At 72.4% G+C, this 54,451-nt stretch carries 63 protein-coding genes; 7 read left to right on the top strand and 56 right to left on the bottom strand.

All coding sequences use genetic code 11. The annotated features are described in order from the left end of the window. The first annotated feature begins 258 nt into the window (after window positions 1-258). Window positions 259-1,707 (top strand): HNH endonuclease, encoded by a 1,449-nt coding sequence (locus tag ACZLMO_RS05425; RefSeq protein ID WP_463653088.1) that lies wholly within the window; start codon window positions 259-261, stop codon window positions 1,705-1,707. A gap of 150 nt (window positions 1,708-1,857) precedes the next feature. Here the strand turns inward: ACZLMO_RS05425 and guaB are convergent, their stop codons facing one another. Next, the gene (gene guaB / locus ACZLMO_RS05420; RefSeq protein WP_463653087.1) at window positions 1,858-3,369 is read right to left on the bottom strand and encodes an IMP dehydrogenase; all 1,512 of its coding nucleotides are present in this window, start codon (window positions 3,367-3,369) and stop codon (window positions 1,858-1,860) included. Window positions 3,370-3,373: 4 nt separating this feature from the next. After that, window positions 3,374-4,657, bottom strand: a complete 1,284-nt coding sequence (locus tag ACZLMO_RS05415) for a MerR family transcriptional regulator (RefSeq protein ID WP_463653086.1) — start codon at window positions 4,655-4,657, stop codon at window positions 3,374-3,376. Window positions 4,658-4,870: 213 nt separating this feature from the next. Here ACZLMO_RS05415 and ACZLMO_RS05410 point away from each other — a divergent pair, with 213 nt between their 5' ends. Next, window positions 4,871-5,173 (top strand): WhiB family transcriptional regulator, encoded by a 303-nt coding sequence (locus ACZLMO_RS05410; protein ID WP_425713531.1) that lies wholly within the window; start codon window positions 4,871-4,873, stop codon window positions 5,171-5,173. 132 nt (window positions 5,174-5,305) lie between these two features. Here ACZLMO_RS05410 and groES read toward each other — a convergent pair whose 3' ends face one another. Continuing rightward, window positions 5,306-5,602, bottom strand: a complete 297-nt coding sequence (gene groES, locus ACZLMO_RS05405; protein ID WP_425713532.1) for a co-chaperone GroES — start codon at window positions 5,600-5,602, stop codon at window positions 5,306-5,308. Between the two features lie 192 nt (window positions 5,603-5,794). Between groES and ACZLMO_RS05400 the strand changes: the two genes are divergently transcribed. Then, window positions 5,795-7,054 carry a class I SAM-dependent methyltransferase gene (locus tag ACZLMO_RS05400; protein ID WP_463653085.1) on the top strand — a complete coding sequence of 420 codons (1,260 nt, stop codon included), beginning with the start codon at window positions 5,795-5,797 and terminating at the stop codon, window positions 7,052-7,054. Between the two features lie 94 nt (window positions 7,055-7,148). Next, window positions 7,149-8,258 (top strand): glutamate--cysteine ligase 2, encoded by a 1,110-nt coding sequence (locus ACZLMO_RS05395; protein ID WP_425713534.1) that lies wholly within the window; start codon window positions 7,149-7,151, stop codon window positions 8,256-8,258. Window positions 8,259-8,318: 60 nt separating this feature from the next. Here the strand turns inward: ACZLMO_RS05395 and tsaD are convergent, their stop codons facing one another. Together tsaD and ilvD are read right to left on the bottom strand one after the other, a co-directional pair. Further along, the gene (gene tsaD, locus ACZLMO_RS05390; protein ID WP_425713535.1) at window positions 8,319-9,362 is read right to left on the bottom strand and encodes a tRNA (adenosine(37)-N6)-threonylcarbamoyltransferase complex transferase subunit TsaD; all 1,044 of its coding nucleotides are present in this window, start codon (window positions 9,360-9,362) and stop codon (window positions 8,319-8,321) included. A gap of 31 nt (window positions 9,363-9,393) precedes the next feature. After that, window positions 9,394-11,256: a dihydroxy-acid dehydratase gene (gene ilvD / locus ACZLMO_RS05385; RefSeq protein WP_425713536.1), complete on the bottom strand. Its 1,863-nt coding sequence runs from the start codon at window positions 11,254-11,256 to the stop codon at window positions 9,394-9,396. Between the two features lie 97 nt (window positions 11,257-11,353). Between ilvD and ACZLMO_RS05380 the strand changes: the two genes are divergently transcribed. Further along, window positions 11,354-12,142 carry a helix-turn-helix transcriptional regulator gene (locus tag ACZLMO_RS05380; protein WP_463653116.1) on the top strand — a complete coding sequence of 263 codons (789 nt, stop codon included), beginning with the start codon at window positions 11,354-11,356 and terminating at the stop codon, window positions 12,140-12,142. A gap of 43 nt (window positions 12,143-12,185) precedes the next feature. Here the strand turns inward: ACZLMO_RS05380 and ACZLMO_RS05375 are convergent, their stop codons facing one another. The 11 genes from ACZLMO_RS05375 to glmS all read right to left on the bottom strand — a co-directional run bounded on the left by ACZLMO_RS05375 (window position 12,186) and on the right by glmS (window position 23,617). Continuing rightward, entirely contained in the window at window positions 12,186-12,938 is a 753-nt protein-coding gene (locus tag ACZLMO_RS05375) for a succinate dehydrogenase/fumarate reductase iron-sulfur subunit (protein ID WP_425713538.1), read from the bottom strand. Beyond that, a complete protein-coding gene (locus ACZLMO_RS05370; RefSeq protein ID WP_425713539.1) occupies window positions 12,935-14,899 on the bottom strand; it encodes a fumarate reductase/succinate dehydrogenase flavoprotein subunit in 1,965 nt (654 codons plus the stop codon). The genes ACZLMO_RS05375 and ACZLMO_RS05370 overlap by 4 nt, the downstream gene beginning before the upstream one ends. A gap of 10 nt (window positions 14,900-14,909) precedes the next feature. Next, window positions 14,910-15,611, bottom strand: a complete 702-nt coding sequence (locus tag ACZLMO_RS05365; RefSeq protein ID WP_425713540.1) for a succinate dehydrogenase cytochrome b subunit — start codon at window positions 15,609-15,611, stop codon at window positions 14,910-14,912. A 140-nt stretch (window positions 15,612-15,751) separates the two neighbouring features. Further along, complete coding sequence (gene rimI / locus ACZLMO_RS05360) at window positions 15,752-16,231, bottom strand: ribosomal protein S18-alanine N-acetyltransferase (protein ID WP_425713541.1); 480 nt, start codon at window positions 16,229-16,231, stop codon at window positions 15,752-15,754. Continuing rightward, window positions 16,228-16,911, bottom strand: coding sequence for a tRNA (adenosine(37)-N6)-threonylcarbamoyltransferase complex dimerization subunit type 1 TsaB (tsaB, locus tag ACZLMO_RS05355; protein ID WP_425713542.1), 684 nt, complete (start codon window positions 16,909-16,911; stop codon window positions 16,228-16,230). Before tsaB ends, rimI begins: the two co-directional genes overlap by 4 nt. 20 nt (window positions 16,912-16,931) lie before the next feature. Continuing rightward, window positions 16,932-17,906, bottom strand: coding sequence for a hypothetical protein (locus ACZLMO_RS05350; protein ID WP_425713543.1), 975 nt, complete (start codon window positions 17,904-17,906; stop codon window positions 16,932-16,934). Then, window positions 17,903-18,553: a tRNA (adenosine(37)-N6)-threonylcarbamoyltransferase complex ATPase subunit type 1 TsaE gene (gene tsaE / locus ACZLMO_RS05345; RefSeq protein ID WP_425713544.1), complete on the bottom strand. Its 651-nt coding sequence runs from the start codon at window positions 18,551-18,553 to the stop codon at window positions 17,903-17,905. Before tsaE ends, ACZLMO_RS05350 begins: the two co-directional genes overlap by 4 nt. Continuing rightward, entirely contained in the window at window positions 18,550-19,746 is a 1,197-nt protein-coding gene (gene alr, locus ACZLMO_RS05340; protein WP_425713545.1) for an alanine racemase, read from the bottom strand. Before alr ends, tsaE begins: the two co-directional genes overlap by 4 nt. 23 nt (window positions 19,747-19,769) lie before the next feature. Continuing rightward, a complete protein-coding gene (locus tag ACZLMO_RS05335) occupies window positions 19,770-21,398 on the bottom strand; it encodes an NAD(P)H-hydrate epimerase (protein ID WP_425713546.1) in 1,629 nt (542 codons plus the stop codon). Beyond that, window positions 21,398-21,739 carry a holo-ACP synthase gene (locus tag ACZLMO_RS05330; protein WP_425713547.1) on the bottom strand — a complete coding sequence of 114 codons (342 nt, stop codon included), beginning with the start codon at window positions 21,737-21,739 and terminating at the stop codon, window positions 21,398-21,400. Before ACZLMO_RS05330 ends, ACZLMO_RS05335 begins: the two co-directional genes overlap by 1 nt. A gap of 24 nt (window positions 21,740-21,763) precedes the next feature. Further along, the gene (gene glmS / locus ACZLMO_RS05325) at window positions 21,764-23,617 is read right to left on the bottom strand and encodes a glutamine--fructose-6-phosphate transaminase (isomerizing) (RefSeq protein ID WP_425713548.1); all 1,854 of its coding nucleotides are present in this window, start codon (window positions 23,615-23,617) and stop codon (window positions 21,764-21,766) included. 41 nt (window positions 23,618-23,658) lie between these two features. Between glmS and coaA the strand changes: the two genes are divergently transcribed. Further along, the gene (coaA, locus tag ACZLMO_RS05320; protein ID WP_425713549.1) at window positions 23,659-24,651 is read left to right on the top strand and encodes a type I pantothenate kinase; all 993 of its coding nucleotides are present in this window, start codon (window positions 23,659-23,661) and stop codon (window positions 24,649-24,651) included. Window positions 24,652-24,665: 14 nt separating this feature from the next. Here the strand turns inward: coaA and ACZLMO_RS05315 are convergent, their stop codons facing one another. The 5 genes from ACZLMO_RS05315 to ACZLMO_RS05295 all read right to left on the bottom strand — a co-directional run bounded on the left by ACZLMO_RS05315 (window position 24,666) and on the right by ACZLMO_RS05295 (window position 29,086). Beyond that, a complete protein-coding gene (locus tag ACZLMO_RS05315) occupies window positions 24,666-25,442 on the bottom strand; it encodes a DedA family protein (protein ID WP_425713550.1) in 777 nt (258 codons plus the stop codon). Between the two features lie 5 nt (window positions 25,443-25,447). Next, complete coding sequence (glmM, locus tag ACZLMO_RS05310) at window positions 25,448-26,812, bottom strand: phosphoglucosamine mutase (RefSeq protein WP_425713551.1); 1,365 nt, start codon at window positions 26,810-26,812, stop codon at window positions 25,448-25,450. Window positions 26,813-26,943: 131 nt separating this feature from the next. Beyond that, the gene (gene rpsI, locus ACZLMO_RS05305; protein ID WP_425713552.1) at window positions 26,944-27,435 is read right to left on the bottom strand and encodes a 30S ribosomal protein S9; all 492 of its coding nucleotides are present in this window, start codon (window positions 27,433-27,435) and stop codon (window positions 26,944-26,946) included. Between the two features lie 29 nt (window positions 27,436-27,464). Continuing rightward, window positions 27,465-27,923 carry a 50S ribosomal protein L13 gene (rplM, locus tag ACZLMO_RS05300; protein ID WP_425713553.1) on the bottom strand — a complete coding sequence of 153 codons (459 nt, stop codon included), beginning with the start codon at window positions 27,921-27,923 and terminating at the stop codon, window positions 27,465-27,467. 230 nt (window positions 27,924-28,153) lie between these two features. Then, the gene (locus tag ACZLMO_RS05295) at window positions 28,154-29,086 is read right to left on the bottom strand and encodes a tRNA pseudouridine synthase A (protein WP_425713781.1); all 933 of its coding nucleotides are present in this window, start codon (window positions 29,084-29,086) and stop codon (window positions 28,154-28,156) included. A 165-nt stretch (window positions 29,087-29,251) separates the two neighbouring features. On the opposite strand from ACZLMO_RS05295, the gene ACZLMO_RS05290 reads away from it, so the two are divergent. After that, entirely contained in the window at window positions 29,252-29,833 is a 582-nt protein-coding gene (locus ACZLMO_RS05290; protein ID WP_425713554.1) for a hypothetical protein, read from the top strand. 243 nt (window positions 29,834-30,076) lie between these two features. Here the strand turns inward: ACZLMO_RS05290 and rplQ are convergent, their stop codons facing one another. The 35 genes from rplQ to rpsL form a co-directional block, all read right to left on the bottom strand. Further along, window positions 30,077-30,724, bottom strand: coding sequence for a 50S ribosomal protein L17 (rplQ, locus tag ACZLMO_RS05285; RefSeq protein ID WP_425713555.1), 648 nt, complete (start codon window positions 30,722-30,724; stop codon window positions 30,077-30,079). A gap of 42 nt (window positions 30,725-30,766) precedes the next feature. Next, the gene (locus ACZLMO_RS05280; RefSeq protein ID WP_425713556.1) at window positions 30,767-31,789 is read right to left on the bottom strand and encodes a DNA-directed RNA polymerase subunit alpha; all 1,023 of its coding nucleotides are present in this window, start codon (window positions 31,787-31,789) and stop codon (window positions 30,767-30,769) included. 179 nt (window positions 31,790-31,968) lie between these two features. Beyond that, window positions 31,969-32,376 carry a 30S ribosomal protein S11 gene (gene rpsK, locus ACZLMO_RS05275; RefSeq protein ID WP_425708312.1) on the bottom strand — a complete coding sequence of 136 codons (408 nt, stop codon included), beginning with the start codon at window positions 32,374-32,376 and terminating at the stop codon, window positions 31,969-31,971. A gap of 74 nt (window positions 32,377-32,450) precedes the next feature. Beyond that, the gene (gene rpsM / locus ACZLMO_RS05270; protein ID WP_425713557.1) at window positions 32,451-32,825 is read right to left on the bottom strand and encodes a 30S ribosomal protein S13; all 375 of its coding nucleotides are present in this window, start codon (window positions 32,823-32,825) and stop codon (window positions 32,451-32,453) included. A 141-nt stretch (window positions 32,826-32,966) separates the two neighbouring features. Further along, entirely contained in the window at window positions 32,967-33,080 is a 114-nt protein-coding gene (gene rpmJ / locus ACZLMO_RS05265) for a 50S ribosomal protein L36 (protein ID WP_100421663.1), read from the bottom strand. A gap of 76 nt (window positions 33,081-33,156) precedes the next feature. Further along, the gene (infA, locus tag ACZLMO_RS05260; RefSeq protein ID WP_043501486.1) at window positions 33,157-33,378 is read right to left on the bottom strand and encodes a translation initiation factor IF-1; all 222 of its coding nucleotides are present in this window, start codon (window positions 33,376-33,378) and stop codon (window positions 33,157-33,159) included. 614 nt (window positions 33,379-33,992) lie between these two features. Beyond that, window positions 33,993-36,458 (bottom strand): LuxR C-terminal-related transcriptional regulator, encoded by a 2,466-nt coding sequence (locus tag ACZLMO_RS05255; protein WP_425713558.1) that lies wholly within the window; start codon window positions 36,456-36,458, stop codon window positions 33,993-33,995. A 269-nt stretch (window positions 36,459-36,727) separates the two neighbouring features. Further along, on the bottom strand, window positions 36,728-37,558 hold the full coding sequence (map, locus tag ACZLMO_RS05250) for a type I methionyl aminopeptidase (RefSeq protein ID WP_425713559.1): 831 nt from the start codon (window positions 37,556-37,558) through the stop codon (window positions 36,728-36,730). A 10-nt stretch (window positions 37,559-37,568) separates the two neighbouring features. After that, entirely contained in the window at window positions 37,569-38,144 is a 576-nt protein-coding gene (locus ACZLMO_RS05245) for an adenylate kinase (RefSeq protein ID WP_425713560.1), read from the bottom strand. Continuing rightward, window positions 38,141-39,427: a preprotein translocase subunit SecY gene (secY, locus tag ACZLMO_RS05240; RefSeq protein ID WP_425713561.1), complete on the bottom strand. Its 1,287-nt coding sequence runs from the start codon at window positions 39,425-39,427 to the stop codon at window positions 38,141-38,143. Before secY ends, ACZLMO_RS05245 begins: the two co-directional genes overlap by 4 nt. 225 nt (window positions 39,428-39,652) lie before the next feature. Beyond that, entirely contained in the window at window positions 39,653-40,123 is a 471-nt protein-coding gene (gene rplO / locus ACZLMO_RS05235) for a 50S ribosomal protein L15 (protein ID WP_425713562.1), read from the bottom strand. A 2-nt stretch (window positions 40,124-40,125) separates the two neighbouring features. Then, a complete protein-coding gene (gene rpmD, locus ACZLMO_RS05230) occupies window positions 40,126-40,308 on the bottom strand; it encodes a 50S ribosomal protein L30 (protein ID WP_425713782.1) in 183 nt (60 codons plus the stop codon). After that, window positions 40,308-41,018 (bottom strand): 30S ribosomal protein S5, encoded by a 711-nt coding sequence (gene rpsE / locus ACZLMO_RS05225; RefSeq protein WP_425713563.1) that lies wholly within the window; start codon window positions 41,016-41,018, stop codon window positions 40,308-40,310. The genes rpmD and rpsE overlap by 1 nt, the downstream gene beginning before the upstream one ends. 29 nt (window positions 41,019-41,047) lie before the next feature. Continuing rightward, the gene (gene rplR, locus ACZLMO_RS05220; RefSeq protein ID WP_425713564.1) at window positions 41,048-41,419 is read right to left on the bottom strand and encodes a 50S ribosomal protein L18; all 372 of its coding nucleotides are present in this window, start codon (window positions 41,417-41,419) and stop codon (window positions 41,048-41,050) included. Between the two features lie 2 nt (window positions 41,420-41,421). Next, a complete protein-coding gene (gene rplF, locus ACZLMO_RS05215) occupies window positions 41,422-41,961 on the bottom strand; it encodes a 50S ribosomal protein L6 (protein WP_425713565.1) in 540 nt (179 codons plus the stop codon). 19 nt (window positions 41,962-41,980) lie between these two features. Beyond that, the gene (gene rpsH / locus ACZLMO_RS05210; protein ID WP_425713566.1) at window positions 41,981-42,379 is read right to left on the bottom strand and encodes a 30S ribosomal protein S8; all 399 of its coding nucleotides are present in this window, start codon (window positions 42,377-42,379) and stop codon (window positions 41,981-41,983) included. A gap of 58 nt (window positions 42,380-42,437) precedes the next feature. Beyond that, window positions 42,438-42,623 (bottom strand): type Z 30S ribosomal protein S14, encoded by a 186-nt coding sequence (locus ACZLMO_RS05205; RefSeq protein ID WP_425713567.1) that lies wholly within the window; start codon window positions 42,621-42,623, stop codon window positions 42,438-42,440. Window positions 42,624-42,626: 3 nt separating this feature from the next. Then, the gene (rplE, locus tag ACZLMO_RS05200) at window positions 42,627-43,193 is read right to left on the bottom strand and encodes a 50S ribosomal protein L5 (protein ID WP_425713568.1); all 567 of its coding nucleotides are present in this window, start codon (window positions 43,191-43,193) and stop codon (window positions 42,627-42,629) included. A gap of 1 nt (window position 43,194) precedes the next feature. Continuing rightward, the gene (gene rplX, locus ACZLMO_RS05195) at window positions 43,195-43,536 is read right to left on the bottom strand and encodes a 50S ribosomal protein L24 (RefSeq protein ID WP_425713569.1); all 342 of its coding nucleotides are present in this window, start codon (window positions 43,534-43,536) and stop codon (window positions 43,195-43,197) included. Then, window positions 43,536-43,904 (bottom strand): 50S ribosomal protein L14, encoded by a 369-nt coding sequence (gene rplN, locus ACZLMO_RS05190; RefSeq protein WP_425713570.1) that lies wholly within the window; start codon window positions 43,902-43,904, stop codon window positions 43,536-43,538. The genes rplX and rplN overlap by 1 nt, the downstream gene beginning before the upstream one ends. Window positions 43,905-43,983: 79 nt before the next feature. Beyond that, complete coding sequence (gene rpsQ, locus ACZLMO_RS05185) at window positions 43,984-44,280, bottom strand: 30S ribosomal protein S17 (protein WP_425713571.1); 297 nt, start codon at window positions 44,278-44,280, stop codon at window positions 43,984-43,986. 8 nt (window positions 44,281-44,288) lie between these two features. Then, a complete protein-coding gene (gene rpmC / locus ACZLMO_RS05180; protein WP_425713572.1) occupies window positions 44,289-44,543 on the bottom strand; it encodes a 50S ribosomal protein L29 in 255 nt (84 codons plus the stop codon). Next, window positions 44,543-44,962, bottom strand: a complete 420-nt coding sequence (gene rplP / locus ACZLMO_RS05175) for a 50S ribosomal protein L16 (protein WP_425713573.1) — start codon at window positions 44,960-44,962, stop codon at window positions 44,543-44,545. Before rplP ends, rpmC begins: the two co-directional genes overlap by 1 nt. A gap of 2 nt (window positions 44,963-44,964) precedes the next feature. Continuing rightward, entirely contained in the window at window positions 44,965-45,759 is a 795-nt protein-coding gene (gene rpsC / locus ACZLMO_RS05170; RefSeq protein ID WP_425713574.1) for a 30S ribosomal protein S3, read from the bottom strand. Beyond that, window positions 45,759-46,148: a 50S ribosomal protein L22 gene (gene rplV / locus ACZLMO_RS05165; protein WP_425713575.1), complete on the bottom strand. Its 390-nt coding sequence runs from the start codon at window positions 46,146-46,148 to the stop codon at window positions 45,759-45,761. Before rplV ends, rpsC begins: the two co-directional genes overlap by 1 nt. A 38-nt stretch (window positions 46,149-46,186) precedes the next feature. Next, window positions 46,187-46,468, bottom strand: a complete 282-nt coding sequence (rpsS, locus tag ACZLMO_RS05160; RefSeq protein WP_425713576.1) for a 30S ribosomal protein S19 — start codon at window positions 46,466-46,468, stop codon at window positions 46,187-46,189. A 19-nt stretch (window positions 46,469-46,487) separates the two neighbouring features. Beyond that, window positions 46,488-47,324 (bottom strand): 50S ribosomal protein L2, encoded by an 837-nt coding sequence (gene rplB, locus ACZLMO_RS05155; protein ID WP_425713577.1) that lies wholly within the window; start codon window positions 47,322-47,324, stop codon window positions 46,488-46,490. 34 nt (window positions 47,325-47,358) lie between these two features. After that, a complete protein-coding gene (rplW, locus tag ACZLMO_RS05150; protein WP_425713578.1) occupies window positions 47,359-47,664 on the bottom strand; it encodes a 50S ribosomal protein L23 in 306 nt (101 codons plus the stop codon). Beyond that, a complete protein-coding gene (gene rplD / locus ACZLMO_RS05145) occupies window positions 47,661-48,305 on the bottom strand; it encodes a 50S ribosomal protein L4 (RefSeq protein ID WP_425713579.1) in 645 nt (214 codons plus the stop codon). The genes rplW and rplD overlap by 4 nt, the downstream gene beginning before the upstream one ends. 2 nt (window positions 48,306-48,307) lie before the next feature. Beyond that, window positions 48,308-48,976 carry a 50S ribosomal protein L3 gene (rplC, locus tag ACZLMO_RS05140; protein WP_425713580.1) on the bottom strand — a complete coding sequence of 223 codons (669 nt, stop codon included), beginning with the start codon at window positions 48,974-48,976 and terminating at the stop codon, window positions 48,308-48,310. Between the two features lie 11 nt (window positions 48,977-48,987). Further along, window positions 48,988-49,296 (bottom strand): 30S ribosomal protein S10, encoded by a 309-nt coding sequence (gene rpsJ, locus ACZLMO_RS05135; RefSeq protein ID WP_019146773.1) that lies wholly within the window; start codon window positions 49,294-49,296, stop codon window positions 48,988-48,990. A gap of 448 nt (window positions 49,297-49,744) precedes the next feature. Beyond that, entirely contained in the window at window positions 49,745-50,938 is a 1,194-nt protein-coding gene (tuf, locus tag ACZLMO_RS05130) for an elongation factor Tu (protein WP_425713581.1), read from the bottom strand. Window positions 50,939-51,057: 119 nt separating this feature from the next. Beyond that, window positions 51,058-53,172 (bottom strand): elongation factor G, encoded by a 2,115-nt coding sequence (gene fusA / locus ACZLMO_RS05125; protein ID WP_463653084.1) that lies wholly within the window; start codon window positions 53,170-53,172, stop codon window positions 51,058-51,060. A 72-nt stretch (window positions 53,173-53,244) separates the two neighbouring features. Continuing rightward, on the bottom strand, window positions 53,245-53,715 hold the full coding sequence (rpsG, locus tag ACZLMO_RS05120; protein ID WP_425713583.1) for a 30S ribosomal protein S7: 471 nt from the start codon (window positions 53,713-53,715) through the stop codon (window positions 53,245-53,247). Next, window positions 53,715-54,089, bottom strand: coding sequence for a 30S ribosomal protein S12 (gene rpsL, locus ACZLMO_RS05115; RefSeq protein ID WP_425708342.1), 375 nt, complete (start codon window positions 54,087-54,089; stop codon window positions 53,715-53,717). The genes rpsG and rpsL overlap by 1 nt, the downstream gene beginning before the upstream one ends. Window positions 54,090-54,451: the final 362 nt, after the last annotated feature.

The following is a 54,451-nucleotide window of genomic DNA, read 5'->3' as shown; positions in this document are numbered from 1 at the left end:
CTCGCGGCGTCGCGCGCTGCGTCATCCCACGCTCCGCCGTCCGGCGCTGCGTCATCCCGCGCTCCACCCCGCGGTCTCCGCCACGCCGTCCCGCGCTCCCCCGCGCGGTTCTCGCCACGCCGTCACCACACATCCACCGGCGAAAGTCGCATCCACAGGCGCGGGATCGGCCGCTCTCGATGTCGGTCCCGGCAGGTAGCGTGGCAGTCATATCGAACACGCGTTCTATTCCGACGACGACGCGGAGGGGGGCTGGCGATGACGACGACGGAGCAGGACGAGCACGACGCCGCGCTCACCGCGACACCTCCGCCACCGCCGACCCTGGCCGACCTCCGTGTGCTGCGGGATGCGATCGGCAGGCTCGAACGCCACTCCGAGGCCGACGCGGTGGACCAGATCCGGTTCCTCGAGGAGCTCAAGGCGGCCGCGTCCGCCGGCCAGGCCGTGGCGTCGGCCGATCTCGCCGAGCGGCGCGAGGCGGACGAGGAGATGCGTGGCATTCCCGCGGACGAGCGGGGACGCGGCCTGAAGGCCGAGGTCGCACTGGCGCGCAACGACTCGCCCAGAAGGGGCGACCAGCACCTCGGGCTGGCACGCGCGCTGGTCCACGAGCTCCCCCGCACCCTCGACCTCATGTCCCAGGGGCTGGTCAGCGAGTGGCGTGCCACGATCCTCGCCCAGGAGACGGCCGGCCTCACTCCTGAGGACCGCCGAGAGGTCGACGCCGCTCTCGCTCCCGACCTGCCGGGCTGGGGCGACAAGCAGGTTCGGCGGCACGCCCGCAAGGCCGCGCAGGAGCGCGAGGAGGACGCCGCCGAGCTGCGCCGCCTGCGCGAGAAGCGCCAGCGCCACGTGAGCATCCGGCCGGCCACCGGATCGATGGCCCGCGTGACGGCCCTCCTGCCGATGACGGAGGCCGTCCGTGTCCACGCATCGCTGCTCAAGCAGGCCGCGAGCATCGTCACGGCCGGCGACGCCGACGGACGCACACCGGGCCAGATCGCCGCGGACCTGCTCGTCGAGCACGTGACCGGGACGCCGTCGAGCGCTCCACGAGACGTCGATCTCACGATCGTCATGACCGGCGAGACTCTCGCCGGCGGACGGGAGTCGGCCTGGCTGCCCGGCCAGGGGCCGCTGCCGGCACAAGCGGCGCGGGACCATGTGCGCGAGGCGGGTCGGGTCTGGTTCCGTCGTCTCTGGACCGATCCGGCCACGGGCGGCGTCGTGTCCCTGGAGTCCCAGGGTCGCACGTTCGAGGGCGGGCTCCGGCGCCTCATCCTCATGCGCGACGACCTGTGCACCGAACCCTTCTGCAATGCCCCCATCCAGCACGTCGACCACGTGATCGAGCACGCGAGGGGCGGGGCGACGAGCGCCGCCAACGGCACCGGGCTGTGCGCGGAGCACAACTACCTGAAGAACAGGCCCGGATGGCGCCACGAGGTCGACGAGGCGGGCGAGAGCGCCGAGATCCGCACGCCCACGGGGCACCGGTACCGGCGGTCGCGGTCACCGTTCCCCTACCGGCGGCCGGCCACGCCACCACCCGAGATGACCCGGGAGCGGTACGAGGCGCTCAGGCAGCGAGTGGCCGAGCGCGTCCGCCGGCCGGACGACCGACCCTCGCGGACCGACACGGGATCCTCGACAGGCGGGCCGTCGGGCGGCGACCCTCCGGATCCGGATCAGCCCGGTGACTGACCGAGCTCGTCATCCAGATCACCCGATGCCTGACCGACCTGGTCAGCGCGTGCCGGCCCGGTTGCGTTCCCGCCTGCCACACCGGCTATCTACCCGCGTGCCGGCCTACCTGCTCGCCGTTCGGCGGGACGACCGACCGGACAGCTCCGATCAGCGCGTCGAGTAGTTCGGCGCCTCGGCGATCATCCGCACGTCGTGCGGGTGCGACTCCTTGAGACCCGCCGGCGTGATGCGGATGAACTTGCCGCGCTCCTTGAGCTCCTCGGTCGTGCGCGCCCCGACGTAGAACATCGACTGGTGCAGCCCCCCGACGAGCTGGTGCGCGACGGCGGACAGCGGGCCCCGGTAGGGCACCTGCCCCTCGATGCCCTCGGGGACGATCTTGTCGTCCGTGCTGACGTCGGCCTGGAAGTACCGGTCCTTCGAGTAGGACACCCGACCGCGGGAGGCCATCGCACCGAGCGAGCCCATGCCGCGGTAGTGCTTGTACTGCTTGCCGTTGACGAACACGAGGTCGCCCGGGGACTCCTCGCAACCGGCGAGGAGCGAGCCGAGCATGACCGTGTCGGCCCCGGCGACGAGCGCCTTGGCGATGTCGCCGGAGTGCTGGAGCCCACCGTCGCCGATGACGGGGATGCCGGCCGGCCGGCAGGCCTGGACCGCCATGTGGATGGCCGTGACCTGCGGGACGCCGACTCCGGCGACCACGCGCGTCGTGCAGATCGACCCCGGCCCGACGCCGACCTTGACGGCGTCCACGCCGGCGTCGACGAGGGCCTGCGCGCCCTCACGGGTCGCCACGTTGCCGCCGATGATCTGGACGTGGGCGAAGGCCGGGTCCTTCTTCAGCTTCCGCACCATGTCGAGGAGCAGGCGGGCCTCGCCGTTCGCGGTGTCGGCCACGAGGACGTCGACACCCGCGTCCGCGAGCGCGGTCGCACGCTCCCACGCGTCGCCCCAGTAGCCGATCGCCGCGCCCACGCGCAGCCGCCCGTCGGCGTCCTTCGTCGCCTGCGGGTACTGCTCGGACTTGACGAAGTCCTTGACGGTGATGAGACCGCGGAGGTGGCCGCCGTCGTCGACGAGGGGGAGCTTCTCGATCTTGTTGTCGGCAAGGAGCTTGGCGGCGTCGTCGTTGCTGATCCCGACCGGGGCCGTCACGAGGGGCATCGGCGTCATCGCGGAGCGGACGGTGCGCGTCGCCATCTCGGCGCCGGGGACGAACCGCAGGTCGCGGTTCGTGATGATGCCGAGCAGCACGCCGTCGCCGTCGACCACGGGCAGCCCGGAGATCCGGTACTGGGCGCACAGCTCGTCGAGCTCCGCGAGCGTGGCGTCCGGGCCGATGGTCACGGGGTCCGTGATCATCCCCGACTCGGAGCGCTTGACGACCGTGACCTGCTGCGCCTGGTCCTCGATGGAGAGGTTGCGGTGGAGGATGCCCAGCCCGCCCTGTCGCGCCATCGCGATCGCCATGCGCGCCTCGGTCACCGTGTCCATCGCCGCGCTCACCAGCGGGATCCGCAGCTCGATCTCGCGCGTGAGTCGGGCGCCGGTCGTCACCTCGGAGGGAATGACGTCCGTGGCCCCCGGCAGGAGAAGCACGTCGTCATAGGTGAGTCCGACCAGCGCGAACGGGTCGTGTGCGGGGGTCTCCGTCATCCCCTCATGCTAGATCCGCGTCCTCGAGCAGCGCAGTGACCGTGGACACCGCGGACGGGAGGTCGGAGGCAAGTATCGCCTCGGGCGGAACGCGGCGCGGAAGACCGGGGCCGACGAGCACGACCTCGGGCCGGCGGTCACGTCGCGACCTCGCCAGGGCTCGCACGCTCGCGGCACGTCCGAATCCGACGACGACGGTCACCCCCGGCTCCCGGACCGTGAGGTCGGCGAGCGCCTCCGTGGGCACGCGGTGCCGACCGACCCGGCGCAGGAGGCTCGAGATCCCGCGCTCCCCCATCGCGCCGGCGAACACGTGCGCGGCGAGGACGTGCTTGGGAGTCGTGTGCACGACGACCCGCACGCGATCCTCGACGTCGTGCGCCAGGACGTCCGTGCGCACGACCTCGAGGGCGCAGCCCGTGAGCACCGTGATGCCGTCGCTGCCCGGAGCCTGCGGCTCCGCGCCGACGGCGAGCAGGTCGCAGGTCGGAGCAAGCAGCCGCATCCAGGTCGAGCTCCACCCGTGGGCGTCGACGTGCCGCGAGATCGCGAGCCGCACGTCGTTGACGTCGCCGGCCGCGGCCGCGGCGCCGAGGGACTGGACGTCGAGACTGGTTGCCGTGCTGGCGACGGGCATGACCTCGCCGTGGCCGGTCGGGCGCTGCGTGACCGCCCGAGCGGCGTCGGACGGGCTCACCCCGGAGAGCGTGAGTGCCCGCATCCGCTCCAGGCGCACGACGTCGGCCGGCCCGTATCGACGGCGGTCCCCCGCGCGGTGGTCGCTCGGCCCGAGACCGTAGCGCCGGTCCCAGCTGCGCAGCGTCGAGGTCGCGATGCCGAGCCGCTCGGCCAGCGCACCGACGGTCAGCGGCGCCTCCCCGTGCATGACGCGCGCGACGTCGAACCGGGCGCCCGAGTCCGGGCGCGTACGGCCCCGGGGCGACGCACCCGCACCCGCACCGGCATCGGCACCGGCATCGGGATCGGCATCGGCGCCGTCGTCGGCCCCGCCGGCAGGCCGCTCGTCGTCGGACGCTGCGACGTCTCGATCGACACCGTTCGACCCCGCGTCGTTGCTTTCTCCGCCGTCGAGACCTACCCGCACACGCTCGCCGGTGAGATCGCGAACAGCGTCATGTCCGTTATGGGATCCGCCCACGACGGCGGCGCCGGGCTGGACCGGCACGGACCCGTCGATGTACGTGCCGTCGATCTGCTCGACCGCGTCCGCCAGCTCACCCATGGCTCCGCCGCGCGCGACCCCGTCGGTTCCCTGGCGAGCAGCCATGCTCCATCCTCCGTCGGTCGGGCCGGGTCGGCAATCCGTAGACGTCCAACCTATGCAGATCCGGTGCACGCGCAACAGGGGACACACAGCGCCGACGACACGGTGTGCCGCCACGCACCCCCTTGCCCAACTTTCGCGCAAGCAATAACCTGTTGATGAATGGTCTGCGCCGGATCCCGGTCCGGACCACGGTGAACTTCTGAGGAGGCCCCCATGGCCGAGCTGTCCCGCCTTCCCGGCCCGCTCCTGGACGTCTGGAGCTGGCAGGCCGACGGCTCGTGCCGCCAGGTGGACCCGGAGCAGTTCTTCCACCCCGAGGGCGAACGTGGCGGGGTCCGCCGCCGGCGTGACGACGCGGCCAAGGCCATCTGCTCCCGGTGCCCCGTCATCGAGCAGTGCCGGGACCACGCCCTGACGGTTCGCGAGCCGTACGGGGTCTGGGGCGGGATGAGCGAGGACGAGCGCGCGGCGGTCTACCGCAGCGAGCGTCGGCGCGCGACACCGAAGGCGGGCTGACCAACCCGGGCCGACCAGCCAAATCCGGACCGACCCGCCGACGACCGCCCGACGCACCGAACTTCCCGCAGACACGGAAGGGCCCCGCGACCGACATGGTCGCGGGGCCCTTCGCGGTGCTGGTGACGCTGGTCAGCGGTCGACCACCGCGAGCAGGTCGCGGGCCGACAGCACGAGGTACTCCTCGCCCGCGTACTTGACCTCGGTGCCGCCGTACTTGCTGTAGAGCACGACGTCGCCCACGGCGACGTCCATCGGCACGCGCTGGCCGTTGTCGTCGACACGGCCGGGGCCGACCGCGACGACGGTGCCCTCCTGGGGCTTCTCCTTGGCGGTGTCCGGGATGACGAGACCGGACGCGGTGGTCTGCTCGGCCTCGAGGGTCTGGACGACCACGCGGTCCTCGAGCGGCTTGATGGAGACCGACACTGCGGACCTCCCCTTCCTACGTATGGAATGGATCTCTGACTGTCGTCCTCAGCCTCGCTCCCGCCGTCGCGGGGGTCGGGCGCGTGGTGAGTCCGTCAGTGCCCAGACTAGGTCGCCGGTTAGCACTCGCGCAATCAGAGTGCCAACCGTGAGCGGGCGTCGGCCGGCGGCACCCTCTGCGACCATGACCGGATGGAGCTCGAGACCGCACGCACCCTCGCCTCGACCGAGGGCCGCGCGATGCTCGCGGCGCTGCCGCCCTACTCCGCGGCGACCGCCGACCACATGAACTCACGGCTGCGCGCCCACGGCATGGCCCCCGACCTCGCCGCCGCCGCCCTCACCCAGCTCGCCCTGCGCGCCGAGGCCGCCGACCGCCTCGGCCCCGTCGCCGACCTCCTGCTCCTCACGCGCACCGGCCTCGAGCAGGCGACCCGCACCGTCGTCGCCGCGCACCACGCGCACCGCTTCCGCCGCGCCGGTGTCGGTCTCGTCGCGGACCTCGGCTGCGGGCTCGGCCTGGACTCGCTCGCGATCGCGGGCCTCGGCACGCCGGTCGTCGCCGTCGAGCGGGACCCCGTCACCGCGACGTTCGCCCGGGCGAACCTCGAGCCCTTCGACGGCGCCGAGGTCCGCGAGGGGGACGCCCTCGAGATCGACCTGCCCGACGTCGGCGCGGACGCCCTGTGGGCCGACCCCGCCCGGCGCGACGCGGCCGGTCGTCGCCTGACGGACCCCGAGAGCTGGGGACCGCCGCTGTCCGCCGTCGTCGCCCGCGCCCGGTCCGTGCGCGCGGCCGGCATCAAGGTCGCACCCGGTATCGACCTCGACCACGTCCCCGACGACGCGCACGCGCAGTGGGTGTCCGTCGACCGCGAGGTGGTCGAGGCCGCCCTGTGGTTCGGCGACGCAGCCCCGGAGGGCCCCGGCCGTTCCGCCCTCGTGCTGACCGACGAGCAGCCGCACCTGCTCGCACCCGAGGAGGGCGGGCCCCGGCCCCCGTCCGCCCCGCACGAGGAGGCGCCGGTCGCGCCGCTCGGGGCCTACCTGCACGAGCCCGACGGCGCCGTCATCCGCGCCGGTCTCGTCGCCGAGCTCGGCCGCCGGCTCGGAGCAGGCGTCGTCTCCGAGCGGATCGCGTACCTCACCTCCGACGAGCACGCCGGTTCCCCGTTCGCCCGCTCCTACCGGGTCCTCGAGCAGGTCGGCGCCGGCGCGAAGGGCCTGGCCCGCGCCCTTGCGGCCCGCGAGATCGGGGATCTGACCATCAAGCAGCGCGGCTCCGGGATCAAGGTCGAGGACGTCCGCCGTCGGCTGCGCCTCACGGGCCCGAACCGGGCGACCCTCGTCCTCACGCGCGCGCAGGGCCGCCACGTGGCGCTCCTGGTCGAGCCGGTCGGGGCCGGCGCCGCGCCGGACGCCACCGGCGCCGCATCGACCGACGCGGTCTGAGACCCCCGGCGTCATCACCGTCCCGCGCTGACACGATCCGGGACGGCCCCTCCGGCGCACGCGCACGGGCCGAGCACCGGTGCACAATGTCGCCGTGCCTGTCGAGTTCGGATCGTCGGAGCGCTCGACCCTCGGCGTCGAGTGGGAGCTCCAGGTGCTCGACGCGGGCACGGGCGAGCTGCGCAGCGACGGGCTCGAGCTCATCGACGACCTGCGGGCGCCCGGCGGAGCACCGCACCCGCGCCTCGCGCACGAGCTGCTCGCCAACACGGTCGAGATCGTCACGGGCGTGCACGACTCCGTCGCCTCCGCGCTCACGGAGGTCCGCGACGTCCTCGCCGAGCTCACGGAGGCGGCCGGGCGGCGCGGGCTCGTCCTCGCCGGCGGCGGCACCCACCCGACGGCGGACCCCCAGGCCCAGCCGACGACCACGGGCTACGAGCGGCTGCTCAGGCGCACCGGGTGGTGGGGCCGCGAGATGCTCATCTACGGGCTGCACGTGCACGTCGGGGTCGAGCGGCGGGAGAAGGCGCTCCCGATCATGCGCGGCGTCCTCGACCGGATCGGCACCCTCCTCGCCCTCTCGGCCGCCTCCCCCGTATGGCGCGGCACCGACACCGGCTACGCCTCCAACCGCACGATGATGTTCCAGCAGCTCCCCACGGCGGGCCTCCCGGACGTCATGCGCACGTGGGAGGACTACGAGCGGGTGGTCGAGCAGCTCGTCGCGTCCGACGTCATCGCGCGGCGCAACGAGACGCGCTGGGACGTACGGCCCACGCAGTTCGGCACGGTCGAGTCCCGCATCTGCGACTCACCGCCGACCCTCGCCGAGGTCACCGCCCTCACCGCGCTCAACGTCTGCCTGGTGGACGCGGTCTCCCAGGCCATCGACGACGGCGAGGAGCCCGCCGCGCTCCCCCGCTGGCTGACGGCCGAGAACCGCTGGCGCGCGGCGCGCTTCGGCCTCGACACCGACTTCGTCACCGACAGCTCCGGCGGCTCGCTCGACGCGCGGGACTCGGTCCGCGCGCTACTCACCGAGCTCGCGCCGGCCGCGCACCGCCTCGGCTGCGCGCCGGAGCTCGCGCTCGTCGAGGACATCCTGGGGCGCGGCGCGTCCTACGAGCGTCAGCGGGCCTGGGCGGAGGCGGACGGGTGGGACGGCGTCGCGCTGCGGCTCGCCGGCGAGCTGACGGGCTGACGAGCTGACGAGCTGACGAGCTGACGGGCTGACGGGCTGACGGGCTGAGGTTCCCTCCCGTCAGACGAGCACGCTGGTCGTCGGCATCGCGGAGTCGGCACCGAAGTCCAGGTCCGACGCCGGAAGACCCGCCTCGACGACCGCGCTCCCCAGCGCGGCGATCATCGCACCGTTGTCGGTGCAGAACCTGATCGGCGGGATCCGCACGTCGACCCCGGCCTCCGCCCCGCGCTCGGCGAGCAGCTCGCGCAGCCGGGAGTTGGCGGAGAATCCCCCTCCGACGACGAGGACCTCCGCCCCCCTGTCCGCGCACGCCCGGAGCGCCTTGGTGACGAGGACGTCGGCGACCGCCTCGGAGAAGCCGGCCGCGACGTCCGCCGCCGGGATCTCCTCCCCGCGCGCCGTCCGGGCCTCGAGGTCGCGGGCGACCGCGGTCTTGAGGCCGGAGAACGAGAAGTTGTACGCGTGCCGCTCGCGGTCCTTCGGCGCGGTCAGGCCCCGCGGGTAGCGGATCGCCTCCCGGTCGCCGGTGGCGGCCAGCCGGTCGACGTGCGGGCCGCCCGGGTACGGCAGGCCGAGCAGGCGACCCACCTTGTCGAAGGCCTCGCCGGCGGCGTCGTCGAGGGTCTCGCCGAGCAGCGTGACGTCGGTGATGTCGTCCCCGACGGCGAGCAGGGTCGTGTGCCCGCCGGAGACGACGAGCGCCACCGACCGGGCGGGGACGGGCCCGTGCACGAGGGCGTCGACGGCCGCGTGCCCGATGACGTGGTTGACGCCGAGGAGCGGCCGGTCGATCGACAGCGCGAGCGCCTTCGCCGCCGCCACCCCCACCGTGAGCGAACCGACGAGCCCGGGGCCCGCCGTCACCGCGACGGCGTCGACGTCCGTGAGGTCGACCTCCGCGCGCTCGAGGGCCGCGTCGAGCGTGGGCCCGAACGCCTCGAGGTGGGCGCGCGACGCGATCTCCGGGATGATCCCGCCGAACCTCGCGTGGTCGTCCATCGACGACGCCGTGACGTCGGTGAGCAGCTCCGTGCCCCGGACCAGCGCCACGCCGGTCTCGTCGCAGGAGGTCTCGATGCCGAGGACGAGCGGTGAGGTCACCCGAGGATGGTACGCGCGGCGCGGTTCCGGCTCAGACGGTCTCCGGGACGAGCCGGACCGCCCCCTTGTCGGCGGACTGGGCGAACGCCGCATAGGCCCGGAGCGCCGGGGTGACCTTCCTGGGCCGCGGCTCCCGCGGCCGGTAGCCTCCGCCCTCCTCGAGGGCCGCCCGACGCCGCTCGAGCTCGTCGTCCGGGACCTCGAGCCGCATGCTGCGCCGGGGGATGTCGATGGTGATCGTGTCCCCCTCCTCGACGAGCGCGATCGTGCCGCCTGCCGCTGCCTCGGGCGAGACGTGCCCGATCGACAGCCCCGAGGTGCCGCCGGAGAACCGCCCGTCGGTGATGAGCGCGCACGCCTTCCCGAGGCCGAGCCCCTTGAGGTAGGAGGTCGGGTAGAGCATCTCCTGCATCCCCGGTCCGCCCTTGGGTCCTTCGTACCGGATGACGACGACGTCGCCCTCGCTCACCTCCTTGCCGAGGATCCGCTGCACGGCCTCCTCCTGCGACTCGCAGACCACTGCGGGCCCGGTGAACGTCCAGATCGACTCGTCGACGCCTGCCGTCTTGACGACGGCGCCGTCGGGGGCGATGTTGCCGCGCAGGACGCCGAGGCCGCCGTCCTTGGAGTAGGCGTGCGCGAAGGAGCGGATGCAGCCGTGGGTGTCGTCGAGGTCGAGCCCGGCCCAGCGCTCGGACTGGGAGAACGCCGTCGAGGAGCGTCGCCCGCCGGGGGCGGCGTGCCACAGCTCGACGGCCTCGTCCGTCGCGCGCCCGCTGCGCACGTCCCACTCGTCGAGCCAGGCGCCGAGCGTCTGCGCGTGCACCGTGTGGACGTCCTCGTCGAGCAGCCCGGCGCGGCGCAGCTCGCCCAGCAGGGCGGGGATGCCGCCGGCGCGGTGGACGTCCTCCATGTAGTAGGTCCGGCCCTCGGCGACGTTGGGGGCGACCTTCGCCAGGCACGGCACGCGGCGCGAGACCTCGTCGATCTCCTCGAGCCCGAACGCGACCCCGGCCTCGCTCGCCGCCGCGAGCAGGTGGAGGATCGTGTTGGTCGAGCCGCCCATCGCGATGTCGAGCGCCATCGCGTTCCCGAACGCCGCAGGCGTCGCGATGCTCAGCGGGAGGACGGTGTCGTCGTCGTCCTCGTAGTACCGGCGCGTGATGTCGACGACGAGCGAGCCGGCCTTCTCGTACAGCGCGCGACGGGCGGTGTGGGTGGCGAGGACCGAGCCGTTCCCGGGCAGCGAGAGGCCGATCGCCTCGGTCAGGCAGTTCATCGAGTTCGCGGTGAACATGCCGGAGCACGAGCCGCACGTGGGGCAGGCCGCCTCCTCGATGCGCATGAGGTCGGCGTCGGACACACTCTCGTTGACGGCCTCGGACATCGCGTCGACGAGGTCGAGGGTGCGCACCGTGCCGTCGACGAGCGTGGCCCGGCCGGACTCCATCGGCCCGCCCGAGACGAACACCGTGGGCACGTTGAGCCGCAGCGCGGCGAGCAGCATCCCGGGCGTGATCTTGTCGCAGTTCGAGATGCACACGAGCGCGTCCGCGCAGTGCGCGTTGACCATGTACTCCACCGAGTCGGCGATGAGGTCGCGCGAGGGCAGGGAGTAGAGCATGCCGTCGTGCCCCATGGCGATGCCGTCGTCCACCGCGATCGTGTTGAACTCGCGGGCGATGCCGCCGGCCTCCTGGATGGCCTCGGAGACGATCCGGCCGACCGGGGCGAGGTGGGTGTGGCCGGGGACGAACTCGGTGAAGGAGTTCGCCACGGCGATCACCGGCTTGCGGCCGATGTCGCCGCCGGCCACGCCGGAGGCGCGCATGAGGGCGCGGGCGCCGGCCATGTTGCGGCCGTGGGTGACGGTGCGGGAGCGGTACGCGGGCATCCACCCATCCTCCCCCGCCCCGGCCGGCCGACCGGACGATCCGGGGCCGAGAGCCGGATGCGGGTGGTACCGGTACTCGCAGTACCATCTCCGGGTGATCCGTCCGCGCACTCCCCGGCGCGTCGAGCTGGGCGACTTCCTCCGGGTCCGGCGCCTCGCGTCCGACCGTGCCGCGCTCGGCCTCCCGACCCCGCCCCGCCGCGGCGGCGCGGGCCTCAGCCGCGAGGAGGTCGCCACCCTGTCCGGCGTGAGCGCCAGCTGGTACACGTGGCTCGAGCAGGGGCGCGACACCAACGTCTCGCGCCAGGTCCTCCTCGCCGTGGCCCGCGTCCTGCGCCTCACCGACGACGAGACCGCCTACGTCCTCGGTCTCGCCGAGCAGGAGGTCGCCGTCCCGCAGGTGCGCCGCGAGGCCGTCCCGGCCCACCTGAGCCGGCTCGTCGACGCGCTCGACTTCCCCGCCTTCGTCGTGACGACGGACTGGGCGATCGTCGCCTGGAACGCGGGCTACGCGTGGCTCTACCCGCGCATCGCGGACGTGGACCCGGCCGACCGGAACCTGCTCTGGCTCGTCTACACGGACCCAGACCTGCGGGAGATGCTCCCCGACTGGGAGCAGGACAGCCGGCGGTTCCTCGCCGAGTTCCGGGCGGAGTCCGGCGTCCGCCTGGCGGGCGCGGAGCACAGGGCCGTCGTCGACCGGCTGTCGGCGGCGAGCGAGGAGTTCCGCACCCACTCCGCCGAGATGGCCGTCTCCCGGTTCGAGTCGCGCACGCGCACGTTCCGGCACCGAGAGCTCGGGCTGCTCGAGTTCGAGCACCACCGGCTCGTGCCCGCCGACGCGGTCGACCTGCACGTCGTCATGTACGTGCCGGTCAGGTCGTAGCCGCGGTCAGGACGAGGCGCGCCCACCGGCGAGCGCCGCGCGATCAGGACGAGGCGCGCCCGCCGACCGCGGCGCGGCCGAGGTCGGAGTTGAGCTGGGAGATGACGTCGAGCGGGATCTCCTTGGGGCACACGGCAGCGCACTCGCCGATGTTCGTGCACCCGCCGAAGCCCTCGGCGTCGTGCTGGGCGAGCATGTCGACCACGCGGGCCTGTCGCTCGGGCTGGCCCTGCGGCAGCATCCCGAGGTGCGTGACCTTCGCGCCGAGGAAGAGCATCCCCGAGGCGTTGGGGCAGGCCGCCACGCACGCGCCGCACCCGATGCAGGCGGCGGCCTCGAACGCGCGGTCCGCGTCGTTCTTCGGCACCGGGGTGGCGTGCGCGTCCGGGGCGGCGCCCGTGTTGACGGACACGTACCCGCCGGCCGCGATGATGCGGTCGAAGGCGCCGCGGTCCACCACGAGGTCCTTGACCACCGGGAAGGCGTCGGCGCGCCACGGCTCGATCGTGATGGAGTCGCCGTCCTTGAAGGACCGCATGTGCAGCTGGCAGGTGGTCGTCACCTCGGGCCCGTGGGCCACGCCGTCGATGACGATGCCGCACGCGCCGCAGATGCCCTCGCGGCAGTCGTGGTCGAACGCGATCGGGTCCTCGCCGGCGGCGAAGAGCTGCTCGTTGAGGACGTCGAGCATCTCGAGGAAGGACATGTGCTCGGAGACGTCGTCGAGCCGGTAGGAGTGCATCGACCCCTTCGCCTCGGGCCCGGACTGACGCCACGCGTTGATGGTGATCTTCACTTGTAGCTCCGCTGCTTCATCTCGACGTACTCGTAGGTGAGGTCCTCCTTGTGGAGCACCGGGACGCCGTCGGCGCCGTGCTCCCAGGCGGCGACGTACGCGAACTCGTCGTCGTGCCGCAGGGCCTCCCCCTCCTCGGTCTGCGACTCGGCACGGAAGTGCCCGCCGCACGACTCCCTGCGGTGCAGGGCGTCGATGCACATGAGCTCGCCCAGCTCGAAGAAGTCGGCCACGCGGCCGGCCTTCTCGAGGCTCTGGTTGAGCTCCTCGTTCGTGCCGGTCACCTTGACGTCGCGCCAGAACTCCTCGCGCAACGCCCGGATCTTCTCGATCGCGGTCCGCAGGCCCTCCTCGGTGCGCTCCATCCCGCAGTACTCCCACATGATCGAGCCGAGCTCCTTGTGGAAGGAGTCCACGGAGCGCGTCCCGTCGTTGGACAGGAAGTGCTCCACGCGCTCGCGCACCTGGTCGGCCGCGGCGACGACGTCCGGGTGGTCCGGCGCCACCGGCGAGCCGTGGTTGTCCGCCAGGTAGTCGTTGATCGTGTTGGGCAGCACGAAGTAGCCGTCCGCAAGGCCCTGCATGAGCGCCGACGCGCCCAGCCGGTTGGCCCCGTGGTCGGAGAAGTTGGCCTCGCCGGCCACGAACAGGCCCGGGATCGAGGACTGGAGGTCGTAGTCGACCCACAGCCCGCCCATCGTGTAGTGCACGGCCGGGTAGATGCGCATCGGCACCTCGTAGGGGTTCTCCCCCGTGATGCGCTCGTACATGTCGAAGAGGTTGCCGTACTTGGCCTCGACCGCCCCGCGGCCCATCCGCCCGATGGCCTCGGCGAAGTCGAGGTACACGCCGCGCCGCACACCGTCGACCTCGGGGCCCACCCCCCGCCCGTCGTCGCACATGTTCTTCGCCTGTCGCGAGGCGATGTCACGCGGCACGAGGTTGCCGAACGAGGGGTAGATCCGCTCGAGGTAGTAGTCGCGGTCCCCCTCGGGGATCTCGCGCGGGTCCTTCGTGCAGTCGTCGGCGCTCTTCGGCACCCAGATGCGGCCGTCGTTGCGCAGCGACTCGCTCATCAGCGTGAGCTTGGACTGGTAGTCGCCCGCCTGCGGGATGCACGTGGGGTGGATCTGCGTGTAGCAGGGGTTGCCGAAGTAGGCGCCCTTCTTGTGCGCGCGCCAGGTGGCGGTGACGTTGCAGCCCATCGCGTTGGTCGACAGGAAGAAGACGTTGCCGTAGCCGCCCGAGGCGAGCACGACGGCGTCGGCGAGGTGGGTCTCGATCTCGCCGGTGACCATGTCGCGCACGATGATCCCGCGGGCACGACCCTCGACGACGACGAGCTCGAGCATCTCGTGCCGGGTGTTCATCTGCACCGTGCCGGCGCCGATCTGTCGCTCGAGGGCCTGGTAGGCGCCGATGAGCAGCTGCTGGCCCGTCTGGCCGCGCGCGTAGAAGGTCCGCGAGACCTGCACGCCGCCGAAGGAGCGGTTGTCGAGGAGGCCGCCGTACTCGCGGGCGAAGGGGACGCCCTGGGCGACGCACTGGTCGATGATCTGCTTGGAGACCTCGGCCAGCCGGTAGACGTTGGACTCGCGCGAGCGGAAGTCGCCGCCCTTGACCGTGTCGTAGAACAGCCGGTAGACGGAGTCGCCGTCGTTCTTGTAGTTCTTCGCGGCGTTGATGCCGCCCTGCGCGGCGATCGAGTGCGCCCGGCGCGGGGAGTCCTGGTAGCAGAACGCCTTGACCTGGTACCCGGCCTCGCCGAGCGTCGCCGCCGCCGAGCCGCCGGCCAGCCCGGTGCCGACCACGATGACCGAGATCTTCCGGCGGTTGGCCGGGTTGACGAGCTTGGCGCCGAACTGGCGCTTCTCCCACCGCTCGGCGAGGGGGCCCACGGGCGCCTTGGTGTCCGCGACCGGAGCGCCCTCGCGGTACAGGTCCTGGATCAGTGCAGTCATCTGGGGCGCCTCAATTCACGATGCCGAGGAGGATGGCCGTCGGGCCCGCCATGAACCCGACGAGGAGCAGGAGGGCGACGACGATCGCCAGGCCGTTGAAGGCCGCCTCGCGCCGCTTCGTCGACAGTCCGAGCGTGGCGAGCGCCGACCACACGCCGTGCCGCACGTGGAACGCGAGGAGGACGATCGCGACGAGGTAGATCGCGAACACCCACCAGTGCTCCGGCTGGAACGCCTCGACCATGCGGGCGTAGGGGCTGTCGAACGAGCCGCCGACCTCGATGGTCATCGTGGTGAACTGCAGGATGTGGAAGACGAGGAAGGCGAGGATGATGACGCCGCCCCACCGCATCGTGCGCGACGCATAGCTCTGCTGCAGCGACCGCCTCTTGACGTACCGCGTGGTGCGGGCGCCCTTGGCCCTCTTCCACAGCGTGAACGCCGCGCCCGCGTGGATCACCAGCGAGGCGAGCAGCACGACCCGCATGATCCACAGCATCCCCTGGTGCGGCAGCATCGGGTAGAACGCCTCGCGGAGCCAGTGCGCATATCCGTCGAACGCCTCGGCGCCCTGGAACATCTTGAGGTTGCCGTACATGTGGGACAGGACGAAGAGCACGAAGATCACACCCGTGACGGCCATCGAAGCCTTGAGCGCGACCGTCGTCCTCCGTACCGTCTGCGCCCTCGATGGCGCTGCAGTGGTGGTCACGGGCCGATCCTAACCCCCGCAGATCGGTCGATCCGGGCACCCGCCGAATGCGAGACGAATCGTCCCGAGATTGTCTTTCCGGAGCCTCTCGACACGGTCAAGAACAATTGTCGTGCGTATTTTCGTGCGCCTTTCGTGCGCTATTCCTTCTCGGTGTTCCCGGCGTCCTCGGGGGCTGTGAGATCGAGCCGCATGACGACCGCGTCGCGGCCCGAGCGCTGGTAGTACCGCGGCCGGATCCCGATCTCCTCGAAGCCCCGACGCGCGTACAGGGCGCGGGCGCCGGGGTCGTCGGCCCGCACCTCGAGCAGCATGCTGCGTGATCCGTCACGCCGCGCGCGGTCGACGAGCTCGTCCATCAATCGGGTCGCCAGGCCTCGGCGCCGGTGGTCCGGGTCGATCCCGATCGTCATCACCTGGACCTCCTCACCCGCGGCCGTGCCCGCCCAGCCGACGAGCCGGTCCTCCTCGTCGACGACGGCGAGGTAGGTGCGCCCCACGAGCTCGAGCTCGGTGCGGTAGACGGAGGCCGACCAGTCGTCGGGGCCGAAGAGCACCGGCTCCAGCTCCGCGACCCGGCGCACGTCCGAGGGGCGCAGCGGGCGCAGCCGATAGCTCACGGCGCCACCTGGGCGGGGACGGCGGCGTCGGGCCTGCGCAGGTAGAGCGGCTCGGTGGGGAGGCTCGCGCCGGCGGCGCGGCGCACGAGGGCGAGCCGGGCGAGCGCGCGCGGGAACGCGGCCGGGTCGGGGGTGGGGACGTCGGCCTGCCGGTCGCCCCCGGTGACCTCGTCGGCCTTCTCCCCCACGACGACGACGCCCGGCGCGAGATCGGCACCGACCTGCGCGCCCGCGGCCACGGCGGGACCGGCGAGCACCTCAACCTCGTCCGGCCCGGCCGCCCGGTACCGCCCGTGGTAGACCTCGCGGCGGCGCGCGTCGGTGGCGACGACGACCGTGGCACCCGGGTGCGCGTCGAGCGCGACCCGGGCGACGGCGTCGAGCGAGGGGACGCCGGCCAGAGCGGCGCCCCAGCCGCGCGCCAGCGTCCGCGCGGTGACGAGTCCGACCCGCAGCCCCGTGAACGGCCCGGGCCCGGTGCCCACGACGACGAGGTCGGGGCGGCCGTGCTCGGCGGCGAGCGCGGCGACGGCCGGCGCGAGCTCCTCGGCGTGCCGGCGGTCGTGGGCACCCTCGACCAGTCCGAGGTGCTGCACGAGGGGCGACGCGTCGGGCGCGTCCCCCGCGACGAGCATCGCGGCGACGGGGCGGGACGAGGTGTCGATGACGAGGACGCGCACCGGTCAAGGGTAGGCGCGCGTCAGCCGCGGTGGCTCCATCGGCCCGAGCGGCCCTCGCGGAGCTCGGCGCGGACCCGCGCCCGGAGCCGCTCGGTGGCCGGGGCGGCCGGCGACTCGTCCTCCTCCTCGCTGCCGCGCAGCCAGACGGCGATCCCCGCCGCGAGCAGCACCGCACCGACGGCCACGACGCCACCGACGACGACCCAGCGCACAGAGTCCTCGCGCTCCGCCCCGCCGCTTCCGGAAGGCTCCGGGTCCAGGAGGAACGGCAGGTAGGCGGCAAGGTCCGTCGAGCCGGCGAGCATGCCGCCGGCCCGGTCGTCGAGGGGGCTGACGCGGCCGTGGGCGTAGGCGTACCAGGCGCCGGTCCGCCCGTCCTCGACGACACCGACCTCGGGGTCGAGCTCGGCGAGCGCCGGGCCGAGCCCGGGCACGTCCCGCACCTCGCCGACGTACGTCCCGGTCGCGGTCTCCAGCACGACGACGCCGACCGCCGTCCCGTCGAGCAGCACGGGTGCCACGACCCTCGTCGTGGCCACGACGACGGGCTCCACCGCGTTCCCGACCATGAGGTCGGACGACCAGGCGAGGACGGGTCGTGGCGTCCCCACCGTCAGGTCCTCGGCCCGACCGTCCACGGCATCGGCCAGCACGGTGGGCGCGCCGGACCTCGCGACCGCCTGCGCCTCGACCGTGAACCACCGCTCGACGGTCATCGGGAGCGTGAGCAGGTTCTCGAGCGCGGGGTCGGGCTCGACGGGCCCGTCCGAGTCGGACTCCGAGGGGGCCTCGGTCGGCACCTCGGCGCGTGCGGCGGTCGCCGTGGCCGCGCTCTCGTCGAGCGCCGTCGCGGCCGGTCCCGCGTCGAGCGCCGTCGCGGCCGGTCCCGCGTCGAGCGCCGTCGCGGCCGGTCCGGCGTCGGGCGACGCCGCGGCCGGTCCCGCGAGGAACGCGGCGACGAGCAGGACGAGCAGCGCCGCGGATGCCCGCCTCACCCGGGGCCCGTCACGTCCGAGAGGTCCGTACCGGCCCAGCGCGGTCCGTGCGCGGTGATGTCGATCGTGCGGGGCTCGTCGGCCGGCGGGGCGAGGTCGGTCTCCTGATCGTCCTCCTCGGAGGCCGCCGAATCCTCCGCCTCGCCGGCCACGTCCCCCACCGGCCGGGTGAGCACCACGTCGAGGCGGCTCTCGGCGAGCGCCTCGGCGGTCCCCTCGCCCCACTCGACGACCGTCACCGACTCCTCGAGCGAGCTGTCGAGGTCGAGCGCGTCGAGGTCGCCGGCCCCGGCCAGGCGGTAGGCGTCGACGTGGACGAGCCCCGGCCCGCCGCCCTGCCCCACGTGCTCGCGGGCGATGACGAAGGTCGGCGAGGCGATCGTCCCGCGCACCCCGAGCGCCGCCCCGAGGCCCTGGACGAAGGTCGTCTTGCCGGCGCCGAGCGGGCCCGTGAGCACGAGCAGGTCGCCGGCCCGCAGGTGCGCGGCGAGCCGGGCCGCGAGGGCGCGCGTGTCCTCGGCCGTCGGCGCCGTCGCGCGCCAGGTCGCGCTCACCTGCCGGGCCTGCCCGCCCCGACCCGCGACCTCGGCCTGCCCGGTCCGTCTGTACTGGCCCACCTGCCCGGTGTCCCCGGTCCGTCCCGTCATCGTTCCTCCCGCCCCGCGCCGCCGGCGGCGCCCACGTGCACGCGCGGGACCCGCACGCCGACCGACGTGAGCATCTCGTAGGCGATGGTCCCGGACGCCTCCGCCCAGTCCCAGGCCGACGCCTCGCCGCGCGCGGGGTCGCCGAACAGGACGATGTCGTCGCCGGGCCGGTCCGCCGCCCCCGGCCCGAGGTCGACGACGACCTGGTCCATGCTCACGCGCCCGACCTGAGGGACGCGCCGCCCCGCGGCGCTGAGCGCGACCTGGTTCGAGGCCGCGCGCGGGACGCCGTCCGCGTACCCGAGCGGGACGAGCCCGAGGACCGTGTCCCGCTCCGTGGCGGCGGTGTGCCCGTAGCCCACGGGCGTGCCGGCGGGCGCCTCGCGCGTGAGGACGAGCCGGCCGCTCACCGTCATCACCGGACGCAGGCCGTGCTCGGCCGCGGGGGCGACGTCCTCGGCCGGGGAGACCCCGTACAGGGCGATGCCGGGACGGATCATGTCGAGATGGGTGGCCGGGTGCAGGAGCACGCCCGACGACGCCGCGAGGTGCAGCGGCCCGGGCTCGGTCCCGGCGGCGCGGAGCCGGTCGACGAGCGCGAGGAACAGCTCGGTCTGACGCTCCGTCACGCCGCTGCCGGGCTCGTCCGCGCTCGCCAGGTGGGAGAAGGTCGAGGCCACGCGGACCGACCCCTCGGCGACCGCCGGGCCGAGCCTGGCGGCGAGCTCGTCGACCTGCCGTGGCTCGACGCCGTTGCGGGCCATCCCCGTGTCGAGCTTGAGGTGCACGTCCGCGGCGATGCCGGTCTCCCGGGTCGCGGCGAGGACCTCGTCGAGCATCCACGGGGCACCGATGCCGATCTCGATGTCGGCCCGGAGCGCCGCGGCGAGCGGGGCGCCGGGGGCGTACAGCCAGGCGAGCACGCGACCGCCGGGGCCGAGCCCGTGCCGCAGCGTCAGCGCCTCGGCCAGCTGCGCCACCCCGAGGAGGGTGGCCCCGGCCTCGAGAGCGGTCCGCGCGACGGGCAGCAGTCCGTGCCCGTAGGCGTCGGCCTTGACGACGGCGAGGACGTCGACCCCGCCGGCACGGTCCCGCAGGGTGCGGAGGTTGTGCGCGAAGGCCTCGTGGTCGATCCGCGCCCGCGCCGGCCAGTGGCTCTCCGCGGCGCTCACGCTCCCGCCCTCGTTCGTCACCGCGACAGTGTGCCAGGCGCCGCTCACCGCAGGCCGAACCGCTGGAGGATCCCACCGCCGCGGGCCGACGTCTGCTCGCCCGCCGGGTCGCGCCCGGCCACGAGGTCGGCGACGACGTCAGGCAGGGCGGCCGCGACGTCGCCGGCGACGATCGGCCGACCTGGTGCGTCCCCGGCCGCGCGCAGGCCCGCGCTGCCGTGGACGTGGGCGGCCGCCACGGCGGCGTCGGCGAGCTCGGCGCGGCTGAGCGGGCGCCCCACCGCCTCGGCCCGAGCGCCGGCCGAGGTGAGGAGCGCGCCGAGCACGCCGGCAAGGACGTCGCCGGAGCCGGCGGTCGCGAGCCACGGGACGCCGGCGGAGGCCACGCGCAGCGGTCCGCCCCCGGCGACGACCGTGCGGGCGCCCTTGAGGAGCACCACCGCGCCGGTCCCGTGGGCGATCTCGGTCGCCGCGGCCGCGGGGGCGGCCTCGACCTCCGCGCGGTCCACCTCCGCCGACCGCAGCGTGCTCAGCAGCCGCGCAGCCTCCCCGGGGTGCGGGGTGAGGACGAACGGCACCGTCCCGGCGAGGTCGCCGGTCACCCCGTGCCCGCTGCGGTCGAGCCCGGTCACGAGCGGCAGCGCACCGGCGTCGACGACCGTCGGGGTGCCGTCGCGCAGCGCCCGCTCGAGGGCGGCCGAGAGCCGCTCCCGGTCGGCGCCGTCGGCCGTGCCGGGGCCGACGACGAGGGCCTGGACGCGCCCGTCGGCACCGACGACCTCGGGGTGGGCGGCGAGCACGAGGTCGACGGACCGCCGGTCCGCGAGGTGCCGGACCATGCCGACCCCGGTGCGCAGCGCGCCCGCCACCGTGAGAACGGCGGCGCCCGGGTAGGTCTCCGAGCCCGCGACCACCCCGAGGACGCCGCGGGAGTACTTGTCGTCCTCCCACGAGGGGGTGTGCACGCTCCGCGCGACCTCGGCCCAGCCCGGTTCGACCACGGCCGGCTCGCCCGTCGGCGCCACCCCGATGTCGGACACCTCGATGCGACCGGCGCGGCCGGCCGCCGGCGGGAGGAGGATCCCCGGCTTCGCGGCGATCATCGTCACGGTGACGTCGGCGTGGAGGACCGGCCCGGGCAGGGTCCCGTCGTCGACCCCGATCCCGGAGGGCACGTCGACGGCCACGACCGTGCGCCGCGGCCCCGCGAGCACGGTCTCGGCCACCGCGCGGGCGGGCCCGCGCAGGCCGCCCGTGGCCCCGATCCCCAGCATGCCGTCGACGATCAGCTCGGACCACGACACGAGGTCGGGGACGTCGGTCGCCTCGGGGACGTCGGGCACGGCGGAGCCCGGGGCGGACCGGAGGTCGACCCCGGCCGTGCGCGCCGCGTACAGGCCCGGCGGGTGCACGGAGTCGCCGACCGTGAGGGCGACGACCCGCACGCCCGTCGAGGCGAGCCGGGCCGCGGCCAGCAGCGCGTCCCCGCCGTTGGCACCGGGGCCGACGAGCACGAGCACGCGCGTGCCCGTGAGGTCCTTCGTGGTCGCGCGCAGCTCCGCCTCGACGGCGGCCGCCACGGTGCCGGCCGCCCGTTCCATCAGCGGCACGCCGGCCGCGAGGTGCGGCTCCTCGAGCGTCCTGATCGCCCCGGCCGTCAGTGCGGTCCGCATCAGTCTCCCTCCCCGATCGCCACGGCGGCGGCGATCCCGGCGTCGTGCGAGATCGAGAGGTGCCACCGGACGATGCCGAGCTCGGCCGCCCGGGCCGCCACGGTGCCCCGGATCTCGACGAGCGGCGCGCCGCCGCTCACCCGCCGCACGGTGCAGTCGTGCCAGCGCATGCCCGCGGGCGCACCGAGCGCCTTCGCGATGGCCTCCTTCGCGGCGAACCGCGCGGCGAGCGACGCCGGCGGCAGGTCGCGCTCCTCGGGCGTGAACAACCGCGTGAGCAGCCGCGGCGACCGTTCGACGGCCTCCGTGAACCGCTCGACCGAGCAGACGTCGATCCCCACCGACCGCACCCCCACCGCGGGCCGCTACTCGACCGTGACGGACTTGGCGAGGTTGCGGGGCTGGTCGACGTCGAGCCCCTTCGCCGCGGCCACCTCGGAGGCGAAGATCTGCAGCGGGACGGTCGTCACGAGCGGCATCATGAGGGTGGGCGTGCGCGGCACGCGGATGACGTGCTCCGCGACCTCCTCGACGTCCGTGTCCCCCTCCTCCGCGACCACGATCGTCAGCGCGCCCCGCGCACGGACCTCCTGGATGTTGGAGACGACCTTCTGGTGGAGGACGGGGCGCCGAGGCGTGGGCACGACGACGAACACCGGCTGCCCCTCGTCGACGAGCGCGATCGGCCCGTGCTTGAGCTCGCCGGCGGCGAAGCCCTCCGCGTGGATGTACGCGAGCTCCTTGAGCTTGAGCGCCCCCTCGAGGGCGACGGGGAAGCCGACGTGCCGGCCGAGGAAGAGCACCGAGTCCGTGTCGGCCATCGACCGGGCGAGCTCGCGGACGTGCTCCTCCTCCTTCTCGAGGACCTCCGCGATCTTGTCCGGCATCGCGGCGAGCTCCTCGAGGTAGCCCGCCACCTCCTCCGGGTACTTGTTGCCGCGCAGCTGGGAGAGGTAGAGGCCGAGCAGGTAGCAGCCCGTGATCTGGGCGAGGAACGCCTTGGTCGAGGCGACGGCGATCTCGGGGCCCGCGTGCGTGTACAGCACGGCGTCGGCCTCGCGCGCGATCGTCGACCCGAACGTGTTGACGATGGCCAGGACCTTCGAGCCCTGCTCGCGCGCGTGCCGCACGGCCATGAGCGTGTCCATCGTCTCCCCCGACTGGGAGATCGCGACGACGAGGGTGCGCTCGGTGACGACCGGGTCGCGGTAGCGGAACTCGCTCGCGAGCTCGACCTCGCAGGGGATCCGGCACCAGTGCTCGATGGCGTACTTGGCCACGTGCCCGGCGTACGCGGCGGTGCCGCAGGCGATGATGATGACCTTGTCGACGGTGCGCAGCACCGACTCCTCGATCCGCATCTCGTTGAGGACGAGGCGTCCCTCCTCGTCGCGGCGCCCGAGCAGCGTGTCGCGCACGGCGGCCGGCTGGTCGTGGATCTCCTTGTCCATGAAGGTGGGGAACCCGTCCTTGACCGCCGCGGCCGCGTCCCAGTCCACCGTGTAGCGGCGTCCCTGGGCGGGCGAGCCGTCGAAGCCGACGACCTCGACCGAGCCGGGCGTGATCGTCACGACCTGGTCCTCGTCGAGCTCGAGGGCCTCCTTCGTCCCGGAGATGAACGCGGAGACGTCCGAGCCGAGGAAGTTCTCGCCCTCGCCGAGCCCGACCACGAGCGGGGAGGACCGGCGGGCGCCGACCACCGTGCCGGGCTGGTCGCGGTGCTGGGCGAGGATCGTGAACGCGCCCTCGAGCCGGCCGACGACGGCGAGCATCGCGGCCGTGAGGTCGCCGTCGTAGGCGGCGGCGAGCAGGTGGGCAACGACCTCGGTGTCGGTCTGCGACGTCATCTCCACGCCGGCCTCGACGAGCTCGCGGCGCAGCGGGGCGAAGTTCTCGATGATGCCGTTGTGGATGACGGCGACGGCTCCGTCGCCCCCGACGTGCGGGTGCGCGTTGGCGTCGGTGGGGCCGCCGTGGGTGGCCCAGCGGGTGTGGCCGATCGAGGCCACGCCGTCCGGCACGGGGTCCTGCTCGATCGCGTCGCGCAGGTTCTGGAGCTTGCCCGCCCGTTTGCGGACGACGATCTCCTCACCCGTGTGCACGGCGATGCCCGCGGAGTCGTACCCGCGGTACTCGAGCCGCGCGAGACCGTCCATGGCGATCTCGAGGGGGCGGGTGGACGGGGCGCTGGGGCCGACGTAGCCGACGATTCCACACATGGGAGCGAGGATAACTGCCTCGCCGGTGGCAGAATGTCCGGGTGTCAGCGGACCTCCAGCGACCCGACGACGGATCCCGGGACGGGGCCGAGCACGGCCGCCACCTCACGCCCTACACGGAGCTCGACCGCGAGTCGTGGTCGCGCCTGGCCGAGACGACCCCGCTGCCGCTGACCGACGCCGACGTCGTCAACCTCCGCGGGCTCGGGGACCCGCTCGACCTGTCCGAGGTCGACGTCGTCTACCGACCGCTCTCCGCGCTGCTCCAGCAGTACGTCGCGGCGACGGACCACCTGCACGCCGGCACGGCCCACTTCCTCGGCGGCAGCTACCAGCGCACACCGTTCGTCATCGGGGTCGCCGGTTCGGTCGCGGTCGGCAAGTCGTCGACGTCCCGGCTGCTGCGCGAGCTCCTGCGGCGCTGGCCCCAGACACCGCGGGTCGAGCTCGTGACGACCGACGGGTTCCTCTTCCCCAACGCCGAGCTCGAGCGGCGCGGGCTGCTCGGCCGCAAGGGCTTCCCCGAGTCCTACGACCGGCGCGCGCTGCTGCGCTTCGTCGCCTCGGTCAAGGCGGGCGCGACCTCGGTGTCCACGCCCGTCTACGACCACGTGCGGTACGACATCGTGCCGGGCGAGCGGAAGGTCGTCACGCACCCGGACATCCTCATCGTCGAGGGGCTCAACGTCCTCCAGCCGGCGCGGCCCACCGCCGACCGTTCGTCGATGCTCGCCGTCAGCGACTTCTTCGACTTCTCGATCTACGTCGACGCGCGGACCTCCGACGTCAAGCGGTGGTACGTCGACCGGTTCCTCGCGCTGCGCGAGACCGCGTTCTCCGTGCCCGGCTCGTACTTCCGCCGCTACGCCGACCTCGACGACGAGGAGGGCGCCGCCACCGCCGCGCACATCTGGGAGACGATCAACGCCCCCAACCTCGTGCAGAACATCCTGCCCACCCGCGGCCGGGCCAAGCTCGTCATCACGAAGGACGGCGACCACCGGATGCACCGGATGCTGCTGCGCAAGCTCTGAGCGCCGACGCCGCGCTACGCGACCTGGCCCTCGGTGTCCGAGTCGGACTCCGGGTCCGTGTCCGGCTCGCCGTCGGCTCCGCCCACGCGGTCGGCGGGAGCAGCAGTGGCGGCGGCGTCGTGCTCGTCGTCGTCGTGCTCGTCCTCCTCCTCGTCGTCCAGCCCGAGCTGCGGGAGGAAGCGGCCCTGCGCCCAGCCGAGCACCCGCTCGAGGAGGATCCCGAGGAGGAAACCGCCGACGACGCCGAGCACCACCCCGAGCAGCGGGTGCTCCTTGATCGCCGCGCCCGCGCCGAACCCGAGCGCCACCGCGTAGGTCGCCCAGACGATCGCCGCGATCCCGCTGAGCAGGACGAACCTGGTCCGGGGGTAGTCGACCGCCCCCGCGGTCATGTTGACGGCCACCCGGCCGAACGGGATGAAGCGCGCGGCGAGGATGAGCGCGGCCCCGCGCCTGCCGAGCGTGCGGCGCGCTCCGGCCACGACCTTCGCGCCGCGCCCCCGGTTGAGCACGGGGATGCGGTGCAGCGGGATCGCCATGCCGATCCGGTAGGCGATCTGGTCGCCCACGAACGCACCGACGGCCGCCGCCGGCCACAGGAGGTAGATGTGCGGGCCCTCGCCGTGCGCGGTGAGCGCGGCGGCCGCGATGACGACCCCCTCGCTCGGCGCCGCCGGGAAGAAGCCGTCGACGATGCAGCCCGCGAGGACGATGACGAGGACCCACGGAGACGCCGCGAGGTCGACCATCCAGTCCTGGACGGCGTCGACGAGCGCGAGGACGTCTCCCACGTCGGTCAGGCGGGCAGGGCGAGCCGGTCGGCGACGACCGCGGCCAGGGTCTCCGCCTCGTGGCGGGCCACGTCCTCCGTGCCGGCCTCGACCATCACGCGCACGACCGGCTCGGTGCCGGACGGGCGCAGGAGCACGCGGCCCCCGCCGCCGAGACGCCCCTCGGAGGCCGCGACGGCGTCGGCGACGCCCTCGTCCGTGGCGGCCCCGGCCCGGTCGACGCCCTTGACGTTGAGCAGCACCTGCGGGAGGCGGGTGACGACGGACGCGAGATCGGTGAGCGAGCGCCCGGTCTGGACCACGCGCTGGGCGAGGAGGAGCGCCGTGAGCACACCGTCCCCGGTCGAGGCGTGGGAGGCGGCGATGACGTGGCCCGACTGCTCGCCGCCGAGGACGAACCCGCCGGCGCGCATCGCCTCGAGCACGTAGCGGTCGCCCACGCCCGTCTGGACGGTCGCGATGCCCTCGCGCTCCATCGCCTTGAGGAGGCCGAGGTTGGACATCACCGTGACGACGAGCGTGTCGTGCGCGAGCTCGCCGCGCTCCTTGAGGTCGGTCGCAAGGATGCCCATGATCTGGTCGCCGTCGACCAGCGTCCCGGCGGCGTCGACGGCGAGGCAGCGGTCGGCGTCCCCGTCGAACGCGACGCCGAAGGCGGCGCCGGCGGCCACGGTCACGGCCTGGAGCTGCTCGGGGTGCGTCGACCCGCAGGCGTCGTTGATGTTGTAGCCGTCCGGCGAGGCGTTGAGGACGACGACGTCGGCGCCGGCCTCCCGCAGCGCGGCGGGCGCGATGTCCGAGGCCGCGCCGTTCGCGCAGTCGACGGCCACGCGCAGACCCTTGAGCGGCGTGCTCCCGATCGCGCCGACGAGGTGCTGGATGTAGGTCGCGTCGGCAGCGCCGGCGCCGGCCCCGAGGCGGCCGAGGCCGTCGCCGACGGGGGCGTCGTAGTCGGTGCCGAGGAGCGACTCGAGCCGGTCCTCGACCGCGTCGTCGAGCTTGTAGCCGCCGCGGGCGAAGAACTTGATGCCGTTGTCCGGCATCGCGTTGTGCGAGGCGGAGATGACCACGCCGAGGTCGACGTCGGAGGTCGCGGTGAGGTGGGCGATCCCCGGCGTGGGCAGCACCCCGACATCGTCGACGTCGACGCCCGCCGAGGCCAGGCCCGCGCACATCGCGGCCGACAGCATCTCGCCGGAGACGCGCGTGTCACGGCCGACGATGGCTCGCGGCCGGTCCCCGGCGCCGTGCGCGGCCCCCGAGGCGACGAGCTCGCGCGCGGCGGCCACGCCGAGCTCGAGCGCGAGGCTCGCGGTGATGTCCCGGTTCGCGAGTCCGCGAACCCCGTCCGTGCCGAACAGCCGTGCCATGCGGTCCCCTCCAGAGGTGGTCTCCGTCCGCGCACAGCGTGCCGGACGGCGGCGGGTGCGCGCAGCGGGGCGCGCGGGGGTGGACGACGACGGCCCCGTCCCCAACCGGGACGGGGCCGTGGCCGAATGGATCAGCGCTTGGAGTACTGCGGCGCCTTGCGGGCCTTCTTGAGGCCGGCCTTCTTGCGCTCGATGGCGCGGGCGTCACGCGTGAGGAACCCGGCCTTCTTCAGCTCGGCGCGGTTCGCGTCGCGGTCGATGACGTTGAGCGCGCGGGCGATACCGAGGCGCAGCGCGCCGGCCTGGCCGGACGTACCGCCACCGGCGATGCGCGCGTGGACGTCGAAGCGACCGTCGAGGTCGAGCAGCGTGAACGGCGAGCGCGCGAGCTGCTGGTGGAGCTTGTTCGGGAAGTACTCCTCGAGCGTGCGACCGTTGATGGTCCACTCCCCCGTACCCGGGACGAGCCGGACGCGGGCCACGGCCTCCTTGCGGCGGCCCAGGGCCTGGCCGGGGGCGGTGATCGACGCGCCGGCACCCTCGGGGGCGGACTCGCTCTCGGACGTGTAGCTGGCGGGCACGTCGTCTGCGTCGACGTCGAACTCGGTGGTGGGCTCGGCCACGGTTCTCCTCGTGGGTCTCGGTGGTGGGCTCAGGCCTTGGCGGGCTGCTGAGCGACCTGGTCAATGACGAACGGCTGCGGCTGCTGGGCCGCGTGCGGGTGCTCGGGGCCCGCGTAGATCTTGAGCTTGTCGAGCTGCTGACGACCCAGGGTCGTCTTCGGCAGCATCCCGCGCACGGCGCGCTCGACGGCGCGCGTCGGGTGCTTGGCGAGCATCTCGACGTAGGTGGTCGACTTGAGCCCGCCCGGGAAGCCCGAGTGGGTGTAGGTCTTCTTGTCCGCCAGCTTGGCGCCGGTCAGCGCGACCTTGTCGGCGTTGATGACGACGACGAAGTCACCGCCGTCGACGTGCGGGGCGAAGGTCGGCTTGTGCTTCCCACGGAGCAGGGTGGCGACCTGGGAGGCCAGACGGCCCAGGACCACGTCGGTGGCGTCGATGACGTGCCACTGCCGCGTGATGTCGCCGGGCTTGGGTGTGTACGTGCGCACGGGCGTATGCCTCACTACTACTGTCGGCGTTCTTGACGAACGGGTGCGGCGCTCGTGGGCGCCACCACCAATGGTCGGTTGCTTCGTGCCGCGGTCATCCTCGGCGCGGCTCCGGCGAGTGGGAGGCACCGGGCGCACGAGGGACGTACGACGACTCCCCAGGGTAGCCCACCCGCGCCGGGCGCGGGAGACCCCGCACCTCGCAGAGGTCGTGACGGTGGACACCACGCCTACTCCTCCAGCGTCCGCACCCGCCGGGCCGCCGCCGCCCTCACGGCCAGCCGGCTGTCGTCCGGGTACCCGACCTCCTCGAGCGTGAGCCCGTGCGCCGGCGCGACGTCGACGCCCGCCGTCCGGCTCCGCAGCGCGAGCGCCTCCGCGGGCCACCCCGGGTCGCGCCGCCCCTCCCCCACGGCCAGCAGCGCGCCGGCGAGCGAGCGGACCATCGAGTGGCAGAACGCGTCGGCGCGCACGGAGAGCACGAGGAGCCCGGCGTCCGCGCCGCTCGCCGCCCGCTCGACGGCGGCGGACTCGAGGGTGCGGATCGTCGTCGCGCCCTCCCGGGGGCGGCAGTAGGACAGGAAGTCGTGCTCGCCGACGAGGCCGGTCGCCGCCCGTGCCATCGCTCGCTCGTCGAGCGGGCGCGGGTGCCACAGCACGGTGCCGCGCCGCCCGGGGTCGCGGGTGGCCGCCGCGTCGCTCACGCGGTACCGGTAGCTGCGCCAGGTGGCCGAGAAGCGTGCGTCGAAGCCGTCGGGGGCCGGTGCAGCACCCCGCACGACGACGTCGCTGCTCCCGCGCGGTCCGCCCGCCGCCTTGGCGAGGACACCGGCGAGGCGCGCGACGAGGGCCTCGCCCGGGGTGCGGCCCGAGCGTCCGGGGACGGCGTCCCAGGCCTCGCGAGGGACGTCGACGTGCGCCACCTGGTGGTGTGCGTGCACGCCGGCGTCGGTCCGCCCCGCCACGGTGAGCCTCAGACCCGGCACGCGCAGCACCGTGGTCAGTGCCGCCGTCAGCTCGCCCTCGACGGTGCGCAGGCCCGGTTGCGCCGCCCAGCCGGAGAAGTCCGTGCCGTCGTAGGCGAGGTCGAGGCGGACGCGCACCGGGTCGACGGGGGGTTCGCTCTCCACCCGAGCAGGGTAGTCGGGGGCCGCCCCACCCATCCGTGCCCGCGCGACCACGCACGGGTCTCTGGCGCCGGATGAACGCCTCCACCACGAGATGAGGGGACCTTCACATCGCTCTCCCGGTCTTCACCGATCGCTTCGGCAGAGTTCAGGTCATCGAGAGACCCCGTCCCCCCGGACGGCCGACGAAGGAGAGAGATCATGAGCAAGAAGCTGTGGATCACCACCGGCACCCTGTCCGCCGTGGCCATCATCGCGGGCGGCTCGCTCGCCGTCGCCGACGACCGCGACGACCGGGACGACCGACCCGCGGACCGCACCCCCGCGTCGCAGCGGCAGACCGTGTCCGGCCCGTCGGCACCGTCGCCCTCCTCGGCACCGTCCGCGCCGTCGGCACCGCGCGTCGAGCTGCTCGGCCCGGGCCGCCTCGCGCTGCCCGAGTCCGCCTACAGCACGCGCACCGCGGTGAGCACGGTCAGCGCTCCCAGCCAGGCCTCGGCCGTCTCGGCCGCGAGCCCGGCGCCGGCCCCGTCGCCCGCCTCGGCGCAGTCCGCGCCGTCGGCACCGTCGCCGGCCCCCGCGCCGCGCCAGCAGGCCCCCGCGCCCGCACCGGCTCCCCGTCCCGCGCCCGCCCCGGCACCGGCTCCCGCGCCTGCCCCCGCGCCGCGTCCGGCTCCGGTCTCGGCAGACTCGGGCTGGTCGGCCGACTCCCCGGCCTCCGCCCCGAGCGCGAGCTCCCCGGACTCCCCCGACTCGGCCCCGAGCGCCGACTCGGGCGACTGACCACGCCCGTGGCCGCGAGCCACGCGCGTGCCGCGACCGGGGTCTGAGGGGTCCCCGGTCGCCACCGGCCGGAAGCGGTGGTTCCTGAGGGGGTTCCGCCGGCACGGGCGGTCGACGACCGCGGCGCTCCGGCGTCGCGGCCGTCGTCGTGCGGGCACACCCGCCGGTCCACGACGCTCGAACGCCGGAGGGCGGACCACCCATCGGTGGTCCGCCCTCCGGCGTCTCTGCTGAGCCCGAGCGTCAGGCCTTGTCGGCGTCCGCCTCGCCGTCGGTCGCCTCGCCGTCGGTCGCCTCGTCGGCGTCCACCTCCGTCGCCTCGGCTGCGGGCGCATCGGCCTCGACAGCCTCGACGTCGGCGGTGTCGCCGGCATCGGCCTCGATCGACTCGGCGGAGGTCGGGACCTCCACGGCGGTCTCCTCCGAGCTCGTGTCCCCCGAGCTCGTGTCCTCGGCAGCCGGCGCCTCGGCGGCCGGGGCCGCCTTCTGCGCAGCCTTCGTGGCCTCCTTGACGACGGCCTGCTTCGGCGAGACCGGCTCGAGGACGAGCTCGATGACCGCCATGGGGGCGTTGTCGCCCTTGCGATTGCCGACCTTCGTGATGCGCGTGTATCCGCCGTCGCGGTCGGCCATCTTCGGGGCCGTCTCCGCGAACAGTGTGTGCACGACGCTCTTGTCCGACAGGTGCGTCAGCACCCGGCGGCGCGAGGCCAGGTCGCCGCGCTTGGCGAACTGGACGAGGCGCTCGGCCAGCGGCTGGACGCGCTTGGCGCGCACGACCGTCGTCGTGATGCTGCCGTGCTCGAACAGGGACTGCGCGAGGTTGTCGAGCATGTGGCGCTCGTGCGACGGGCTACCACCCAGACGCGGACCCTTGGCGGGCTTGGGCATGATGACTCCTTGAGTGAATACGGTGCGCGATGGGCGGTGGGATCAGGCGGGGTTCTCGGCGGAGAACCGGATGTCCCCGTAGTCGTCGTCCGCCTCGGTGCCGCGGTGCTGGGCCAGGTCGAAGCCCGCGGGGCTGTCCTTGAGACCGAGGCCGAGCGTCTGCAGCTTCTCCTTGATCTCGTCGATCGACTTCGCGCCGAAGTTGCGGATGTCGAGGAGGTCCGCCTCCGAGCGGGCGACGAGCTCGCCCACGGAGTGGATGCCCTCGCGCTTGAGGCAGTTGTAGGAGCGCGACAGCAGGCCGAGCTCCTCGATCGGGAGCGCCATGTCCTGGGCGAGCTCGGTGTCCATCGCCGACGGGCCGATCTCGATGCCCTCGGCCTCGACGTTGAGCTCGCGCGCGAGGCCGAACAGCTCGACCAGCGTCTTGCCGGCCGAGGCCAGCGCGTCGCGCGGGGTGATCGCGCTCTTGGTCTCGACGTCGACCACGAGCTTGTCGAAGTCCGTGCGCTGCTCGACACGGGTCGCCTCGACCTTGTAGCTGACCTTGAGCACCGGCGAGTAGATCGAGTCGACCGGGATGCGGCCGATCTCGGCGTCGATCGACTTGTTCTGCTGCGCGGAGACATAGCCGCGGCCGCGCTCGACGGTGAGCTCGATCTCGAGCTTGCCCTTGTCGTTGAGCGTGGCGATGTGCAGCTCGGGGTTGTGCACCTCGACTCCGGCGGGCGGCGTGATGTCCTCGGCCGTCACCGTGCCGGAACCCTGCTTGCGCAGGTACATGACGACGGGCTCGTCGTTCTCCGAGGAGACGACGAGGTTCTTGATGTTGAGGATGATCTCGGAGACGTCCTCCTTGACACCCGGCACGGTCGAGAACTCGTGCAGCACGCCGTCGATGCGGATCGACGTGACGGCGGCACCGGGGATGGAGGAGAGCAGGGTGCGACGCATCGAGTTGCCGAGCGTGTAGCCGAAGCCGGGCTCGAGGGGCTCGATGACGAAGCGCGAACGCTGGTCGTCGACGACCTCTTCGGTGAGAACGGGGCGCTGTGCGATGAGCACGGTCGATCATTCCTTTCGCGCGGGCGTCCGCTATATGACGCCTCGCAGGGCCGCGCGGACTCGGTCCGTCCGCGCGGGTCGTGCGGCAGACCGCCCCAGGGGGGCGGTCGACCCCGGTACCGCCGACGACGACGAACGACGCGCGCTCGTCCCCGCCCGCGGCACCGGGGTGCGGTGTCTCAGACCCGGCGGCGCTTCGGCGGGCGGCAGCCGTTGTGCGCCTGCGGGGTGACGTCCTGGATCGAGCCGACCTCGAGACCCGTCGCGGTGAGCGAGCGGATCGCGGTCTCACGGCCGGAGCCGGGGCCCTTGACGAAGACGTCGACCTTCTTCATGCCGTGCTCCTGGGCGCGGCGGGCGGCCGCCTCGGCCGCGAGCTGCGCCGCGAACGGCGTGGACTTGCGGGAGCCCTTGAAGCCGACCTGGCCGGACGACGCCCAGGCGATGACCGCGCCGGACGGGTCCGTGATGGAGACGATCGTGTTGTTGAACGTCGACTTGATGAAGGCGTTGCCGGCGGAGACGTTCTTCCGCTCCTTGCGACGCGGACGACGCGCGGCCGTCGAGGTACGAGCCTTGGGAGGCATGGGTGGTTCCGTTCTCGCGAGGGTGGGTGATCGGGGAGGCGCTCACGCCGCGGGGCGGGCGCCGTCGGGTGTCGCTACTTGGTCTTCTTCTTGCCGGCCACGGTCTTCTTCGGGCCCTTGCGGGTGCGCGCGTTGGTCTTGGTGCGCTGCCCGCGGACAGGAAGGCCGCGACGGTGGCGGATGCCCTGGTAGCTCCCGATCTCGACCTTGCGACGGATGTCCGCGGCGATCTCGCGCCGCAGGTCACCCTCGATCTGGTAGTTGCCCTCGATGAAGTCGCGCAGGGCGACGAGGTCGGCGTCCGTCATGTCCTTGACGCGCAGGTCCGGGCTGACCCCGGTCGCCTCGAGCGCCTTGGCCGCACGGGTACGGCCGACGCCGTAGATGTAGGTGAGCGCAACCTCAAGCCGCTTCTCGCGGGGGAGGTCGACGCCGGAAAGACGTGCCACTCGAGTTCTCCTCGATCGTTCCGGAGGTCCGATCACCCCGACCTCCCGCCTGCTGCGGGCCCCGGCCTCCGGACCGGGGGTGGCACGCGCGCGGCGTGCTGTCGGAATGTCGCCGGCCGGGTACGGCCGACTTCCAGGGGATCAGCCCTGGCGCTGCTTGTGACGAAGGTTGTCGCAGATGACCATGACGCGACCGTGGCGACGGATCACCTTGCAGTTGTCGCAGATCTTCTTGACGCTGGGCTTGACCTTCATGGCGCTTCCTTCATCGTCGCTCGCCCGCCGGCCCGGATCGGGCTCGGGCGGCGTCGACGCTCGAGATGTGGATGGGTTACTTGTAGCGGTAGACGATGCGGCCGCGGGTGAGGTCGTACGGGCTGAGCTCGACCACGACCCGGTCCTCGGGGAGGATCCGGATGTAGTGCTGACGCATCTTGCCCGAGATGTGAGCGAGGACCTTGTGCCCGTTGCTCAGCTCAACCCGGAACATCGCGTTCGGGAGCGCCTCGACGACGCTTCCCTCGATCTCGATGACCCCGTCCTTCTTCGCCATGTGCTCCGCTCACGTCGTGGGTGGTGGTACGACCGCGCCGCGCGGTCGCACAGCCGTGCCGAGACACGACTATGCCCAGCGAGCAATCCTACGCCATCGCTCCTCGCCGCGGAACTGCCCGTCGCGGTGAGCCAGCGCACGTCCGGCGCCGGTCCCGGCCGTGCCTCCGCCGGGCCGGGCGCGGGGGCGCTCGACCCGTGGGTTCCCGGGCCGGCCGGGCGCGGGGGCGCTCGACCCGTGGGTTCCCTGGCCCGGCCGGGCGCGGGGGCGCTCGACCGGGGGACCCGTGCGGGGCGGGGGTGGGGGCGCCCGGCGCCCCCACCCCCTCGGACGACGCTGTCCGGCACGGCCCCCGCCGCCCGGAGACGTCCGTCCGGGCACGGTTGCCGGGCCCTTCCCTTCCCTGCAGCCGTGGAACCGCCGGCACGACCTCGGCCGGCGGGGGACCGTGTCTGCGGCGCCCCACGCACAGTCAAGCCCGCGCCGACCGGCAGGTGGAGGGGGAGGCGCATGGACTCCGGTCGACCCGGTGCGAGAGTGGGGTCCGGATCGCGTCCAGGTGGCGTCCAGACGGTGTCCGGGGGCGTCCGGTCCGACGCCGCCGACCACCACGCTCAGGCGTCGTCGCCCGTGCCCGGCAGCAGACCGAGGCGCTGCGCCCGCTCGATCGCCGCGGCGCGCGTCGTGACGCCGAGCTTGCGGTAGAGCGCGGAGGTGTGGGTCCGGATCGTCGACGGGGCCACGACGTAGGTCCGCGCGATGGCGGGCACCGTCGCGCCCTTGGCGAGCTCGGTGAGGACCTCCAGCTCGCGCGCCGTCAGTCGCACCTCGTCCTCGGGGGCCGGGAAGACCCCGCGGTGCTCGTGCAGGAGCGGGACGTCGAGGTCACCGAGCGCCGGTGCCGCGAGCTCGACGATGTCGGGCGCCACGTCCGCCGGCAGCATGAGGAACGGTCGGACGATCCGGTGCTCGACGGCGAGCGCGACCGCCTCCCTCACCGCCTCGGACAGGACGTAGAGGAGGCCGGAGCGCTTCGCGGCGGCGGCCCGTCCCAGCCAGAGCTCGATCGCGTACCGCGGCGCCACCGACTCGTCGATCGTCTCGGTCCGGCGCAGGACCTCCGCGACGTCCCCGCGCGCGAGGAGCAGCCGGACCCGGACGGGCTCGAGCAGGACCGATGCGTACGCGCCCGCGTGGGCGGAGTCGATCCACGAGCCCGCCGCGGTCGTGTGGCCGAGCGCGAGGCAGAGGTCGGCAGCCGAGCTGTGCATGAGGATGCGGGCGACGGGGATCTCGGTGGCCGACCGGGCGACGATCGCGCGGCGCTCGACCTCCGCGAGCATCGGGGCGGCCTCACCGCGCAGGAGCGCGATCCCGGTGAGGACGAGCACGAGCCCGCCCTGCAGCCCGGCGTCCGTCGTCGCGTCGAGGAGCCTGCGCACGACGTCCGCCTGGTCCGTGGCTCCCTCCTCCGCGCCGCGCCCCGTCCCGGCGGCGACGGGGCCGAGGCGGTCGAGCTCGTCGGCGATCCGGGCGAGCGTGCCGGCGACGACGACGGACTCGGTCGCGGGGTCTCCCGCGACTCCGACCAGGGCGCGGCCCTCCCCCTCGACCTCCCCCGCGTCCGGCGCGTCACCGGGGCGCTCGACGCGCCTGACCCACTCCAGCGCGGCGGTCGTGTTGCCGACCAGGGTGAGGGCCAGCGACAGCCCGGCCACGACGGCGCGGTCGCTCGCCCAGACGGGCGTCTCGTCGTCGGGCCCGGGGGTGAACTTCAGCGCCTGGTGCGCCGCGATCGTCGCCGTCACACCGTCGGCGGCCCGCAGGCGCGACACCGCGACGAGGGCGAGGGTCTTGCGCCAGTCGAGCAGGTCGATGCCGCGCTCGCCGGCCGCCGGCAGCGGCCCCATCGACGCCGCGGGCGGGCTCGCCGGGATCCGGGCGGCCATGAACTCGCCCATCCAGCTCGGCGGGAGGCCCGGGCCGAGGAGCTCGCGGCCGACGAGCAGCCTCGGGTCCCCGCGCACCTCCGACTCCGGCGCACGCACGGCGACCGAGTGCAGGGCGTCGCAGTGGTCGCGGACGAGGGCCTCCCAGTGCTCGTGGACGACGCCGCGGACCACCGCCCAGTCGCCGGCCTCGGTGGCGAGCAGCAGGGTCTCGCGCACGTCGCCCTCGGCACGCGCCCGCTCGAGGAGCTTCCGGGCGAGGCCACGCAGGTGGTCGGGGTGCGACTCCCGGAACGCCCGCATCCCGATCCGGCGGATCCCCGGCGCGAACACGAAGGCGTCGCCGTCCGGTCGCACGACCCCCAGGCCCTCGACGCGTCGGACCACGGACGAGGCGTCGAGCCCGCCGAACAGCTCGTCCGTCACCCAGTTCGTGATGCGTTCGGGCAGCATGAGCCCCGCGTAGCCCCCGGAGGTCATCGCCGAGAAGTCGGTCATGACGTGGGCGGACAGGCGGGTGAGGACGTCGTAGCTCGCGGCGCCTGACCCACCGGTGACCTCCCCGAAGAGGGCGCCGCGGACGAGCCCGGGCCAGCCGGCGAAGTCGTCGACCATGCGCTGGGCGTGCTCCGTGCTGATCTCCACCCCCATCCGTCGGCCGATCTCCACGGTCCGGTCCGCGTCGAGCCGCAGGTGCTGCCCGGTGATGATGACGGAGTCGGGCGCCAGCGGGGCGAGCGTGACCAGCGGGCGCGAGTCGCGGGACATGAGCACGAGATTCGGCCCGTCCCACGCCTCGGCGGTCTCGAGCAGGACCCCGACGGCGTCCGGGGAGAGCTCACCGACCCCGTCGAGCACGAGGGTCGGGCGCTCGGTCGGGTCGGTGGCGACCTCCCGCAGCTGGGCGAGGTAGATCTCGACGTCGCTGCCGCTGACGGGGGCCTCGCCCACCGCCACCCAGTGCACGGGGCCGCCATGGCCGCCCGCCGACGACAGGCGCGACGCCATGAGTGAGGTCTTGCCCCAGCCACGCGGGGCGTGGACCAGGGTGAGCGCCGGGAGCGGGTCGAGCTGTGCCGCCGCGGCGGGCGGCATCCGGTATCCGACGGATACGCGGGGCATGCCGCTCATCGACCGGCTCCTGTCAGTGGTAGGGGGGCACCAGGGGCCCGACTCGGCCCGGTCGCGCACGGCAGCGCCCCACCGGGCTGAGCGTTCGGTTGCTCGGCCCGGCGGGTCTGCACGGCGATGGAGCCACGCAAACCATGACCTCCCGGGGGTGAGGTGTGCACACCGTAGCGCCGCTCACACCGCCAGGGGAAGCGTTCACCGGATCTCGGATCCGCATCGGTCGCCGGGTACTCGCCCGCCACTGCCGCAGGTCGAGGTGGACGCGGCGGTCAGGCGTCGAGCGGGACGACCTCGATGCCACGCGCGGCGAGCTCCGCGGCCCCGCCGTCGGGTGCCGTCAGCACCCACGCGCCCCGCGAGTGGACGGCGACGGTGTGCTCCCAGTGCGCGGCGCGGGACCCGTCCAGGGTGACCACGGTCCACTCGTCGTCGAGGATGGTGTTGTCCTGGGAGCCCACGGTCAGCAGCGGCTCGACGCAGACGACGAGACCCGGACGCACCGGGTTGCGCGGGACGCGGGAGCGGTGGTTGACGACGTCGGGCGCCATGTGCATCGCGGTGCCGATGCCGTGCCCGATGTAGTCGCGCACGACGTCGTGGGTCGTGCCGTGCTCGGCGTCGTAGGCCTCGACCTCGTCGCGGACCGCGTGGCCCACGTCCGTCACGTGCCCGCCGCGGGCGATCGACGCCACGCCGGCCCACATCGCGCGGCGCGTGGCCTCGACGAGGTGGGCGTCGCGCTCGCTCGGCTCCCCCACCGTGGTCGTGAACGCCGCGTCGCCGTGCCAGCCGTCGACGACGGCGCCGGCGTCGACCGACACGACGTCGCCCTCGACGAGCGGTCGGTCGTCGGGGATGCCGTGGACGACCCGGTCGTTGACCGAGACGCAGATGTGCCGGGGAAAGCCGTGGTAGCCGAGGAAGTTGGACTCCGCGCCGTGCTCGCGCAGCACCGCCGCCGCGACGTCGTCGAGGTCGACGGGGGTGCGCCCGGGCGCGATCGCGTCGCGCACGGCCGCATGGATCGCGGCCACGACGAGTCCCGGGGTCCGCATCGACCGGATCTCGGCGTCGGACTTGTACTCGATCTTTCCGCGCACGACCGCAGCCTCAGCGCGCCGACGGGAGGGCGGCAAGGAGGCGCTCGGTCACCGACTCGATGTCTCCCATGCCGTCGACCTGCACGAGCAGGCCCCGGTCGGCGTAGATCTGGGCCAGGGGCGCGGTCTGCTCGGCGTAGACCTCGAGGCGACGTCGGATGACGACCTCCGTGTCGTCCGCGCGGCCCTGCTCCTTCGCGCGCTGCAGCAGGCGGGTGACGACCTCGTCGGTGTCGGCCGTCAGCTCGACGACCACGTCGAGCTGGGTGCCGGCCGCGGTGAGCATGCCGTCGAGCTCGGCCACCTGGTCGGCCGTGCGCGGGTAGCCGTCGAGGAGGAAGCCGCCCTGGGCGTCCTCCTCGGCCAGGCGGTCCCGCACCATCGCGTTGGTGACCTCGTCGGGCACGTACTCGCCCGCGTCCATGTAGCGCTGCGCGCGCCTGCCGAGCTCGGTCTGCTGGGCGACGTTCTGCCGGAAGATGTCGCCCGTCGAGATGGCGGGCACGCCCAGCGCGTCGGAGATCCGGCCGGCCTGGGTGCCCTTGCCGGCTCCCGGGGGGCCGAGGAGGACGAGTCGAGAGGTCATCGCAGGAACCCTTCGTAGTGGTGCTGCTGGAGCTGGGAGTTGATCTCCTTGACGGTCTGCAGACCGACGCCGACGACGATGATGATCGACGTCCCGCCGAACGGCAGCTGGGTGACGTTCATGGCGGCCAGCGCGATCGTCGGGATGAGCGCGACGATCGTCAGGTAGATGGCGCCGACGGTCGTGATGCGCGTGGTGACGTACCGCAGGTACTCGGCGGTCGGGCGGCCGGCACGGATGCCGGGGATGAAGCCGCCCGCGCGCTTCATGTTGTCCGAGATCTCCTCGGGGTTGAACGTGATCGACGTGTAGAAGAACGCGAAGAACAGGATCATCACGGCCATGAGGATCATGTAGCCGGCGCTCTGCGGCGAGAAGTTGACGAGCACCCACTGCACCCAGCCCTCGGTGGGGTCGCCGAACTGCGCCGCCATCGTCGGCAGCATGAGGATCGACGACGCGAAGATGACCGGGATGACGTTGGCCATGTTGATCTTCAGCGGGATGTAGGTCGAGGAGCCGCCGTAGGTGCGTCGCCCGACCATCCGCTTGGCGTACTGGACGGGGATGCGGCGCTGGCTCTGCTCGACGAACACGATGACGAGGGTGATGACGAGCAGCAGCCCGACGATGAGCGCGAAGCGGCCGACGCCGCCGTCGCCACGGCCCACGGTCAGCATGGCCGACGGGAACGAGGCGGCGATCGAGACGAAGATGAGGAGCGACATGCCGTTGCCGACGCCGCGCTCGGTGATGAGCTCGCCGAACCACATGATGAGGACCGTGCCCGCGGTCAGCGAGATGACGGTGACCAGCAGCGCGATCGGCGAGGTGTCGGGGACCGGGTCGACCGGGCAGCCCGGGAAGAGCCCGTTGTTCGCGACGGTGACGACGACGGCGGACTGCAGCAGCGCGAGGCCGACCGTGAGGTACCGGGTGTACTGCGTGAGCTTGGCCTGCCCGGAGGAGCCCTCCTTGTGGAGCTCCTCGAACCGCGGGATGACCACGCGCATGAGCTGCGTGATGATGCTGGCGGTGATGTAGGGCATGACACCGAGGGCGAAGACCGAGAGCTGGAGCAGCGCCCCGCCGGAGAAGAGGTTGATCATCCCCATGAGGTCGTTCTGCTGCGCGGCGCCGAGGCACTGCTGGACGTTCGGGTAGCTCACGCCCACGGCGGGGACGAACGCCCCGATCCGGTAGATCGCGATGATCCCCAGCGTGAACAGCAGCTTGCGCCGAAGGTCCGGAGTCCGGAACGCCTGGAGGAATGCGCTCAGCACCTAGTTCGTCTCCTGATCATGGTCGTCGACCGGCTGCGCGGTGAGCGAGCGGTCCGCGGCGCACGGAGCGCCTGGGTCACCCTACCTGCCGCCCCAGGACCTCTCGGGCGCCGGGGTCGGGGCTGGACGTGACGTAGATCCCCCTCCCCGCGTCGGGCCTGGTCCGGGGACGACGAAGGGCGACCCGGCCTGGCCGGGTCGCCCTTCGTCACGTGCGGGTCGGTGTCACGCGGTGGTGACCGTGCCGCCCGCCGCCTCGATCTTCTGGCGCGCGGACGCCGAGGCCTTGTCGACGCTCAGCGTGAGCGCGACGGACAGCTCGCCGTCGCCGAGCACCTTGACCGGCCGGCCCTTGCGGACCAGGCCCTTGGCCACGAGCTCCTCGACACCGACCGTGCCGCCGTCGGGGAAGCTGGCGCCGAGCGCGTCCAGGTTGACCACCTGGTACTCGACGCGGAACGGGTTCTTGAACCCGCGCATCTTCGGCAGCCGCATGTGCAGCGGCGTCTGGCCACCCTCGAACCCTGCGGGAACCTGGTAGCGCGCGCCGGTGCCCTTGGTGCCGCGGCCGGCCGTCTTGCCGCCCTTGCCACCCTCACCACGGCCGACCCGCGTGCGCGCGGTCTTCGAGCCGGGGGCGGGACGCAGGTGGTGGACCTTGATCGGGCGCGAGGCGCCCGTCGTCTCCTCCGACATGGTCAGTCGACCTCCTCGACGGTGACGAGGTGCGCCACCGTGCTGATCATGCCGCGGACCTCGGGGCGGTCCTCGCGCACGACCGACTGGCCGATCTTGCGCAGGCCGAGGCTCCGCAGCGTGTCCTTCTGGGACTGCTTGCCACCGATGGTGGACTTCGTCTGGGTCACCTTGAGCTGGGTCATCACGCGGACACCCCCGCCACGGCGGCCTCGTTCTCGGCCTTGGCGGCGTCGTCGGCCTTCGCGTCGCGCTCCTTGGCCTCACCCTCGGCGCGCGCCCGAAGCATCGCCGCCGGGGCGACGCGCTCGAGCGGCAGGCCGCGGCGAGCGGCCACGGACTCGGGCTGCTCGAGGTTCTTCAGCGCCTGCACCGTCGCGTGGACGATGTTGATCGCGTTCGAGGAGCCGAGCGACTTGCTGAGGATGTCGTGGATCCCGGCGCAGTCGAGGACGGCGCGGACGGGACCGCCGGCGATGACTCCGGTACCCGGCGCGGCCGGGCGCAGGAAGACGACGCCCGCGGCGTCCTCGCCCTGCACGGTGTGCGGGATCGTGTTGCGTACGCGCGGCACCTTGAAGAAGTTCTTCTTGGCCTCCTCGGTCCCCTTGGCGATCGCCGCGGGCACCTCCTTGGCCTTGCCGTAGCCGACGCCCACGGTGCCGTCGCCGTCGCCCACCACGACCAGCGCGGTGAAGCTGAAGCGGCGGCCGCCCTTGACGACCTTGGACACGCGGTTGATGGTCACCACGCGCTCGATGTACTGGCTCTTCTCCTCGCGACGGTTGTCGCGCCCACCCCGGCGGTCGCCGCGGCCGCGGCGGTCGTCACGGCCCTCCGTGGACCCGCCGGTCGTGGCCGAGCCGGAGCTTCGGTCTCGCTGCTGTGCAGCCATGTGTCTCTCCTTGAGCTCTCTACTCGGGGTCAGAGTTCCAGGCCCGCGTCGCGGGCGCCGTCGGCGACGGCGGCCACGCGGCCGTGGTACTTGTTGCCGCCGCGGTCGAAGACCGCGGCCGTGACACCCTTGGCCTTGGCGCGCTCGGCCACGAGGCGGCCGACCGTGCGGGCCTTCTCGACCTTCTCCGCACCGGCGGAGCGGAGGTCGGCCTCGAGCGTGGACGCCGAGGCGAGCGTGATGCCGGCCGTGTCGTCGACCAGCTGCGCGACCATGTGGCGCGAGCTGCGGGTGACGACGAGGCGCGGACGGGTGGCCGTGCCGTGCACGTGCTTGCGCACGCGCAAGTGGCGACGGGAGCGGGCGACGCGGCGCCCCTTGCCCTTGATCGTGATCGCCATCGTTACTTACCAGCCTTTCCGACCTTGCGGCGGACCTGCTCGCCCTCGTACCGCACGCCCTTGCCCTTGTACGGCTCGGGCTTGCGGATCTTGCGGATGTTCGCGGCGGTCTCGCCCACGAGCTGCTTGTCGATGCCCGAGACCTTGATCTTGGTGGGGCCCTCGACGGTGAACGTGATGCCCTCCGGCGGGGAGACGACCACGGGGTGGGAGAAGCCGAGGGCGAACTCGAGGTTCGATCCCTTGGCGACGACGCGGTAACCCGTGCCGACGATCTCCAGGCCCTTGGTGTAGCCGTCCGTCACGCCGATGACCATGTTGTTGATCAGCGTGCGGGTGAGGCCGTGCAGCGAGCGGGACTCACGCTCGTCGTCCGGACGCGAGACGACGATCGCGCCGTCGTCGTCGCGGGCGACGGTGATGGGCTCCTTGACCGTGTGCGACAGGGTGCCCTTGGGGCCCTTGACGGACACGGCGGGACCCTCGATGGTGACCTCGACGCCCGAGGGCACGGAGACCGGGTACTTTCCGATGCGGCTCATAGTGTGACTTCCTTCCCGATCACCAGACGTAGGCGAGGACTTCCCCGCCCACGCCCTTGTCGCCGGCCTCACGGTCGGTCAGCAGACCGGAGGAGGTGGACAGGATCGCCACACCGAGGCCGCCCAGGACGCGCGGCAGGTTCGTGGACTTCGCGTAGACGCGGAGCCCGGGCTTCGACACGCGGCGGACGCCGGCGAGCGAGCGCTCACGGTTCGGGCCGAACTTCAGCGCGAGCACGAGGGTCTTGCCGACCTCGGCGTCCTCCACGCTGGAGCCGGCGATGTAGCCCTCGGCCTGCAGGATCTCGGCGATCGCGGCCTTGAGCTTGGAGTAGGGCATCGACACCGACTCGTGGTAGGCCGAGTTGGCGTTGCGCAGACGCGTCAGCATGTCTGCGATGGGATCGGTCATGGTCATGGTGGGCAGCAGCCCTTCCTCGTCGCGGTTTCCGTCTCGGACCTGCGACGTCAGTGAATTACCAGCTGGACTTGGTGACGCCGGGGAGCTGGCCGCGCAGGGCCATCTCGCGCAGGCAGACGCGGCACAGGCCGAACTTCCGGTACACGGAGTGCGGACGTCCGCAGCGCTGGCACCGGGTGTAGCCGCGCACCTTGAACTTCGGGGCGCGCGAGGCCTTCTGCTTGAGAGCGGTCTTGGCCACGGATCAGTCCTCCTTGAAGGGGAAGCCGAGGCGCTTGAGCAGCGAGCGCCCCTGGTCGTCGTTGATGGCGGACGTGACCACGGTGATGTCCATGCCGCGGACCCGGTCGATGGCGTCCTGGTCGATCTCGTGGAACATCGACTGCTCGTTGAGACCGAAGGTGTAGTTGCCGTTGCCGTCGAACTGCTTGGCGCTGAGCCCGCGGAAGTCGCGGATGCGCGGCAGGGCGATCGACAGCAGGCGGTCGAGGAACTCCCACATGCGGTCGCCGCGCAGCGTGACGTGCGCGCCGATCGGCATGCCCTCGCGCAGCTTGAACTGCGCGATGGAGCGCCGGGCCTTCGTGACCTGCGGCTTCTGGCCGGTGATGAGGGTGAGGTCGCGGATCGCGCCCTCGATGAGCTTGCTGTCGCGCGCGGCGTCACCGACACCCATGTTCACGACGACCTTGACGAGGCCGGGAACCTGGTTGATGTTGGCGTGGCCGAACTCCTCGCGCAGGCCGGCCTTGATCTCGGAGCGGTAGCGCTCCTTGAGGCGCGGCGACGCGACGGTGGTGGTCTCGGTCATGTCAGACGTCCTTACCGGAGCGCTTGGCGATGCGGACGCGCACGTTGCGCTCGCGTCCGTCGCGCTCCACCTGCTCGGTGCGGTACCCCACGCGGGTGCCCTTCTTCGTCTCCGGGTCCACGAGCATGACGTTGCTGACGTGGATCGGCGCCTCGACGGTCTCGATGCCGCCGGACGTGCCGCCCGACGAGGACTGGCCGACCTTCGTGTGGCGGGTGACGCGCTGGACGCCCTCGACGATCAGGCGGTCCTTGGCCACGTCGACCTTGAGGACACGGCCCTGCTTGCCCTTGTCGCGGCCGGCGATGACGACCACGAGGTCGCCCTTCTTGATCTTCGCCATCACAGCACCTCCGGCGCCAGGGAAATGATTCGCATGTACTTCTTGTCGCGCAGCTCGCGGCCGACCGGGCCGAAGATGCGGGTGCCGCGCGGGTCGCCGTCGGCCTTGAGGATGACGGCGGCGTTCTCGTCGAAACGGATGTAGCTGCCGTCGGGACGACGACGCTCCTTGCGGGTGCGGACGATGACCGCCTTGACGACGTCGCCCTTCTTGACGTTGCCGCCCGGGATGGCGTCCTTGACGGTGGCGACGATGACGTCGCCGATGCCGGCGTAGCGTCGGCCGGAGCCACCGAGCACACGGATGCAGAGGATCTCCTTCGCACCCGTGTTGTCGGCGACCTTGAGCCGCGACTCCTGCTGGATCATTCTTTACTCCTGTCGTCGTGCCGGTTCTCGCCGGGCGAGCCTGGCCGAACGGATGTGATGGTGGGTCGGGAGACCCGCGTCAGCGGGCCTTCTCGATGATCTCGGTGACGCGGTAGCGCTTGGTGGCGGACAGCGGCCGGGTCTCCATGATCCGGACCAGGTCGCCCACGCCGACCTCGTTGTTCTCGTCGTGCGCCTTCACCCGCTCGGTGCGGCGCAGGACCTTGCCGTAGAGCGCGTGCTTGACGCGGTCCTCGACCTCGACGACGACGGTCTTGTCCATCTTGTCCGACACGACGTAGCCGCGACGGGACTTGCGGTAGTTCCGCTCGTCCTCGGTCGCCTGCTCGACGGCGGAGCTCGTGTTCTCGCTCATGTCGTCCTTCACTTCTTCTTCGTGGTCTCGGCCGGGGCCGGCGCGGTGCGCAGCCCGAGCTCGCGCTCACGCGCGATCGTGTAGATGCGCGCGATGTCCCGCTTGACGGCCTTGAGCCGGCCGTGGTCCTCGAGCTGGCCGGTGGCCGAGGAGAACCGCAGGTTGAACAGCTCGGCCTTGGCCTCGGCAAGCTTCTCGGCGAGGACCGAGTCGTCCATCTCGTCGAGCTCGATCGGCGTCAGACCCTTCGATCCGATGGCCATCAGCCCTCACCACCTTCACGCACGACGAATCGCGTCTTCATCGGGAGCTTGTGCTGCGCACGGGACATGGCCTCGCGGGCCAGGTCCTCGGGGACGCCGGCGAGCTCGAACATCACTCGGCCCGGCTTGACGTTGGACACCCACCACTCGACGGAGCCCTTGCCGGACCCCATGCGGGTCTCGGCCGGCTTCTTCGTGAGCGGGCGGTCCGGGAAGATGTTCACCCACACCTTGCCGCCACGCTTGACGTGACGGGTCATGGCGATACGGGCGGCCTCGATCTGCCGGTTGGTCACGTAGGCGTGCTCGAGGGCCTGGATGCCGTAGTCACCGAACGAGATGGTGGTGCCACCCGTCGCGGTGCCCCGGCGCCCGGGGTGGTGCTGCTTGCGGTGCTTGGTCCGCCTGGGGATGAGCATGCTCAGGCCTCCGTCGTGGGCGTAGCGGGCGCCGCGGGGGCACCCTCGGTGGCGGCCGGGGCGGGCCGCGAGTCCCGGCGCGGGCCACGGCCACCGCCGCGTCCCTGACGGGGACCGCGCTGCGAGCCGGCGTCGGCCTCCTGGCGGGCGAACTCCTTCTCGGTGACGTCGCCCTTGTAGATCCAGACCTTGACGCCGATGCGGCCGAAGGTCGTGCGGGCCTCGAAGAAGCCGTAGTCGATGTTCGCGCGGAGCGTGTGCAGGGGCACCCGGCCCTCGCGGTAGAACTCCGAGCGCGACATCTCCGCACCGCCGAGGCGGCCGGCGCACTGCACACGGATGCCCTTGGCGCCCGCGCGCTGGGCGGACTGCATGCCCTTGCGCATGGCGCGGCGGAACGAGACGCGCGAGGCGAGCTGCTCGGCGATGCCCTGGGCCACCAGCTGCGCGTCCATCTCGGGGTTCTTCACCTCGAGGATGTTGAGCTGGACCTGCTTGCCCGTGAGCTTCTCGAGGTCGCCGCGCAGGCGGTCGGCCTCGGCGCCGCGGCGGCCGATGACGATGCCCGGTCGCGCGGTGTGGAGGTCGATGCGGACGCGGTCGCGCGTGCGCTCGATGTCCACCTTGGAGATGCCGGCGCGCTCGAGGCCGCGGGACATCAGCTTGCGCACCTCGACGTCCTCGCGGACGTAGTCGCGGTAGCGCTGCCCCTCCTTGGTCGAGTCGGCGAACCAGCGCGAACGGTGGTCGGTGGTGATGCCGAGCCGGAAACCGGTCGGGTTGACCTTCTGACCCACTAGTTGGTCCCTCCCTTGCTTCCGGCGCCCGCGGGCACCTCGGACTCGTCGCCGACGACGACGGTGATGTGGCTCGTCCGCTTGAGCACCCGGGCGGCGCGCCCCTGGGCGCGCGGCCGGAACCGCTTCATGGTCGGACCCTCGTCGACGTACGCCTCGAGCACGCGGAGCTCGCCCGCGTCGAAGCGCTCGCCGTCGCGGTCGGCCACCACACGTGCGTTGGCGATCGCCGACTCGAGCACCTTGCGGACGGTCTCCGCCGCCGCCTGGGGGGCGAACCGGAGCACGTCCACGGCCTCCTCGGCGCGCTTGCCGCGGACCACGTCCACGATGCGGCGTGCCTTCATGGGCGTCACGCGAACGAATCGCGCCTGCGCCTTGGCTTCCATGTCTCTGCCTTACCTCTGCTGGTCGTCGGGCGCGCGCCTCAGCGGCGGCGGCCCTTCCGGTCGTCCTTGTCGTGCCCGCGGTAGGTACGCGTCGGGGCGAACTCCCCGAGCTTGTGACCAACCATCGCCTCGGTGACGAACACCGGGACGTGCTTGCGGCCGTCGTGCACGGCGAAGGTGTGGCCCAGGAAGTCGGGGGTGATGACCGACCGGCGGGACCAGGTCTTGATGACGTTCTTCGAGCCCTTCTCGTTGGCGACGTCCACCTTCTTCTGCAGGTGGTCGTCGACGAAGGGGCCCTTCTTCAGGCTGCGTGGCATCTCGTCAGTGCTCCTTGGCTCAGCGCTTCTTGCCGGTCCGGCGACGACGCACGATCAGCTTGTCGCTGGGCTTGTTCGGACGGCGGGTACGGCCCTCGGGCTGCCCCCACGGGCTCACCGGGTGGCGACCGCCGGAGGTCTTGCCCTCACCACCGCCGTGCGGGTGGTCGACCGGGTTCATCACGACGCCGCGGACGGTCGGGCGCTTGCCCTTCCACCGCATGCGGCCGGCCTTGCCCCAGCTGATGTTCGACTGCTCGGCGTTGCCGACCTCGCCGATCGTGGCGCGGCAACGCGCGTCCACCCGACGGATCTCGCCCGACGGCATGCGCAGGGCGGCGTAGATCCCCTCCTTCGCGAGGAGCTGGACCGACGAGCCGGCCGAGCGGGCGATCTTCGCGCCGCCACCGGGGCGGAGCTCGATCGCGTGCACGGTCGTACCGACAGGGATGTTGCGGAGCTGGAGCGAGTTGCCCGGCTTGATGTCCGCGCCCGGGCCGGCCTCGACCGTGTCGCCCTGGCTCAGCCGCGTCGGCGCGAGGATGTAGCGCTTCTCGCCGTCGGCGTAGTGCAGCAGCGCGATGCGCGCGGTGCGGTTCGGGTCGTACTCGATGTGCGCGACCGTGGCCGGCACCCCGTCCTTGTCGTGACGACGGAAGTCGATGACGCGGTACGCGCGCTTGTGGCCGCCACCCTTGTGCCGGGTGGTGATCCGACCGGAGGAGTTGCGGCCCCCGGACTTGCTGAGCGGGCGGACGAGCGACTTCTCCGGCGTGGAGCGCGTGATCTCGACGAAGTCGGCCACGCTCGAGCCGCGACGGCCCGGGGTGGTCGGCTTGTACTTACGGATTCCCATGTTCTGGTTCCCTCGATCCCAATCCGACCGGCGGTCAGCCGGCCACCTCACCGAAGATGTCGATGGTCCCGGAGCGCAGGGTGACGATGGCGCGCTTGGTGTCCTTGCGCTTGCCCATGCCGTTGCGCGTGCGACGGGTCTTGCCCGCCCGGTTGATCGTGTTGACGGACGAGACCTTCACGTCGAAGATCTGCTCGATCGCCTGCTTGATCTCGGTCTTGTTCGATCGGGGGTCCACCTCGAAGGTGTACTTGCCCTGGTCGATGAGGTTGTAGCTCTTCTCCGACACGATGGGTCGGACGATGACGTCGCGGGGGTTCTTCACGGCCTCGAGGCTCACTTCGACTCCTCCTCGTCCGCGCGCGTGCCGACGAGAGCGTCGAGCGCCGCGGAGGTGAACACGACGTCGTCGTTGACGAGGACGTCGTACGTGTTGAGCTGGTCGACCCACAGGACGTGGACCTCGGCGAGGTTGCGCACGGAGAGTGCGGCCACCTCGTCGGTGCGCGTGAGCACCACGAGCGCGCGGCGCGAGCCGGCGAGGCTCGTGAGCGTCGCGCGGGCGGCGCGCGTCGACGGGGTGTCACCCTCGACGAGCGAGGAGACCACGTGGACGCGGCCGGCGCGGGCCCGGTCGGACAGGGCGCCACGCAGGGCGGCGGCCTTCATCTTCTTCGGGGTGCGCTGGCTGTAGTCGCGCGGCTGCGGTCCGTGGACCACGCCACCGCCGGCGAACTGCGGGGCGCGGGTCGAACCCTGACGGGCACGGCCCGTGCCCTTCTGCTTGTACGGCTTCTTGCCACCGCCGCGGACGTCGCCGCGGGTCTTGGTGGCGTGGGTGCCCTGGCGGGCCGCCGCGAGCTGCGCGACGACGACCTGGTGCATGAGGGCCGTGTTGGCCTGCACGTCGAAGACCTCGGCGGGGAGGTCCGCGGTGCCGGTCTTCTTGCCGGTGGCGTCGATGACGTCGATGGCGGTCATGGTCAGGCCCCCTTCGCGGCGGAGCGGACGACGACGAGGCCGCCCTTGGGACCGGGGACCGCGCCGGCGATCAGCAGAACGCCGTGCTCGAGGTCCACGGCGTGGACGGTGAGGTTCTGGACCGTGCGCCGGGCGACGCCCATGCGGCCGGCCATCTTCTGGCCGCGGAACACGCGGCCGGGGGTCGCGGCGCCGCCGATCGACCCGGGCTTGCGGTGGTTGCGGTGCGCACCGTGCGAGGCGGAGACACCGGCGAAGCCGTGCCGCTTCATGACGCCCGCGAGACCCTTGCCCTTGGTCGTGCCGACGACGTCGACGCGCTGGCCGGTCTCGAAGGTGGAGCCGTCGAGCTCCTGGCCGACCGAGTACTCCTCGGCGTCGGCGGTGCGCAGCTCGGTGACGTGCCGGCGAGGGGTGACCCCGGCGGCGTCGAAGCGCTTGCGCAGCGGCTGGGTCACGCGTCGCGGGTCGATCTCGCCGTAGGCGATCTGGACGGCGGTGTAGCCGTCGCGCTCGACCGTGCGGATCTGGGTCACGACGTTGGTGTCCACCTTGACGGCGGTCACGGGGACGAGGAGCCCGTCCTCGTCCCACACCTGGGTCATGCCGAGCTTGGTGCCGAGGAGACCCTTGACGGTGGCCCCGGCTGTCTGCTGGGAAGTGGTGGTCATGGCGTCGTTCCTCAGAGCTTGATCTCGATGTTGACGTCCGCCGGCAGGTCGAGCCGCATGAGCGAGTCGACGGCCTTCGGCGTCGGGTCGATGATGTCGATGAGCCGCTTGTGCGTGCGCATCTCGAAGTGCTCGCGGCTGTCCTTGTACTTGTGGGGCGACCGGATGACGACGAAGACGTTCTTCTCCGTCGGCAGCGGCACCGGGCCCACGACCGTCGCACCAGCGCGCGTCACCGTGTCGACGATCTTGCGCGCCGAGCTGTCGATGACCTCGTGGTCGTAGGACTTGAGCCGGATGCGGATCTTCTGTCCCGCCATGGCGTCGTCATACCTCTCTCGTACCCTTGCGTCGGCCGACCCCCGCGCCCGGGCGTGTCGCACTTCGCGCACGTCCGGCCCGAGCGACCCGTGTGGGCCTGACCGTTGGATGCTTACCGTCGCGGGCCTCGCGCCCACGCCCCGCACTCCCGGACCTCGGTCCGTGCGTGCCGGCCTGCGGCATGCCGGGCGTACCCGGTCTCCGCAACGTCTGCCCGTCGTAGGTTGGAGTGCCTGCGACGGTCGGTGCACGCCTGGGCGCGCACCCGTGTCCGACCGACAACGTTACCAGCGCACGACCACGGCCGGAACCCCGGGTGGACCGCTCGCCGTGTGAGGCTCCGCACCAGGTCACCGGCCGCTCCCCCGACGTCGGACATGCGTGAGGGCCCGGCCTCCCTCGCGGGAGACCGGGCCCTCACGGTGCGCCGGCCGGAGCCGGCTCAGATCACTTGAGGATCTTGACGACGCGGCCGGAGCCGACGGTGCGGCCACCCTCGCGGATGGCGAAGCCGAGGCCCTCCTCCATCGCGATGGGCTGGATGAGGTCGACCGTCATCTCGGTGTTGTCGCCCGGCATGACCATCTCGGTGCCCTCGGGCAGCTGGATGACGCCGGTGACGTCCGTGGTGCGGAAGTAGAACTGCGGGCGGTAGTTCGAGTAGAACGGGTTGTGGCGGCCACCCTCGTCCTTGCCGAGGATGTAGACCTGCGCCTCGAACTGCGTGTGCGGCGTGATCGACCCGGGCTTGCAGACGACCTGGCCGCGCTCGACGTCCTCGCGCTTGGTGCCGCGCAGGAGGAGACCGACGTTCTCGCCGGCGTCCGCGGTGTCGAGCAGCTTGCGGAACATCTCGATGCCCGTGACCGTGGTGGTCTGCTTGTTCTCCTGGATGCCGACGATCTCGACGTCCTCGTTGACCTTGAGCTGACCACGCTCGACACGGCCGGTGACGACCGTGCCACGACCGGTGATCGTGAAGACGTCCTCGATGGGCATGAGGAACGGCTTCTCGATGTCGCGGACCGGGTCCGGGACGTTCTCGTCGACGGCGGCCATGAGGTCCTGGACCGACTTGACCCACTGCTCGTCGCCCTCGAGCGCCTTGAGCGCCGAGACGCGCACGACGGGGGCGTCGTCGCCGGGGAACTCCTGGTCCGAGAGGAGCTCACGGACCTCCATCTCGACGAGCTCGAGGAGGTCCTCGTCGTCGACCATGTCGGACTTGTTGAGCGCCACGAGGAGGTAGGGCACACCGACCTGACGGGCGAGCAGCACGTGCTCACGCGTCTGGGCCATCGGGCCGTCGGTCGCCGCGACCACGAGGATCGCGCCGTCCATCTGCGCCGCACCGGTGATCATGTTCTTCACGTAGTCGGCGTGACCAGGGGCGTCGACGTGCGCGTAGTGGCGCTTCTCCGTCTGGTACTCGACGTGCGAGACGTTGATCGTGATGCCGCGCTGACGCTCCTCGGGAGCGTTGTCGACCTGATCGAACGGCGTGAAGTCGTTGAGGTCCGGGTACTGGTCCGCCAGAACCTTCGAGATCGCCGCGGTCAGCGTCGTCTTACCGTGGTCGACGTGACCGATCGTGCCGATGTTGACGTGCGGCTTGGTCCGCTCGAACTTGGCCTTAGCCACTGTGGTGTCCTCCTGGGACTCGGGTAGTCGTCTGTCTGGCGAGAACCGGATGCCCACGCCAGGGGCAGATGGATCCTACGGGTCGGTCGGGTGTGGTGCTGGGGTGCGGCCCGTGGGACCTACTCGCCCCGGGTCTTCTTGACGATCTCCTCAGCGACGTTCCGAGGAACCTCGGCGTAGCTGTGGAACTGCATCGAGTACACCGCGCGACCCTGGGTCTTCGACCGCAGGTCCCCGACGTACCCGAACATCTCGGACAGCGGCACGAGCGCCCGGACGACCTTGACGCCGGTGGCGTCCTCCATCGACTGGATCATGCCACGCCGCGAGTTGATGTCGCCGACGACGTCGCCCATGTACTCGGCGGGCGTACGCACCTCGACGTCCATCATCGGCTCGAGAAGGACGGGGTCCGCCTTCTTCACGCCCTCCTTGAGGGCCATCGAGCCGGCGATCTTGAAGGCCATCTCCGAGGAGTCGACGTCGTGGTAGGCGCCGTCGAGCAGGGTGGCCTTGATGCCCACGAGCGGGTAGCCCGCGACGACGCCGCCCTGCATGGCGTCCTGGATGCCGGCGTCGACCGACGGGATGTACTCCCGCGGGACGCGACCACCGGTGACCGCGTTGGCGAACTCGTAGAGCTCGCCGTCCTCGGTGTCCAGCGGCTCGAACGAGACCTGGACCTTCGCGAACTGGCCGGAGCCACCGGTCTGCTTCTTGTGCGTGTAATCGACCTTGTCGACCGTGCGGCGGATCGTCTCGCGGTAGGCGACCATCGGCGCACCGACGTTGGCCTCGACGCGGAACTCACGCTTCATGCGGTCGACGAGGACGTCGAGGTGGAGCTCGCCCATGCCGCCGATGACCGTCTGACCGGTCTCGTCGTCGAGGCGGACCGTGAACGTCGGGTCCTCCTCGGCGAGCTTCTGGATCGCCGTGCCGAGCTTCTCCTGGTCGCCCTTGGTCTTGGGCTCGATCGCGACGTGGATGACCGGCTCCGGGAAGGTCATCGACTCGAGCACGACCGGGTCGTTGACGTCGGAGAGCGTGTCGCCCGTCGCCGTGTCCTTGAGGCCGATGACCGCGTAGATGTGGCCGGCGCCGATCTCCTCGACCGGGTTCTCCTTGTTGGCGTGCATCTGGAAGATCTTCCCGATGCGCTCCTTCTTGCCCTTGGTCGAGTTGAGGACGGGCGAACCGGACTTGATCGTCCCGGAGTACACGCGGATGTAGGTCAGCCGGCCGAAGAACGGGTGCACGGCGATCTTGAACGCGAGCGCGGCGAACGGCTCCGTCGTGTCGGCGTGCCGCTCGATGACCTTCTCCTCGTCCTTCGGGTCGGTGCCCGGGATCGCGGGGACGTCGAGCGGGCTGGGCAGGTAGTCCACGACCGCGTCGAGCATCGGCTGCACGCCGCGGTTCTTGAACGCCGAGCCGCACAGGACCGGGTAGACCTCGGAGTTGACCGTGAGCTTGCGGATGCCCGCCTTGAGCTCCTCGATCGTCAGCTCCTCGCCCTCGAAGAACTTCTCCATGAGGGTCTCGTCCGACTCCGCGACGGCCTCGACGAGCTCGGCGCGGTACTGCTCCGCCTTCTCGCGCAGGTCGGCCGGGATCTCCTGGGTCTCGTAGCTCGCACCGAGCGTGGTGTCGCCCTTGGAGTCCGCCGGCCACACGAGGGCCTTCATCTGGAGCAGGTCGACGACGCCGATGAAGTCGTTCTCCGCGCCGATCGGGAGCTGGAGGACGAGCGGCTTGGCGCCGAGCCGGTTGACGATCGTGTCGACGGTGAAGTAGAAGTCCGCGCCGAGCTTGTCCATCTTGTTGACGAAGCAGATGCGGGGGACGTCGTACTTGTCCGCCTGGCGCCACACCGTCTCCGACTGGGGCTCCACGCCCTCCTTGCCGTCGAAGACCGCGACCGCGCCGTCGAGCACGCGCAGCGAGCGCTCGACCTCGACCGTGAAGTCGACGTGGCCGGGCGTGTCGATGATGTTGATCTGGTTGGTGTCCCAGAAGCACGTGACCGCGGCGGACGTGATGGTGATGCCGCGCTCCTGCTCCTGCTCCATCCAGTCGGTCGTCGACGCGCCGTCGTGGGTCTCACCGAGCTTGTGGTTGACGCCCGTGTAGAAGAGGATCCGCTCGGTCGTCGTCGTCTTGCCGGCGTCGATGTGCGCCATGATGCCGATGTTGCGGACCTTGGTCAGGTCGGTCATGACGTCAGTTGCCACGTCGCGTTCTCCTCGTGAGGTTCGGTGTCGGTCGGTCGGCGAACGCGGCCGGGTCGCCCCGGCCGCGCTCGGTCACCAGCGGTAGTGCGCGAAGGCGCGGTTGGCCTCGGCCATCTTGTGGATGTCCTCGCGACGCTTGACCGCCGCACCGAGCCCGTTGGAGGCGTCGAGGATCTCGTTCATCAGGCGCTCGGTCATCGTCTTCTCGCGGCGGGCGCGGGCGTAGTCGACGAGCCAGCGCAGGGCCAGCGTGGTGGACCGGGAGGGGCGAACCTCGACCGGCACCTGGTAGGTGGAGCCACCCACGCGCCGCGAGCGCACCTCGAGCGAGGGGCGCACGTTGTCCATGGCGCGCTTGAGCACGGCCGTGGGGTCGCCCTCGGTCTTGCCGCGGACGCCCTCGAGGGCGCCGTAGACGATCCGCTCGGCGGTGGACTTCTTGCCGTCGAGGAGCACGCGGTTGACGAGCTGCGTGACGATGGTCGAGCCGTAGACCGGGTCGACGACGACGGGACGCTTCGGGGCAGGGCCCTTACGAGGCATTACTTCTTCTCCTTCTTGGCGCCGTAGCGGCTCCGGGCCTGCTTGCGGTTCTTCACGCCCTGCGTGTCGAGCGCGCCGCGCACGATCTTGTAGCGGACGCCGGGGAGGTCCTTCACACGACCGCCGCGGACGAGCACCATCGAGTGCTCCTGGAGGTTGTGCCCCACGCCCGGGATGTAGGCGGTGACCTCGATGCCGCTCGAGAGGCGGACGCGCGCCACCTTCCGCAGGGCCGAGTTCGGCTTCTTCGGGGTGGTCGTGTACACGCGGGTGCACACGCCACGGCGCTGCGGGCTCCCCTTGAGGGCCGGCGTGCTCGAGGAGCTCGACTTGACCGACCGGCCCTTGCGGACCAGCTGCTGGATCGTGGGCACTACTTCTCCGTCTCGTTGCTGCAATCGTTGCGACTGCCTCGGGTCGATCTGTTGCTCGGCACCTCGCGCTCGGGCGTGGCGCACCAGGGTGACGCCGACCGGCCGAACGAGGCCGTGGTGACGTCTCCGGGCGGTCCGCCTGAAGGTCCTGCGTCGCCGGCCGCTGGTCGTGGACCGGGCAGGTGACGTGCGCGCGGGAGCCCGATCGGTCCGGGCACCGCCGTCCAGAGTAGCGGCCGCCAGTTTCCGGCGTCAAAGGACCGGGGTCGCCGAAGTGGTGTGATGAGACACGTCGACGTCGGCGGGGGTGGGGGGGGGGGGGGGGGGGGGGGGACGCGGGGAGGGGGGGCGGGGGTAGGGGG

It is taken from the genome of Georgenia sp. G2120 (assembly GCF_055326485.1).
This window is presented reverse-complemented; position numbering and strand designations above follow the sequence as displayed.

Excerpts from the sequence above, each read along its gene's own strand:
- rpsE (WP_425713563.1), bottom strand. The coding sequence starts at position 41,018 with ATGGCTGCACAGCAGCGAGACCGAAGCTCCGGCTCGGCCACGACCGGC.
- rplV (WP_425713575.1), bottom strand. The coding sequence starts at position 46,148 with ATGGAAGCCAAGGCGCAGGCGCGATTCGTTCGCGTGACGCCCATGAAG.
- rplN (WP_425713570.1), bottom strand. The coding sequence starts at position 43,904 with ATGATCCAGCAGGAGTCGCGGCTCAAGGTCGCCGACAACACGGGTGCG.
- rpmC (WP_425713572.1), bottom strand. The coding sequence starts at position 44,543 with ATGGCCATCGGATCGAAGGGTCTGACGCCGATCGAGCTCGACGAGATG.
- ACZLMO_RS05410 (WP_425713531.1), top strand. The coding sequence starts at position 4,871 with ATGGCCGAGCTGTCCCGCCTTCCCGGCCCGCTCCTGGACGTCTGGAGC.
- rplC (WP_425713580.1), bottom strand. The coding sequence starts at position 48,976 with ATGACCACCACTTCCCAGCAGACAGCCGGGGCCACCGTCAAGGGTCTC.
- tsaE (WP_425713544.1), bottom strand. The coding sequence starts at position 18,553 with ATGACGGGACGGACCGGGGACACCGGGCAGGTGGGCCAGTACAGACGG.
- ACZLMO_RS05255 (WP_425713558.1), bottom strand. The coding sequence starts at position 36,458 with ATGAGCGGCATGCCCCGCGTATCCGTCGGATACCGGATGCCGCCCGCC.
- infA (WP_043501486.1), bottom strand. The coding sequence starts at position 33,378 with ATGGCGAAGAAGGACGGGGTCATCGAGATCGAGGGAAGCGTCGTCGAG.
- ACZLMO_RS05295 (WP_425713781.1), bottom strand. The coding sequence starts at position 29,086 with ATGGGTGGGGCGGCCCCCGACTACCCTGCTCGGGTGGAGAGCGAACCC.
- guaB (WP_463653087.1), bottom strand. The coding sequence starts at position 3,369 with ATGACGGAGACCCCCGCACACGACCCGTTCGCGCTGGTCGGACTCACC.
- rpsG (WP_425713583.1), bottom strand. The coding sequence starts at position 53,715 with ATGCCTCGTAAGGGCCCTGCCCCGAAGCGTCCCGTCGTCGTCGACCCG.
- rpsS (WP_425713576.1), bottom strand. The coding sequence starts at position 46,468 with ATGCCACGCAGCCTGAAGAAGGGCCCCTTCGTCGACGACCACCTGCAG.
- rpsH (WP_425713566.1), bottom strand. The coding sequence starts at position 42,379 with ATGACCATGACCGATCCCATCGCAGACATGCTGACGCGTCTGCGCAAC.
- ACZLMO_RS05290 (WP_425713554.1), top strand. The coding sequence starts at position 29,252 with ATGAGCAAGAAGCTGTGGATCACCACCGGCACCCTGTCCGCCGTGGCC.
- ACZLMO_RS05335 (WP_425713546.1), bottom strand. The coding sequence starts at position 21,398 with ATGCGGACCGCACTGACGGCCGGGGCGATCAGGACGCTCGAGGAGCCG.
- ilvD (WP_425713536.1), bottom strand. The coding sequence starts at position 11,256 with ATGCCCGCGTACCGCTCCCGCACCGTCACCCACGGCCGCAACATGGCC.
- glmS (WP_425713548.1), bottom strand. The coding sequence starts at position 23,617 with ATGTGTGGAATCGTCGGCTACGTCGGCCCCAGCGCCCCGTCCACCCGC.
- rpsQ (WP_425713571.1), bottom strand. The coding sequence starts at position 44,280 with ATGAGCGAGAACACGAGCTCCGCCGTCGAGCAGGCGACCGAGGACGAG.
- ACZLMO_RS05415 (WP_463653086.1), bottom strand. The coding sequence starts at position 4,657 with ATGGCTGCTCGCCAGGGAACCGACGGGGTCGCGCGCGGCGGAGCCATG.
- rpmD (WP_425713782.1), bottom strand. The coding sequence starts at position 40,308 with ATGACCCAGCTCAAGGTGACCCAGACGAAGTCCACCATCGGTGGCAAG.
- rplF (WP_425713565.1), bottom strand. The coding sequence starts at position 41,961 with ATGAGCCGCATCGGAAAGTACCCGGTCTCCGTGCCCTCGGGCGTCGAG.
- ACZLMO_RS05245 (WP_425713560.1), bottom strand. The coding sequence starts at position 38,144 with ATGACCTCTCGACTCGTCCTCCTCGGCCCCCCGGGAGCCGGCAAGGGC.
- rpsK (WP_425708312.1), bottom strand. The coding sequence starts at position 32,376 with ATGCCTCCCAAGGCTCGTACCTCGACGGCCGCGCGTCGTCCGCGTCGC.
- ACZLMO_RS05425 (WP_463653088.1), top strand. The coding sequence starts at position 259 with ATGACGACGACGGAGCAGGACGAGCACGACGCCGCGCTCACCGCGACA.
- rplO (WP_425713562.1), bottom strand. The coding sequence starts at position 40,123 with ATGTCGGAGGAGACGACGGGCGCCTCGCGCCCGATCAAGGTCCACCAC.
- rplD (WP_425713579.1), bottom strand. The coding sequence starts at position 48,305 with ATGACCGCCATCGACGTCATCGACGCCACCGGCAAGAAGACCGGCACC.
- ACZLMO_RS05400 (WP_463653085.1), top strand. The coding sequence starts at position 5,795 with ATGGAGCTCGAGACCGCACGCACCCTCGCCTCGACCGAGGGCCGCGCG.
- glmM (WP_425713551.1), bottom strand. The coding sequence starts at position 26,812 with ATGGCACGGCTGTTCGGCACGGACGGGGTTCGCGGACTCGCGAACCGG.
- ACZLMO_RS05370 (WP_425713539.1), bottom strand. The coding sequence starts at position 14,899 with ATGACTGCACTGATCCAGGACCTGTACCGCGAGGGCGCTCCGGTCGCG.
- rpmJ (WP_100421663.1), bottom strand. The coding sequence starts at position 33,080 with ATGAAGGTCAAGCCCAGCGTCAAGAAGATCTGCGACAACTGCAAGGTG.
- rplP (WP_425713573.1), bottom strand. The coding sequence starts at position 44,962 with ATGCTCATCCCCAGGCGGACCAAGCACCGCAAGCAGCACCACCCCGGG.
- rpsJ (WP_019146773.1), bottom strand. The coding sequence starts at position 49,296 with ATGGCGGGACAGAAGATCCGCATCCGGCTCAAGTCCTACGACCACGAG.
- rplE (WP_425713568.1), bottom strand. The coding sequence starts at position 43,193 with ATGACCGAGACCACCACCGTCGCGTCGCCGCGCCTCAAGGAGCGCTAC.
- rplB (WP_425713577.1), bottom strand. The coding sequence starts at position 47,324 with ATGGGAATCCGTAAGTACAAGCCGACCACCCCGGGCCGTCGCGGCTCG.
- rplQ (WP_425713555.1), bottom strand. The coding sequence starts at position 30,724 with ATGCCCAAGCCCGCCAAGGGTCCGCGTCTGGGTGGTAGCCCGTCGCAC.
- rplX (WP_425713569.1), bottom strand. The coding sequence starts at position 43,536 with ATGGCGAAGATCAAGAAGGGCGACCTCGTGGTCGTCATCGCCGGCCGC.
- rplR (WP_425713564.1), bottom strand. The coding sequence starts at position 41,419 with ATGGCGATCACGATCAAGGGCAAGGGGCGCCGCGTCGCCCGCTCCCGT.